Annotated in this window: 61 protein-coding genes (1 of these 61 cut by a window edge); 28 read left to right on the forward strand and 33 right to left on the reverse strand. The window is 67.4% G+C overall.

Going from position 1 to position 54511, the window contains the following annotated elements:
- The first annotated feature begins 274 nt into the window (after positions 1-274).
- Positions 275-973 (forward strand): NRDE family protein, encoded by a 699-nt coding sequence (locus ATE62_RS06990; RefSeq protein WP_058809621.1) that lies wholly within the window; start codon positions 275-277, stop codon positions 971-973.
- A 79-nt stretch (positions 974-1052) separates the two neighbouring features.
- Complete coding sequence (locus ATE62_RS06995) at positions 1053-2750, forward strand: hypothetical protein (protein WP_156420630.1); 1698 nt, start codon at positions 1053-1055, stop codon at positions 2748-2750.
- 43 nt (positions 2751-2793) lie between these two features.
- On the opposite strand, the gene infC is transcribed toward ATE62_RS06995, so the two are convergent.
- Both infC and ATE62_RS07005 read right to left on the reverse strand, forming a co-directional pair.
- Positions 2794-3330, reverse strand: coding sequence for a translation initiation factor IF-3 (gene infC / locus ATE62_RS07000; protein WP_058809593.1), 537 nt, complete (start codon positions 3328-3330; stop codon positions 2794-2796).
- A gap of 168 nt (positions 3331-3498) precedes the next feature.
- On the reverse strand, positions 3499-4641 hold the full coding sequence (locus ATE62_RS07005; protein WP_443028857.1) for a penicillin-binding protein activator: 1143 nt from the start codon (positions 4639-4641) through the stop codon (positions 3499-3501).
- A 70-nt stretch (positions 4642-4711) separates the two neighbouring features.
- Here ATE62_RS07005 and rsmI point away from each other — a divergent pair, with 70 nt between their 5' ends.
- Genes rsmI through ATE62_RS07025 form a run of 4 tightly spaced genes read left to right on the forward strand, consistent with a single transcriptional unit; the run spans position 4712 to position 7520 of the window.
- Entirely contained in the window at positions 4712-5572 is an 861-nt protein-coding gene (rsmI, locus tag ATE62_RS07010; RefSeq protein WP_058809594.1) for a 16S rRNA (cytidine(1402)-2'-O)-methyltransferase, read from the forward strand.
- Positions 5569-5919, forward strand: coding sequence for a YraN family protein (locus ATE62_RS07015; protein ID WP_058809595.1), 351 nt, complete (start codon positions 5569-5571; stop codon positions 5917-5919). The genes rsmI and ATE62_RS07015 overlap by 4 nt, the downstream gene beginning before the upstream one ends.
- Before the next feature lie 20 nt (positions 5920-5939).
- On the forward strand, positions 5940-6890 hold the full coding sequence (gene gshB, locus ATE62_RS07020; protein WP_058809596.1) for a glutathione synthase: 951 nt from the start codon (positions 5940-5942) through the stop codon (positions 6888-6890).
- Positions 6891-6914: 24 nt separating this feature from the next.
- The gene (locus tag ATE62_RS07025; protein ID WP_058809597.1) at positions 6915-7520 is read left to right on the forward strand and encodes a DedA family protein; all 606 of its coding nucleotides are present in this window, start codon (positions 6915-6917) and stop codon (positions 7518-7520) included.
- Positions 7521-7688: 168 nt separating this feature from the next.
- Here ATE62_RS07025 and ATE62_RS07030 read toward each other — a convergent pair whose 3' ends face one another.
- The 5 genes from ATE62_RS07030 to ATE62_RS07050 form a co-directional block, all read right to left on the reverse strand.
- Positions 7689-8579 carry a tyrosine recombinase XerC gene (locus tag ATE62_RS07030; protein WP_058809598.1) on the reverse strand — a complete coding sequence of 297 codons (891 nt, stop codon included), beginning with the start codon at positions 8577-8579 and terminating at the stop codon, positions 7689-7691.
- 100 nt (positions 8580-8679) lie between these two features.
- Positions 8680-9825 carry a radical SAM family heme chaperone HemW gene (gene hemW, locus ATE62_RS07035; protein WP_058809599.1) on the reverse strand — a complete coding sequence of 382 codons (1146 nt, stop codon included), beginning with the start codon at positions 9823-9825 and terminating at the stop codon, positions 8680-8682.
- Between the two features lie 9 nt (positions 9826-9834).
- Positions 9835-10458: an RdgB/HAM1 family non-canonical purine NTP pyrophosphatase gene (rdgB, locus tag ATE62_RS07040; protein ID WP_058809600.1), complete on the reverse strand. Its 624-nt coding sequence runs from the start codon at positions 10456-10458 to the stop codon at positions 9835-9837.
- A gap of 1 nt (position 10459) precedes the next feature.
- A complete protein-coding gene (rph, locus tag ATE62_RS07045; protein WP_058809601.1) occupies positions 10460-11176 on the reverse strand; it encodes a ribonuclease PH in 717 nt (238 codons plus the stop codon).
- Between the two features lie 48 nt (positions 11177-11224).
- Entirely contained in the window at positions 11225-12025 is an 801-nt protein-coding gene (locus ATE62_RS07050; protein WP_058809602.1) for a dienelactone hydrolase family protein, read from the reverse strand.
- A gap of 350 nt (positions 12026-12375) precedes the next feature.
- On the opposite strand from ATE62_RS07050, the gene hrcA reads away from it, so the two are divergent.
- Positions 12376-13419 carry a heat-inducible transcriptional repressor HrcA gene (gene hrcA / locus ATE62_RS07055; protein WP_058809603.1) on the forward strand — a complete coding sequence of 348 codons (1044 nt, stop codon included), beginning with the start codon at positions 12376-12378 and terminating at the stop codon, positions 13417-13419.
- A 13-nt stretch (positions 13420-13432) separates the two neighbouring features.
- Positions 13433-13987 (forward strand): nucleotide exchange factor GrpE, encoded by a 555-nt coding sequence (locus ATE62_RS07060; RefSeq protein ID WP_058809623.1) that lies wholly within the window; start codon positions 13433-13435, stop codon positions 13985-13987.
- Positions 13988-14156: 169 nt separating this feature from the next.
- Here the strand turns inward: ATE62_RS07060 and def are convergent, their stop codons facing one another.
- Genes def through recR form a run of 3 tightly spaced genes read right to left on the reverse strand, consistent with a single transcriptional unit; the run spans position 14157 to position 15748 of the window.
- Entirely contained in the window at positions 14157-14690 is a 534-nt protein-coding gene (gene def / locus ATE62_RS07065) for a peptide deformylase (RefSeq protein ID WP_058809604.1), read from the reverse strand.
- Positions 14691-14738: 48 nt separating this feature from the next.
- Positions 14739-15137, reverse strand: coding sequence for a hypothetical protein (locus ATE62_RS07070; RefSeq protein WP_058809605.1), 399 nt, complete (start codon positions 15135-15137; stop codon positions 14739-14741).
- A 14-nt stretch (positions 15138-15151) separates the two neighbouring features.
- Complete coding sequence (recR, locus tag ATE62_RS07075) at positions 15152-15748, reverse strand: recombination mediator RecR (RefSeq protein ID WP_058809606.1); 597 nt, start codon at positions 15746-15748, stop codon at positions 15152-15154.
- 35 nt (positions 15749-15783) lie between these two features.
- Between recR and fmt the strand changes: the two genes are divergently transcribed.
- Both fmt and truA read left to right on the forward strand, forming a co-directional pair.
- Positions 15784-16704 carry a methionyl-tRNA formyltransferase gene (fmt, locus tag ATE62_RS07080; RefSeq protein ID WP_058809607.1) on the forward strand — a complete coding sequence of 307 codons (921 nt, stop codon included), beginning with the start codon at positions 15784-15786 and terminating at the stop codon, positions 16702-16704.
- On the forward strand, positions 16701-17441 hold the full coding sequence (gene truA, locus ATE62_RS07085; protein WP_058809608.1) for a tRNA pseudouridine(38-40) synthase TruA: 741 nt from the start codon (positions 16701-16703) through the stop codon (positions 17439-17441). The genes fmt and truA overlap by 4 nt, the downstream gene beginning before the upstream one ends.
- 88 nt (positions 17442-17529) lie before the next feature.
- Here the strand turns inward: truA and ATE62_RS07090 are convergent, their stop codons facing one another.
- Entirely contained in the window at positions 17530-18060 is a 531-nt protein-coding gene (locus ATE62_RS07090) for a CarD family transcriptional regulator (protein WP_058809609.1), read from the reverse strand.
- Between the two features lie 314 nt (positions 18061-18374).
- Here ATE62_RS07090 and ATE62_RS07095 point away from each other — a divergent pair, with 314 nt between their 5' ends.
- Positions 18375-19193: an SDR family NAD(P)-dependent oxidoreductase gene (locus ATE62_RS07095; RefSeq protein ID WP_058809610.1), complete on the forward strand. Its 819-nt coding sequence runs from the start codon at positions 18375-18377 to the stop codon at positions 19191-19193.
- A 37-nt stretch (positions 19194-19230) separates the two neighbouring features.
- Here the strand turns inward: ATE62_RS07095 and ATE62_RS07100 are convergent, their stop codons facing one another.
- The 6 genes from ATE62_RS07100 to hisG form a co-directional block, all read right to left on the reverse strand.
- Complete coding sequence (locus tag ATE62_RS07100; RefSeq protein WP_058809611.1) at positions 19231-21303, reverse strand: alpha/beta hydrolase family protein; 2073 nt, start codon at positions 21301-21303, stop codon at positions 19231-19233.
- A 191-nt stretch (positions 21304-21494) separates the two neighbouring features.
- Positions 21495-23609: a sodium-translocating pyrophosphatase gene (locus tag ATE62_RS07105; RefSeq protein ID WP_058809624.1), complete on the reverse strand. Its 2115-nt coding sequence runs from the start codon at positions 23607-23609 to the stop codon at positions 21495-21497.
- Positions 23610-23900: 291 nt separating this feature from the next.
- Complete coding sequence (gene thiL / locus ATE62_RS07110) at positions 23901-24830, reverse strand: thiamine-phosphate kinase (RefSeq protein WP_058809612.1); 930 nt, start codon at positions 24828-24830, stop codon at positions 23901-23903.
- A 115-nt stretch (positions 24831-24945) separates the two neighbouring features.
- Entirely contained in the window at positions 24946-25398 is a 453-nt protein-coding gene (gene nusB / locus ATE62_RS07115; protein WP_058809613.1) for a transcription antitermination factor NusB, read from the reverse strand.
- A gap of 7 nt (positions 25399-25405) precedes the next feature.
- A complete protein-coding gene (gene hisD / locus ATE62_RS07120) occupies positions 25406-26698 on the reverse strand; it encodes a histidinol dehydrogenase (protein ID WP_058809614.1) in 1293 nt (430 codons plus the stop codon).
- Positions 26685-27341: an ATP phosphoribosyltransferase gene (gene hisG, locus ATE62_RS07125; protein ID WP_058809615.1), complete on the reverse strand. Its 657-nt coding sequence runs from the start codon at positions 27339-27341 to the stop codon at positions 26685-26687. The genes hisD and hisG overlap by 14 nt, the downstream gene beginning before the upstream one ends.
- A gap of 39 nt (positions 27342-27380) precedes the next feature.
- Here hisG and ATE62_RS07130 point away from each other — a divergent pair, with 39 nt between their 5' ends.
- Positions 27381-28463, forward strand: coding sequence for a DUF2332 domain-containing protein (locus tag ATE62_RS07130; RefSeq protein ID WP_058809616.1), 1083 nt, complete (start codon positions 27381-27383; stop codon positions 28461-28463).
- A 159-nt stretch (positions 28464-28622) separates the two neighbouring features.
- Here the strand turns inward: ATE62_RS07130 and ATE62_RS07135 are convergent, their stop codons facing one another.
- Together ATE62_RS07135 and ATE62_RS07140 are read right to left on the reverse strand one after the other, a co-directional pair.
- The gene (locus ATE62_RS07135) at positions 28623-29096 is read right to left on the reverse strand and encodes a DUF1465 family protein (protein WP_058809617.1); all 474 of its coding nucleotides are present in this window, start codon (positions 29094-29096) and stop codon (positions 28623-28625) included.
- 98 nt (positions 29097-29194) lie between these two features.
- Positions 29195-29392, reverse strand: coding sequence for a YdcH family protein (locus ATE62_RS07140; protein WP_058809618.1), 198 nt, complete (start codon positions 29390-29392; stop codon positions 29195-29197).
- 139 nt (positions 29393-29531) lie between these two features.
- Here ATE62_RS07140 and ATE62_RS22800 point away from each other — a divergent pair, with 139 nt between their 5' ends.
- Entirely contained in the window at positions 29532-29690 is a 159-nt protein-coding gene (locus tag ATE62_RS22800; protein WP_082662654.1) for a DUF465 domain-containing protein, read from the forward strand.
- Between the two features lie 78 nt (positions 29691-29768).
- Here the strand turns inward: ATE62_RS22800 and ATE62_RS07145 are convergent, their stop codons facing one another.
- From ATE62_RS07145 to ATE62_RS07180, 7 genes are all read right to left on the reverse strand, one after another.
- Positions 29769-30152 carry a PilZ domain-containing protein gene (locus tag ATE62_RS07145; RefSeq protein WP_231736168.1) on the reverse strand — a complete coding sequence of 128 codons (384 nt, stop codon included), beginning with the start codon at positions 30150-30152 and terminating at the stop codon, positions 29769-29771.
- Positions 30153-30268: 116 nt separating this feature from the next.
- Positions 30269-30730, reverse strand: coding sequence for an RNA polymerase-binding protein DksA (gene dksA / locus ATE62_RS07150; protein WP_058809620.1), 462 nt, complete (start codon positions 30728-30730; stop codon positions 30269-30271).
- 717 nt (positions 30731-31447) lie between these two features.
- A complete protein-coding gene (locus ATE62_RS07160) occupies positions 31448-31966 on the reverse strand; it encodes a hypothetical protein (protein ID WP_231736169.1) in 519 nt (172 codons plus the stop codon).
- 111 nt (positions 31967-32077) lie between these two features.
- A complete protein-coding gene (locus tag ATE62_RS07165) occupies positions 32078-32371 on the reverse strand; it encodes a hypothetical protein (protein ID WP_197411685.1) in 294 nt (97 codons plus the stop codon).
- Between the two features lie 299 nt (positions 32372-32670).
- A complete protein-coding gene (locus ATE62_RS07170; protein ID WP_058808396.1) occupies positions 32671-32853 on the reverse strand; it encodes a DUF3008 family protein in 183 nt (60 codons plus the stop codon).
- 39 nt (positions 32854-32892) lie between these two features.
- Positions 32893-33828 (reverse strand): SDR family oxidoreductase, encoded by a 936-nt coding sequence (locus ATE62_RS07175; RefSeq protein ID WP_082662655.1) that lies wholly within the window; start codon positions 33826-33828, stop codon positions 32893-32895.
- Positions 33829-33838: 10 nt separating this feature from the next.
- A complete protein-coding gene (locus tag ATE62_RS07180) occupies positions 33839-34675 on the reverse strand; it encodes a DUF4163 domain-containing protein (RefSeq protein ID WP_058808395.1) in 837 nt (278 codons plus the stop codon).
- Between the two features lie 55 nt (positions 34676-34730).
- Between ATE62_RS07180 and ATE62_RS07185 the strand changes: the two genes are divergently transcribed.
- The 3 genes from ATE62_RS07185 to argC all read left to right on the forward strand — a co-directional run bounded on the left by ATE62_RS07185 (position 34731) and on the right by argC (position 38086).
- Positions 34731-36143: a leucyl aminopeptidase family protein gene (locus ATE62_RS07185; RefSeq protein ID WP_058808394.1), complete on the forward strand. Its 1413-nt coding sequence runs from the start codon at positions 34731-34733 to the stop codon at positions 36141-36143.
- Positions 36144-36219: 76 nt separating this feature from the next.
- Positions 36220-37161, forward strand: coding sequence for a C40 family peptidase (locus ATE62_RS07190; protein ID WP_231736170.1), 942 nt, complete (start codon positions 36220-36222; stop codon positions 37159-37161).
- 4 nt (positions 37162-37165) lie between these two features.
- On the forward strand, positions 37166-38086 hold the full coding sequence (argC, locus tag ATE62_RS07195; RefSeq protein ID WP_058808392.1) for an N-acetyl-gamma-glutamyl-phosphate reductase: 921 nt from the start codon (positions 37166-37168) through the stop codon (positions 38084-38086).
- 4 nt (positions 38087-38090) lie between these two features.
- Here argC and ATE62_RS07200 read toward each other — a convergent pair whose 3' ends face one another.
- Positions 38091-38321 carry a hypothetical protein gene (locus ATE62_RS07200; RefSeq protein ID WP_231736171.1) on the reverse strand — a complete coding sequence of 77 codons (231 nt, stop codon included), beginning with the start codon at positions 38319-38321 and terminating at the stop codon, positions 38091-38093.
- 154 nt (positions 38322-38475) lie between these two features.
- Between ATE62_RS07200 and ATE62_RS07205 the strand changes: the two genes are divergently transcribed.
- Positions 38476-39819 (forward strand): PQQ-dependent sugar dehydrogenase, encoded by a 1344-nt coding sequence (locus ATE62_RS07205; RefSeq protein ID WP_058808391.1) that lies wholly within the window; start codon positions 38476-38478, stop codon positions 39817-39819.
- A 101-nt stretch (positions 39820-39920) separates the two neighbouring features.
- On the opposite strand, the gene dnaN is transcribed toward ATE62_RS07205, so the two are convergent.
- Entirely contained in the window at positions 39921-41036 is a 1116-nt protein-coding gene (gene dnaN / locus ATE62_RS07210) for a DNA polymerase III subunit beta (protein WP_058808390.1), read from the reverse strand.
- A gap of 173 nt (positions 41037-41209) precedes the next feature.
- Here dnaN and ATE62_RS07215 point away from each other — a divergent pair, with 173 nt between their 5' ends.
- Together ATE62_RS07215 and ATE62_RS07220 are read left to right on the forward strand one after the other, a co-directional pair.
- The gene (locus ATE62_RS07215) at positions 41210-41707 is read left to right on the forward strand and encodes a hypothetical protein (RefSeq protein ID WP_058808405.1); all 498 of its coding nucleotides are present in this window, start codon (positions 41210-41212) and stop codon (positions 41705-41707) included.
- Between the two features lie 393 nt (positions 41708-42100).
- Positions 42101-43669: a hypothetical protein gene (locus ATE62_RS07220; RefSeq protein ID WP_058808389.1), complete on the forward strand. Its 1569-nt coding sequence runs from the start codon at positions 42101-42103 to the stop codon at positions 43667-43669.
- A gap of 13 nt (positions 43670-43682) precedes the next feature.
- On the opposite strand, the gene ATE62_RS07225 is transcribed toward ATE62_RS07220, so the two are convergent.
- A complete protein-coding gene (locus tag ATE62_RS07225) occupies positions 43683-44582 on the reverse strand; it encodes a LysR family transcriptional regulator (RefSeq protein WP_231736172.1) in 900 nt (299 codons plus the stop codon).
- Positions 44583-44716: 134 nt separating this feature from the next.
- On the opposite strand from ATE62_RS07225, the gene ATE62_RS07230 reads away from it, so the two are divergent.
- A complete protein-coding gene (locus ATE62_RS07230) occupies positions 44717-45046 on the forward strand; it encodes a UrcA family protein (RefSeq protein ID WP_058808387.1) in 330 nt (109 codons plus the stop codon).
- A gap of 73 nt (positions 45047-45119) precedes the next feature.
- Here the strand turns inward: ATE62_RS07230 and ATE62_RS07235 are convergent, their stop codons facing one another.
- Positions 45120-45512, reverse strand: coding sequence for a winged helix-turn-helix transcriptional regulator (locus ATE62_RS07235; RefSeq protein ID WP_058808386.1), 393 nt, complete (start codon positions 45510-45512; stop codon positions 45120-45122).
- A 116-nt stretch (positions 45513-45628) separates the two neighbouring features.
- Between ATE62_RS07235 and ATE62_RS07240 the strand changes: the two genes are divergently transcribed.
- The 4 genes from ATE62_RS07240 to rlmN all read left to right on the forward strand — a co-directional run bounded on the left by ATE62_RS07240 (position 45629) and on the right by rlmN (position 49024).
- Complete coding sequence (locus ATE62_RS07240; protein WP_058808385.1) at positions 45629-46372, forward strand: SDR family oxidoreductase; 744 nt, start codon at positions 45629-45631, stop codon at positions 46370-46372.
- A 186-nt stretch (positions 46373-46558) separates the two neighbouring features.
- On the forward strand, positions 46559-46903 hold the full coding sequence (locus ATE62_RS07245; protein ID WP_058808384.1) for a hypothetical protein: 345 nt from the start codon (positions 46559-46561) through the stop codon (positions 46901-46903).
- Positions 46904-47057: 154 nt separating this feature from the next.
- Positions 47058-47777, forward strand: a complete 720-nt coding sequence (locus ATE62_RS07250; RefSeq protein WP_058808383.1) for an NYN domain-containing protein — start codon at positions 47058-47060, stop codon at positions 47775-47777.
- Positions 47777-49024: a 23S rRNA (adenine(2503)-C(2))-methyltransferase RlmN gene (rlmN, locus tag ATE62_RS07255; protein ID WP_197411684.1), complete on the forward strand. Its 1248-nt coding sequence runs from the start codon at positions 47777-47779 to the stop codon at positions 49022-49024. The genes ATE62_RS07250 and rlmN overlap by 1 nt, the downstream gene beginning before the upstream one ends.
- Here the strand turns inward: rlmN and ATE62_RS07260 are convergent, their stop codons facing one another.
- Positions 49025-50806: a caspase, EACC1-associated type gene (locus ATE62_RS07260; RefSeq protein WP_058808381.1), complete on the reverse strand. Its 1782-nt coding sequence runs from the start codon at positions 50804-50806 to the stop codon at positions 49025-49027. It lies immediately after the preceding gene.
- Positions 50807-50813: 7 nt separating this feature from the next.
- A complete protein-coding gene (locus tag ATE62_RS07265; RefSeq protein WP_058808380.1) occupies positions 50814-51200 on the reverse strand; it encodes an effector-associated constant component EACC1 in 387 nt (128 codons plus the stop codon).
- Positions 51201-51411: 211 nt separating this feature from the next.
- Here ATE62_RS07265 and ATE62_RS07270 point away from each other — a divergent pair, with 211 nt between their 5' ends.
- Positions 51412-51870, forward strand: coding sequence for an outer membrane protein (locus tag ATE62_RS07270; RefSeq protein WP_058808379.1), 459 nt, complete (start codon positions 51412-51414; stop codon positions 51868-51870).
- 319 nt (positions 51871-52189) lie between these two features.
- A complete protein-coding gene (locus ATE62_RS07275) occupies positions 52190-52834 on the forward strand; it encodes an MOSC domain-containing protein (protein WP_058808378.1) in 645 nt (214 codons plus the stop codon).
- Here the strand turns inward: ATE62_RS07275 and ATE62_RS07280 are convergent.
- A complete protein-coding gene (locus tag ATE62_RS07280) occupies positions 52831-53544 on the reverse strand; it encodes an arylesterase (protein WP_058808377.1) in 714 nt (237 codons plus the stop codon). The two genes, ATE62_RS07275 and ATE62_RS07280, sit on opposite strands and share 4 nt — an antisense overlap.
- Before the next feature lie 16 nt (positions 53545-53560).
- On the opposite strand from ATE62_RS07280, the gene ATE62_RS07285 reads away from it, so the two are divergent.
- Positions 53561-54277, forward strand: a complete 717-nt coding sequence (locus ATE62_RS07285; RefSeq protein WP_058808375.1) for an ABC transporter ATP-binding protein — start codon at positions 53561-53563, stop codon at positions 54275-54277.
- Positions 54277-54511, forward strand: partial view of an ABC transporter permease gene (locus ATE62_RS07290; RefSeq protein WP_058808373.1) — the 5' portion only. Its footprint extends 2267 nt past the window's final position; the window shows 235 of its 2502 coding nt (coding positions 1-235); the start codon lies at positions 54277-54279; its stop codon lies off the right edge, out of view. The genes ATE62_RS07285 and ATE62_RS07290 overlap by 1 nt, the downstream gene beginning before the upstream one ends.

Raw genomic sequence — 54511 nt, forward strand, 5'->3', positions numbered from 1 at the left:
GGATTAAAAGGGCAGCAATCGCCCGAAACCGCCCTCCCCGCCCCCCGGGAAGAAAAACCGCTTTCCTAATAAATCCCGCCATGATCTACCCTGTCGGATGAGCGTCGCGTCTCGCCTCCAGCGTCATACCTCGGGCAGCCGCCTCGCTAACCCCTTGTTCGCGCACGCGATGGGGCGTCAACTTAGTCAACTTCCGCCCGAAACCCGCCGCCACAGGAATGACCCCGCCATATATCGCCTTGGCAACGCGTCCCGGACCCCCGATATGCGCGTCATGTGCGTCGTCGCCCTCGCCCACCGCGTCCATCCCGACTGCCCCCTGATCCTGGTCGGCAATCGCGACGAATTCCACGGCCGCCCCGCCGCGCCGCTCGGCGCATGGGACGACGGCAGCGGCATCGTGGCGGGACGCGACCTGCAGGCGGGGGGAACGTGGCTCGGCGTCCATGCACCGAGCGGGTGCGCCGTCGTCGTCACCAACGTCCGCGGCGCGATGCCCGACCCGGCGAAGGAGTCGCGCGGCGCGCTGGTCACCGACATGCTGCGCGGGAGCGGGCGCTTCGCCGATCCGCCGGCCGAAGACCTCGGCCGCTTCAACGCCTTCAACCTGTTCGCGGTCGGCGATGGCCGGGCGCGGCTCTTCACCAATCGCCCGGTGCCGTTGATCATGACGCTGGAGCCCGGCGTCCATGCGCTCGCCAACGAGCCCGTCGATGCGCCCTGCCCGCGCGCCGAGCGGCTGCGTACAGCGCTCGCGGCGGTGGTGGCGGCGGGCGCCGATCCCGAAGACCTGCTCGACACGCTGATGGCGGAGGACGATCCCGCGCTGTTCCTGCGCGGCGAGGTCTATGGCACGCGCGCCTCGACCTTGGTGCTGATATCCGCCGACGGCGTGGTCAGGATGATCGAGCGCCGTTATGAAGCGGGCGGTGTTGCCGCCGGAACCACCGCGCTCGATTTCAAGACCGGCTGAGCCGCCGAACCCGATTTTGCCGCTCGACGAACGGCTTGCCGCCCGCCATGACGAAGGCGGGTAGCAGGGGGAATTTGGGGTGAAGAGGTTTTATGGGGTGTTGCTGGCCACGACGATGGCGGCGACGGGGCTGGCCACGGGCGCGCTGGCCAACGACAAGAAGCCGGGGCTTCAGGATTTTATCGCCTGCGACCGGCAGGGCTATCCCGAACGCGACGACGGTTATGGCGACGCCAGCATCGAGGCGATCCCGCTGGCGGGGCGCGATTCGGAATTGTTTCCGGTCCGCGCCCGCGCGGTGCTCGGTGGTACGCGCGCCGGCGCCTGCGACCGCGCGCTCCAGAACCCCGCGCTGCTGCCGCAGCAATTCCCGCGCCGCGCCAACCTGCTGCGCGCCCGCGCCTTTCACGAGGCGAAGATGGGCGAATTCGACAAGGCGATGACCTCGCTCGACGCCGCCGATGCCGAGATCGCCAAGACCCCGGTGTGGATCGACCAGGACAGTTTCCTGACCGGATCGGATATGTTGCGCGCGCACCTGCTGATCGAAAAGGGAAACAAGGCGGATGCCGCGGCGATCGTCACGCGCTTCGCCGCGCGCTGGCCGCATTCGGACATGCTGCAGGCGGCGGCGCAATCCTATCGCATGCGCATCGACGGCAGCCGCGACAACGAACTGGCGCTGCTCGATCAGCGCAACACCCGCTCGCCGATGTTTCTCTATCGCCAGGTCGCGCGCGCCTCGGCCTTCGGTAAATATGATGTCGTCGACCGCCTCGCCGGGCTGATCCGCACCACCCCGCCCGAGCCGCTGCCCGGCTGGACGCCGTCGCCGCGCCCGCGCGACCAGGATCCGCTGGTCCTCGACGCGCAGATGGCGGGTCTCTGGGCCTATGCCGCGCTCGTCCAGGGTCATCCGGCCGACGCCGCGCCGCGGCTCGATGCGATGCGCGCGCGCGTCGCCGCGACGATGACCCCGCCGCCGCCGCCGCCCGAGGGCAAGCAGCAGCGCAAGTCGGTGACCGAGGATTATCAGCTGCGCCTCAGCATCGCGGGCTATGCCAACCGCGCGCTCGACCAATGGGCGGCGGCGATCAAGCTGCGCGGCGAGATATCCACCATGGAATCCGAGGCGGCCTTTGCGAAGATCGAGACCGGCAACCTGCCGCCCCCCGCGATCCTCGACCTGATCCGCACGCTCGCGCTGCTCGACAAGGACAATCCGGAAGCGAAGGCGGCGATCGGCCAGTTCGAGACGATGATCGACGGCGAGGCGCAGAAGGCGCGCTATGTCGACCTGATCGATGTCTACCGCGCGATCCCCGACCTGATGACCAAGGCCGAGCTGCCGGGGTTCAAGCGCTCCGACGGCGTGTGGCTGACCAACGACAACGGCTATTCGGCGAAGCGCGAGGGGCCCGAGGGCAGCGACATCTGGACGGTACGCTTCACCCACGCCTGGGCGCCCGCGCATGTGGTCGACGAGCTGCTCGAAATGGCGTGCGCCAAATATGCCCGCGACAAGGGCTATGACGGCTTCATTCTGCTGAACCGCCAGCTCATCCAGCGCAACTACACCGGCTATATCAACGCCCCGGCGGGCTATGAGGCGGGCGCGCGGGTGAGGTTCGTCCGCAAGGCGGCGCTGCCCGCGGAGCTCGAGGGCGAGCGCTGGCGCATCGTCGATGCCGCGACGACCTTCGATGAAATTTACGCGAAACACTTCGCCCAGCAGGCAAAGATCAAGGCCGAAAAGGGCTACAAGCTGCGGCCCTGAGGCGGGGTGGCGGGCCACCGCGCGGCGGCGGCCCGTCAGCCGATCACTTCGGTGCGAGCACCATCAGCATCTGGCGGCCTTCGGTGCGCGGGTGCGCCTCGACCTTGGCGACTTCGGCGGTCATCTCGGCGACGCGCTGGAGCACGTTGAGGCCGAGCTGGGTGTGGCTCATTTCGCGGCCGCGAAAGCGCATGGTCATCTTCACCTTGTCGCCCTCGCCGAGGAAGTCGAACACCTTCTTCATCTTCACGTCGAAGTCGTGGTCGTCGATGTTCGGACGCATCTTGATCTCCTTGATCTCCTGCGTCTTCTGGCTCTTGCGGGCGAGGTTGGCCTTTTTCTGGGCCTCATATTTAAACTTGCCGACGTCCAGGAACTTGCACACCGGCGGGTCGGCGTTCGGCGACACCTCGACCAGATCCAGCCCCACTTCGGCCGCGGCTTCGATCGCTTCGGCCGTCAGCATCACGCCCAGATTTTCGCCTTCCTCGTCGATCACGCGGACTTTGGGGGAGGCGATGAATTCATTGTATCGCGGGCCGTTTTTCGGCGGCAGCGGCGCCATCGGGCGGCGGGTCATGGGCGGTGGTATAGCTGTATCTCCTGGTCGTTATAGGGACGCGCGGAATCGATGCATCGCGCGCGCCATGCTCATATAGTGAACGCGCGGCCATCGTAAAGGCTGCGAGCGCGCCTTTGTTGCCGCTTTTTCGCCGACTGTGGCGGCTATGCCACTACCTCGGGGGCATCAGCGCGCGTCGGGCCATTTGGTGGGCGCGGGGTCGATGACGCGGAAGCCGCCGGCGCCGACCTCGCTGACCTCGAGCGCGCGCATCGCGATGCCGCGGTTGTTGAAGCGGAAAATCCCGTCGATCCCGCCGAAACCGTCGGCCGACAGCAGCCGGCTCGCCGGGAAGGCCGTCCCCGGCTTCCACTCGCGCGCGATGCGCACCGTCAGCAGCACCGAATCATACCCCAGGCTCGCCAGCCGGTACGGCGCGCGGCCGTAACGCGTGCGATAGCTGCCCGCCATCTGGCCGTAGAGGCCGTCCGACACGCTGGCGAACCACGAGCCGCGCATCGCCGCATTGCTGCCCAGCGACGCCTCGGTGTTCCACAGCTCGGTGCCGAGAATCTGCTTGCCGCCGGTGCCCTTCACGATCGGCACGGCGCGGATCGCGTTGGTGCCCGAATCGGCGATCAGCACCGCGTCCATCGCGCCCGCATTGGCGATCCGCCGCGCCGCGCCGGTCAGCGCGGTCGCGCTGCGGTCATAGCTTTCGACCGCGACGAGCGTGCCGCCCGCCTCGGCCACCGCCGCGCGGAACGCCGCCGCCGAGCGGTCGCCATAGACATTCTTGGGCACCAGCGCGCCGAAGCGGCTGTGCCCCTTGCCGCGGGCGTAAGCGACGACGCGCTCGACCGACTGACCCGGGACGAAACCCATGATGAAGACGCCGTTGCCTGCGACCCCGCTGTCGTTCGAGAAGCTGAGTACCGGCACCTTCGCCTCGCGCGCGATCGGCGCGACCGCGGTGACGTCTTCGGTGAGCAATGGCCCCAGGATCAGCTTGTTGCCGTCGGCGATCGCCTGCCGCGCCGCCGCCCCCGCGCCGAGCGCGGTGTCATAGGTGGTGATGCGCACGCGCTCGGTCTTGGTGTCGAGCAGCGCCAACGTCGTCGCATTGGCGATCGCATTGCCGACGTCGGCGTTGGGGCCCGTCTGCGGCACCAGCAAGGCCACGCGGTGGCGGTCGGTGTCGGTCGGCAGCCCGGGCTCGATCCCGGTTTCGGGCGGGCGCTCGGGCGGCGGCGGCGCGACCGGGCCATCGGCCTTGGGCACCATCTGGCACGCCGCGAGGAACCCGGCCATCGCGAGCGTGGCCGCCATGCGCAGCATCTGCCGCCGCGGCGACGCAATTTTTTGGCGCTGCGCCGCAGTTTCTGCCATCTGCTGCGTCATGCCGAAATCCACCATCTCAGATTCTCCCTTGCCCGGTCTCTATATCGTCGCGACCCCCATCGGCAACCTCGGCGACATCACTCCGCGCGCCGCAGCGACGCTGGCGCACGCCGATGTGATCGCCGCCGAAGACACGCGTGTGACGGCGAAGCTGCTGGCGCATCTGGGTTTGCGAATTTCGATGACCCCCTATCACGATCATAGCGACGAACGCGCGCGCGCCGCGCTGGTTGCGCGGATGGAAAATGAAGTCGTCGTTCTGGTCAGCGACGCGGGCACCCCGCTGATCAGCGATCCGGGCTACAAGCTGGTGCGCGACGCCCGCGCGGCGGGGCGGCACGTCACCACCCTGCCCGGCCCCTGCGCCGCAATCGCCGCGATCACCCTGTCGGGGCTGCCGAGCGATCGGTTCCTGTTCGCGGGCTTCCTGCCGAACAAGGCCAAGGCACGCGCCGACACGATCGCCGAATTCGCGGGGCTACGTACGAGCCTCGTCTTCTATGAAAGCGGCCCGCGGTTGTCGGCGGCGCTCGCGGCGCTCGCCGAGGGGCTCGGCGAGCGCGAGGCCGCTGTCGCACGCGAGATCAGCAAGCTCTACGAGGAATGCGTCACCGGCACGCTCCGCGAGCTATCGGCGCGCTACGCCGACGCCCCGCCCAAGGGCGAGATCGTGATCGTCGTCGGCCCGCCGGGCGAGGCCGCCGCCGAAGAGGCCGACGACGCGACGCTCGACGCCGCGCTGCGCGACGCCATGGCCGACAAGCCAGTGGCGCAGGCCGCCAAGGCTGTCGCCAAGCGCTTCGGCCTCGACCGCCACGAGGTCTACGCCCGCGCGCTCGCGCTGAAGGGCGGCGATTGAAGCGCGCCGAGGCCGAGGCGCGCGGCCGCAAGGCCGAGCGCCGCGCCGCCTGGTGGCTCCGCTTCCACGGCTGGCGCATCCTCGGCCAGCGGCTCCGCGTGCCCGTCGGCGAGGTCGATCTCGTCGCGCGGCGCGGGCGGACGGTTGCCTTCATCGAGGTCAAGTGGCGCGAGCACGCCGAGGACCTCGACCTCGCGGTCGATCAATATCGCCTGCGCCGCGTCGCCGCGGCCGCCGAAATGCTGTCCCCGCGCTTCGCCCGGCCGCAGGACGATATCCGGATCGACGTGATGCTCCTTGCGCCGGGGCGCCTGCCACGCCATCTGGTCCACGTCTGGCAGCCCTGACGGCGCCCAAGGAGAAGAACATGACCCTGCGCGCCGCGGTGCAAATGGACCCGATGGATGGCATCAACATCAATGGCGACAGCAGTTTCCACCTGATGCTGAAGGCCCTCGATCGCGGCTACACCCTCTATCACTACGACGTGCGCGGGCTGACATGGGAGGCCGGGCGGCTGACGGTCAAGGCGCACCGCGTGCTCGAAGCGAAACGCGAGGCGGGCGCGCATTACACATTCGGCGAGCAGGTCCTGCTCGACCTCGGCCGCGACATCGACGTCGTGCTGATGCGGCAGGATCCGCCCTTCGACCTCGGTTACCTGACCGGCACCTGGCTGCTCGAGCGGCTCGCGGGGCAGACACTGGTCGTCAACGACCCGGTGTCGGTGCGCAACGCCCCCGAAAAGGTCTTCGTGCTCGACTTCCCGCAGTTCATGCCGCCGACGATGGTCACGCGCGACCTCGACGCGGTGAAGGATTTCCAGGCGCGCTACGGCGCCGTCGTGATCAAGCCGCTCCACGGCAACGGCGGCAAGGCGGTGTTCAAGATCGACGCCGACGGCGGCAACCTCGGCGCGCTGGTCGAGCTGTTCGGCCAGGTCTGGCCCGAACCTTTCATGGTCCAGCAATTCCTGCCGAGCGTGAGCGAGGGCGACAAGCGCATCGTGCTCGTCGACGGCGAGGTCGCGGGCGCGATCAACCGCAAGCCCGGCGAAGGCGAATTCCGCTCGAACCTCGCGGTCGGCGGTTATGCCGAGGCGACCGAGCTCACCCCGCGCGAACAGGAAATCTGCGCCGCATTGGGCCCGGCGCTGCGCGAACGCGGCCTCGTCTTCGTCGGCATCGACGTGATCGGCGGCGAATGGCTGACTGAGATCAACGTCACCTCGCCCACCGGGATCGTGGCGATCGACCGCTTCAACAACAGCGATACAGCGGGGCTGATCTGGGATGCAATCAAGCGACGGATCGGCTGACGCGCGCCAAGCGTTGTTCCCGGCATGACCGATTTCATCCTGAACCTGATCCAGTCGTGGGGCTATGCGGGCATCTTCGTGCTGATGCTGCTCGAAAACGTCTTCCCGCCGATCCCCTCCGAAGTGATCATGGGGCTCGGCGGCATCGCGGTCGCCAAGGGGCGTTTCGATTTCGTGCCGCTCGTCGCGGTCGCGGTCGCGGGGACGACGCTCGGCAATTATGTGTGGTACGCGATCGGCCGCTGGATCGGCTACGAGCGGCTCAAACCCTTCATCGACCGCCACGGCCGCTGGCTGACGCTCGACTGGAACGAGGTCGAACGGCTGCACAATTTTTTCCTGAAGCACGGCCCGGCGATCGTCTTCGTCGCGCGCTTCATGCCCGTTGCGCGCACGATGGTGTCGCTGCCCGCGGGCATGGTGAAGATGAACCAGCTCAAGTTCCTCGCCTGGACCGCGGCGGGCTCGACGATCTGGATCGCCGCGCTCGCGGGCGCGGGGACGTGGTTCGGGCAGTTCGCCAACCTCGACGCCTTCATCGGCCCGGTGGCGCTGGTGGCGATCGGCTCGCTGGTGCTGGTTTATGTGTGGCGGGTGATCCGGTGGAAGCCGAAGGCGAAGGAAGACTGATCCTCACATACGTCATCCCCGCGAAGGCGGGGATCCAGCTTTCTTCTTTTGTCCTTTTCTTCGTGCCTTTGCGCCTTGGCGTGAAATCAGAAAAATCTCACGCAAAGGCGCAAAGGCACGAAGAAGGAAAAGCTGGATCCCCGCCTTCGCGGGGATGACGGAAGGGACTCAAGCCCGCGGATGCGCACTCCGGTAGATGTCGAGCAGATGCGCCGCATCGACAGCGGTATAGACCTGCGTCGACGCCAGGCTCGCATGCCCCAGCAATTCCTGCAAGCTGCGCAAATCGGCCCCGCCCGCCAGCAGATGCGTCGCAAAGCTGTGGCGCAGCGCGTGCGGCGTCGTCCGCTCGGGCAGCCCCAGCGCCCGCCGTGCCGAGCGCACGCTCGCGCGCACCACGCCCGGCTGCAGCGGCCCGCCGCGTGCGCCGAGGAACAAAGGCACGTCCTTGCCCATGGGCCACGGGCAGGCCGCGACATAGCGCGCGACCGCCTTCGCTACCGCGGGCAGAATCGGCACGACGCGCGTCTTGTTCCGCTTGCCCGTCACGCGCAGTATGTCGCCGAGCGGCAGCGCCGCACCGGTCAGCGACAGCGCCTCGCCGATGCGTAAGCCAGCGCCATAGAGCAACAGCAGCAGCGCGAAATCGCGCGCGCCGACCCAGCCCTCGCGCGCATTGTCCTCGACATCCTGCGCCAGTTGCAGTGCCTCGGCAGGCGCGACGGGACGCGGCAGCCCCTTCTTGACGCGCGGCCCGCGCAGCGCGGGAAGCGTCGCCCCCTCGCCCCCGACAAAGCGCAGGAAGCCGCGCAGCGCGCTGAGTTCGCGTGCCGCCGACGCATTGCCAAGCCCTTCGGCGCGGCGGGTGGCGAGGTAGGCGCGCAGGTCGTTGGCGCTCGTCCGCCGCAGCATGGCGGCGTCGACCGTGCCGCCATGGTGGCCCGACAGAAAGGCGGCAAAGCGTTCGGCGGTCGCGACATAGGCGCGCCGCGTATGCTCCGACCGGCGCTTCTCGTGCGCCAGATGGGCATCCCAGTCGCGGATGATGTCTGAAGCCAAAGACCGCCCTTCAAATCCCGTTCGTGTCGAGCGAGTCGAGACACGCTGGCGCCATGCCGCGCGTCCCTCGACTTTGCTCGGGACGAACGGTGCAGGGAGATTAGTGGGTTTTGACCACCTCGGAAAGGATCGAGTCGAGCAGCAAGATCCCGTCGTCGGTTACGGTAAGCCGGTCGCCCTCCGCGCGCATCAGCCCCATGCTCGCCAGCCGCGCCACGGCATCGCCATCAACAAACGCCGCACGCCCCAGCCCGCTCCGCGCTTCGACGCGCGCCAGATCGACGCCTTCGCTCAGCCGCAGCCCCATCAGCATCGCCTCAGTCGCGCGTTCGTGCGCGGGCAGGTCGCTCTCGACCTTCAGCGCGTGCCCGTTGCGCTCCACCGCCGCGACGAAATTCTCCGGCTTCTTGTGCCGCTCGGTCGCTTGCCCAAGCCGCCGTCCATGCGCCCCAGGCCCGACCCCGGCATAGTCGCCATAACGCCAATAGGTCAGGTTATGCCGGCTCTCCTCGCCCGGCCGCGCATGGTTCGATACCTCGTAGCGCGGCAGCCCCGCCGCGCACGTCATCGCCTGCGTCGCGTCGAACAGGTCGGCCGCGGCATCGCCGTCGGGGATGACGAGGTCGCCCTTCGCCGCCAGCGTGGCAAAGCGCGTCCCGGGCTCGATCGTGAGCTGGTACAGCGACAAATGCCCCGTCCCGAACGCCAGCGCATCGCCCAGTTCCTTTTCCCAGTCGGAAAGCGCCTGCCCCGGCCGCGCATAGATCAGGTCGAAACTCGCGCGGCCAAAATAAGTTTGCGCCGCCGCAATCGCCCGCCGCGCTTCATCGCCGCTGTGCGCCCGCCCCAGAAACTCAAGCACTTGCGGGTCGAAACTCTGCACTCCGATCGACACGCGATTGACCCCCGCCGCCGCCAGATCGGCGAAAGCGGCAACTTCCACCGAATTGGGGTTCGCTTCCAGCGTGATCTCGCAATCTTCCGCGAGCCCCCAAAGCGCCGCCGCCTCGGCGATCACCGCCGCGACCGTCGCGGGCGGCATCAAACTCGGCGTCCCGCCCCCGAAGAAGATCGACGACACCGTCCGCCCCGGCAGCAACATGGCCTCATGCCGCAAATCCGCCAGCAAAGCCGCGCGCCAGACGTCCTGGTCGACGCTTTCGCGGACATGGCTGTTAAAGTCGCAATAGGGGCATTTGCTGACGCAAAACGGCCAATGGACATAAAGGGCGAGCGGTTCGGCCATGCGGGCCCGTCAGAACGCCCCCGCCACCAGCTTCGCAAAGGCATCCGCCCGATGGCTGATCCGATGCTTCTCCGCCGGATCGATTTCCGCGAACGTCAACGTGTTACCGGCCGGAACGAACACCGGATCATATCCGAAGCCCAGCTTGCCCCGCGGCGGCCAGGTCAGGCTGCCCTCGGCGGCGCCTTCGTAGACATCGGCATGCCCGTCGGGCCACGCCAGCGCCAGCGTGCACACGAAGCGCGCGCTGCGGTCGACGTCGGGGCCCTGCTCGGCGAGCAGCCCTTCGACCTTGCCCATCGCGAGATACCAGTCGCGCCCCGGATTGCCCTCGAAGCGCTGCCGTTCGGCCCAGTCGGCGGTATAGACGCCCGGCCGCCCGCCCAGCGCCGCGACCTCGAGCCCGCTGTCATCGGCCAGCGCGGGCAGCCCCGCCGCCGACGCGCTTGCATGCGCCTTCAGCAGCGTATTCTCGCGAAAGGTCGTGCCCGTCTCCTCGGGCTCGGGCAGGCCGAGGTCGCCCGCCGACACCGGCTCGATCCCGAAGGGCAAGAGCAGCGCGCGGATCTCGCGCACCTTGCCCGCATTGTGGCTCGCGATGACGAGCCGACCGGGGACTAGCTTGCGGTTCACCTCAGCGCCCCACCGCCTTCGCCTGCGCGGCGAAGATGTCGGCGCAGCCGATGCGCGCGAGGCGGAGCAGGCGCAGCAGGCCTTCCTCGTCATAGGTCGCGCCCTCGGCGCTCGCCTGCACCTCGACGATCTGGCCGCGCCCGGTGAGCACGAAATTGCCGTCGGCCTCGGCGACCGAATCCTCGTCATAGTCGAGGTCGAGCACCGGCGTGCCCTTGTAGATGCCGCACGATATCGCCGCGACCTGGTCCTCGATCGGGTCGGTCGTGATCGCGCCCGAGGCGATCAGCTTGTCGACCGCGAGCCGCAGCGCGACCCACGCGCCCGAGATCGACGCGGTGCGCGTGCCGCCATCGGCCTGGATCACGTCGCAGTCGATCACGATCTGCCGCTCGCCGAGCTTTTGGAAATCGACCACGGCGCGCAAGGACCGGCCGATCAGCCGCTGGATTTCCTGCGTGCGCCCCGACTGCTTGCCCTTCGCCGCCTCGCGGCTGCCGCGCGTGTGCGTCGCGCGGGGCAGCATGCCATATTCGGCGGTGACCCAGCCCTGCCCCTTGCCGCGCAGGAAGGGCGGCACCTTCTCGTCGACGCTGGCGGTGACCAGCACCTTGGTGTTGCCGAAGCTGACGAGGACGCTGCCCTCGGCGTGGATGGTGAATTCGGTCTCGATGCCGATGGGGCGCATCTGGTCGGGCGCGCGGCCGGAAGGGCGCATGGACTATCCTTTCGATTGAAGATCGCCGTGGCCCTTAGGCGCGCGCGCTCAATCGCTCAACCGCATACGAAAGAAATCGAGGATTTCGTCGCGCGCCGCCACCGTCGGCTGGCCGGCTTCGTCGATCAGGTGGATCGTCACCACGCTGTGCGGGTTCTTCATGGGGCTGTCGGGGTTTGCGGCTTCGTCGGGCAGCACCGTGCCGATAAAACGGTCGCCGAGCGCATCCGCATAGGCGGCGAAGCGCGCCGCCTTGCAATATTTGTCGCCCTCGAAGCGGTAGGCGAGCACGGTCAGATCCTCGGCCTCCATCCGCGCCTTCACCGCCGCGAGTTCGTCGGGGGCGATGTGCAGGCCCGCGGGGTCGTTCAGCGGCAGCGACGGCTGCGCGAGCACCGGCGCCAGCACCGCGGGCTCCAGCATCATCGACAGCGCAAAATTGCCCGTGAAGCACATGCCGATCGCGCCGACGCCCTTGCCGCCGCATTCCTGGTGCGCGAACGCAGCCAGCGCCCGCAGCCATTGGGCCGCGGGCGAGCTTTCATTGGCCTGGAAGGCACGGAACTGGCGGCTGATGCAGCCGCCGAGCATCGTGAACAATGCGCCGGGCATGCGCGGGACCGCGCCGTCACGCCCAAAGATATGCGGCATATAGACGGTGAAGCCCGCATCGCGGACCCAGCGCGCGAAGCGCGTCACATGCGGGCTGATGCCGGGCATTTCGGTCATCACGACCACCGCGGGGCCGCGGCCCATTGTGTAGACGCGGTGCTTGCGGCCGAGCAGGACGATGTCGCGATGCTCGAAATCGTCGAGCGGATCGTCCTGGTCGAGCGGGCGTGTGGTCATGACTTTCTCCCCCGGCAAAGAAGCTAAGCATAAGACGGCCCCGATGCACTCCCTTTTCGTCATCCCCGCGAAGGGTGCGGAGAAGCACACGACTCTCCGCGCGATCCAGCTTATTCCTTCTTTGTGCCTTCGTGCCTTTGTGTGAGTTCAAAATAATCTCGCACAAAGCCACGAAGCCACAAAGAGGGCCAAGACCGGTAGGACATACACTTCCCATCACTCGCGCCCAGAGGCGATGCCCAAGGGGAATGCCGCGTTGCGGCCATCACCATCTTTGTGGCTTCGTGGCTTTGTGCGAGCCAATAGCGGCGATGCTTGCCCCCACCCCCTCGCATCCCTAAATCCTTCGCATGAGCACCCCGCCGATCACCGAACTCACCACGCGCGCGCGCGACGTGTTCCGGCTGGTGGTCGATGCCTATCTCGAAACCGGCCAGCCCGTGGGCTCGCGTACGCTGTCGAAGCTCGCGAGCCTCAATCTCTCGCCCGCATCGATCCGCAACGTGATGCAGGATCTGGAGGAGTTCGGCCTGCTCGCCAGCCCGCACACCAGCGCGGGGCGGCTGCCCACCGAACAGGGCCTGCGGCTCTTCGTCGACGGCATGATGCAGGTCGCCGAGCCCTCGGCCGAAGACCGCGCGCAGATCGAGGCGTCGCTGTCGGACGCCGGCCCGATCGAAAGCGCGCTCGCGCAGGCCACCTCGGCGCTCTCGGGCCTCTCGGCCTGCGCCGGGCTCGTGCTCGTCCCCAAGCACGAGCGTGTGCTCAAGCAGCTCGCCTTCGTGCCGCTGTCGGCGAGCCAGTCGCTCGTCATACTCGTCGCGGGCGACGGGTCGGTCGAGAACCGCGTCATCGACATTCCCACCGGCCTCGCCCCCTCGGCGCTGGTCGAGGCGGGCAATTATATCAGCGCGACGCTCAGCGGCCTGACCCTCACCGAAGCGATGGCGCGCGTCCGCCACGAGATCGAGGCCGAGCGTATCGCGATCGACCGCGCCGCGCAGGACCTGGTGTCGCGCGGGCTCGCCATCTGGTCGTCCGACGGCGCCGACCGCCCGGTGCTGATCGTGCGCGGGCAGGCGAACCTGCTCGACGACAGCGCGGTCGGCGACCTCGACCGCGTGCGCCAATTGCTCGACGAGCTCGAGACCAAGCAGGACATCGCCCAGCTGCTCGACAGCGCGCGCGAGGGCAGCGCGACCCGGATTTTCATCGGGTCGGAGAATAAATTATTCTCGCTTTCGGGCTCGTCCGTGATAGCGGCGCCCTATCGCGGCGCGGACGGGCGCGTGGTCGGCGTGGTGGGCGTGATCGGCCCCACGCGCTTGAACTATGCCCGGATCGTACCCATGGTGGATTTCACCGCACAATCGCTCTCCAGACTGATACGATAGGTTTATGACGAATATGGACAATGACACGCCCGTCGAAGACGACGCGCTGACCCCCGAAAATGTCGCCGCCGAGACCGATGCGACCGCGCCCACGCCGGGCGAGGACGACGAAGTGGCAAAGCTCGCCGAACAGCTGGCGGCGGTGCAGCAGGACCTGCTCTATGCGCGCGCCGAGACGCAGAATGTCTCGCGCCGCAAGGACAAGGAAATCGCCGACGCGCACGCCTATGCCGCGACGAAGTTCGCGCGCGACATCTTGTCGGTCGCCGACAATCTCGGCCGCGCGCTCGCCGCGCTGACGCCGGAGCAGCGCGCCGACGAGGGGATCAAGCCGCTCGTCACCGGGCTCGAGGCGACCGAGCGCGAACTGCTCGGCGTGTTCGAGCGCAACGGCATCACGCGCATCGCCGCGATCGGCCTGCCGCTCGACCCGAACCAGCACCAGGCGATGCTCGAAATCCCGAGCGACAAGGCGCCCGGCACGATCGTGCAGGAAATGCAGGCGGGCTATATGATGAAGGACCGCCTGCTGCGCCCCGCGATGGTGGGGGTGGCGAAGGCCGGCTGACGCCTTTTCCCCTCTCCCCTTGTGGGAGAGGGATACGAAAGCTTGGCAGCTTGCTGCCTAGCTGAAGTTGGGTGAGGGGGTGCGACGTCGCGGCAGAACGCCCTCACCCGCTGCGACTAGCGAATAAATTCGCAAGTCTCGCTGCCCTCTCCCCCAAGGGGAGAGGGAATCAGGCCGCTTTCCGCATCTTCGCGAGTTTCTTCAGCACCATCTCGCGCTTCAGCCGCGACAGATGGTCGATGAAGAGAATGCCTTCGAGGTGATCGTGCTCGTGCTGGATGCACGTCGCCATCAGCCCGGTCATGCGCTCGCGGTGCTTGTTGCCGTCTTCGTCCTGCCAGTCGACGGTGACCTCGGCGGGGCGCGTCACATCGGCATATTGCTCGGGGACCGACAGGCAGCCCTCCTGATAGACGCTATGCTCTTCGCTCTCGTCGGAGAAGACGGGGTTGATGAAGACGCGCGGGGTACGGATCAGGCGCTTGCCTTCTTCGTCCTCGGGATCGGGTTCCTGCAGGTCGATGACCAGGATGCGCTTCGCCACCCCGACCTGGATCGCGGCGAGCCCGATGCCGGGCGCGTCGTACATCGTCTCGAACATGTCGGCGACAAGCGTCTTCAGCTCGGCGTCGAAGGTCTCGACCGGCTTCGAAATGACGCGCAGCCGCGGATCGGGGGTCTCTATGATGGGAAGTAAGGACATGGCGTGCAGGTATGGTCGCGCGGGCGCGGGGTCAAGGGGGTGCCGCGGTCACATATTGGGGCCGCAGGCTGCCAGATGCAGCTTGTCACCCTTCAGGTCATAGGAGCCATAGGCGATCAAATATTTCCTGTCGTCGCTGTCGAGCGATCCGGGCGGGTAGTTCGAATAGCTTTTCCGACCGCTTCCAAACTCTTCGAACCCGGCTTCGCGCAGATGAACCTCGATGACGTTCCGGTCGTAGCCACTCGGCCGCGGGGCTCGGCCCTCCTTGGATGCAGTGGCGACTTCCTCGGCGAAGAAATCCGGGTGGTATAGATATTGACGCTCCCACCGGGACAAATCGCCGATGCACGGCAGTTTCGCGAGCGCAGCTTCGACCCGGTCCATCTCGGCTTCGGTCGGCTTGACCTCGCGGGGCGTACAGGCAGCAAGCAAAAACAGCGGCAAAAGCGCGATTGCCCTCACCCCACGGGCCGCCGCGCCCGAAGCGCCTGCGCGAGCGTCCCCTCGTCGAGATAGTCGAGCTCGCCTCCCACCGGAAGGCCATGCGCCAGCTGCGTCAGCCGCACCGGATAACCTTCCAGCCGTTCGGCGAGATAATGCGCCGTGGTCTGCCCCTCCAGCGTCGCGTTCATCGCGAGCACCACCTCGTCGATCCCGCCCGCCGCGACGCGCGCGACCAGCGCGTCGATGCTGAGGTCCTGCGGCCGCACGCCTTCGAGCGCCGACAGCCGCCCGCCGAGCACATGATATTTGCCGGGGAAGAGCCGCGACTTGTCGAGCGCCCAGAGGTCCGAAACCTCCTCGACGACGCACAGGCTGCGCGCGTCGCGGCGCGGGTCGGCGCAGATCGCGCACGGGTCCTGCGTGTCGACATTGCCGCAGATGGTGCACGTCACGAGCCGCTCGGACACCGTCTGCAGCGCCGCGAGCAGGGGCGCGAAGCTGCTTTCGCGCTTCTTCATCAGGTGCAGCACCGCGCGCCGCGCCGAGCGCGGGCCGAGCCCCGGCAGGCGGGCGAGTTGCTGGACGAGGGCTTCAATCTCTTGCGATGCCATGACGGATGGTCTTAAGCGGCGCGCGAGAAATGACAATGCGCATCGCCTTCATGGGAACGCCGCCCTTTGCGGTGCCGACGCTCGCCGCGCTGCATGCCGCGGGGCATCAGATCGTGGCCGTCTACACCCAGCCCCCCCGCCCCGCGCAGCGCGGCAAGAAGGTGCAGCAGAGCGCGGTGCACAACTGGGCCGAAGAACACGGCCTGCCCGTGCGCACGCCGAAGAGCCTGCGCAGCGAAGAGGCACAGGCCGAATTTGCGGCGCTGGGTCTCGATGTCGCGGTGGTCGCGGCCTATGGCCTGATCCTGCCGCAGGCGGTGCTCGCTGCCCCGCGCGAGGGCTGTCTCAACGTCCATGGCTCGATCCTGCCGCGCTGGCGCGGCGCGGCGCCGGTGCAGCGCGCGATCCTGGCGGGCGATGCCGAGACCGGGGTGACGATCATGCAGATGGACGTGGGGCTGGATACTGGCGCGATGCGGCTGGTCGAGACCACGCCGACCGCGGGCAAGAGCGCGGGCATGCTGACCCACGAGCTCGCCGAAATGGGCGCGCTGATGATGGTCAAGGTGCTGAGCGATCTCCACGCCTTCCAGCCTGAAACGCAGCCCGAGGAGGGCGTCACTTATGCGGCGAAGATCGACAAGAGCGAGGCGCGGCTCGATTTCCTGACGAGCGCGGTGCAGGTCGAGCGCCAGATCCGCGCGTTCAATCCGATGCCGGGCGCCTTCTTCGAACTCGAGGGCGAGCGCTACAAATTGCTCGCCGCCGAGGTCGTCCATCCGGCCGAGACCGTCGCGGGTGCCGCGCCCGGCGTCACGCTCGACGATGCGCTGACCGTCGCTTGCAACCCCGGCGCGATCCGCGCGACGCGCGTCCAGCGCGCGGGCAAGCCCGTCATGGACGCCGCCGAGCTGCTGCGCGGGCGTGCGATCGCCAAGGGCACGCGGCTCGCATGACGCGTTTTGCCCTGACCATCGAATATGACGGCCGCCCCTATATGGGCTGGCAGCGGCAGGCGCATGGGCCGAGCGTCCAGCAGACGATCGAGGCGGCGGTGCACCGCATCACCGGCGAGGACGCGGCGGTGTTCAGCGCCGGGCGCACCGACGCCGGCGTCCATGCCATCGCGATGCGCGGCCATGTCGATATCGACAAGCCGCTGACGCCCTTTCGCCTGATGGAGGCGATCAACGCACAATTGCGCCCCGCGCCGGTCGCGATCGTCGCGTGCGAGGAAGCCCCCGACGACTGGCATTCGCGCTTCGCCTGTACCGGGCGCAGCTATGAGTATCGCATCGTGAACCGGCGTGCGCCGCTGACGTGGGACAAGGGGCTGGCGTGGCAGTTCGCGCGCCCGCTCGACGCCGCGAAGATGCACGAGGCGGCAAAATTGCTGCTTGGGCTCCACGACTTCACGACCTTCCGCTCGGTCAACTGCCAGTCGCAAAGCCCGGTGAAGACGCTCGACCGGCTGACCGTCAGCCGCCACGGCGAGGAGATCATCGTCGAGGCCGCGGCGCGTAGCTTCCTCCACCACCAGGTGCGGTCGATGGTCGGCTGCCTTGCGCTCGTCGGTGAAGGCAAATGGTCGGCGCGCGATCTGCAGGCGGCGCTCGAGGCGGCGGACCGGCAGGCGCTGGGGCTCAATGCGCCGCCGGATGGGCTGTATTTCGTGAGCGCGACTTACCCCTGAGCCCTCTCCCCTTGGGGGAGAGGGGCAAAGAAAAAGGGCGGCCTTTCCGGACCGCCCTTTCCTTTTCTCGCCACGGCGAAGCCCGCGCTTAGAGCGCCTTCTCCACATAATATTTCGGCGCATGCTCGTTCAGGATCTGGAGGATCTTCGCCTGCGCCGTCTTTTCGTCGCTCTCTTCCATCGCGCCCAGTTCGCGGGCGAGGCGGCTCGAGGCGGCTTCGAAGATCTGGCGTTCCGAATAGCTCTGCTCGGGCTGGTCGTCGGCGCGGAACAGGTCGCGGGTCACTTCGGCGATCGACACCAGGTCGCCCGAATTGATCTTCGCTTCATATTCCTGGGCGCGGCGCGACCACATGGTGCGCTTGACCTTCGGCTTGGTGGTCAGCACCTGCAGCGCTTCCTTCAGCGTCTTGTCCGACGACAGCTTGCGCATGCCCACGCCCTCGGCCTTGTTGGTCGGGACGCGCAAGGTCATTTTTTCTTTTTCAAAGCGCAGGACATAAAGTTCGAGCTGCATGCCGGCGATTTCCGACCGCTGCAGTTCGATGACGCGCCCCACGCCATGCTTCGGATAAACGACATAGTCACCGACTTCGAAGAGGAGGGTGTTCGCGGACATGCAGTTTCCTTTCTGTGCCTCGTCGGTAACGGGAAAGCGCGTCAAAGCCGGTGCATCCTGCCCTCGGTTGAGGTGGATCGAAGCATTTCGGCGGCGCTAGCCAGTCAGAGTGACAAGGGATATGGCTCCATCGGAAACGCCGATCGCGCCCCAGCCCAGCGACGGGAAGAGGCAGAATGTCGGCGTGTTGATATTTATTATAACAGAGTCGCAACAAAATTGCCACCCCTTGGCGGAAATGCGTGGGTGGCCGCCTTGACGGCCCCGGCGGACCGTTTCAGGCTGGGACGAAATCATGAAATGGGGATACCGCGATGCAGGATCAAGTCTGGTGGATTACAGGGGCTTCGTCGGGGATCGGCGCCGCGCTGGCGCGGGGACTTGCCGCGCGCGGCGCGCGACTGATTCTGTCGGGCCGCAACCTTGCCGCGCTGGAAGCGGTGGCGAAGGATGTCGGCCCGGGCACGATGATCCTGCCCTTCGAAGCCACCGACTACGCCGCGCTGCCGACGATGGTCGCGGAAGCGTGGAACTGGTGCGGACGGATCGACGGGCTGGTCAACAACGCCGGCATCTCGCAGCGCAGCCTCGCGGTCGAAACCGACTTTTCGGTCTATGAAAAGATCGTCGCGGTCGACCTGCTCGCGCCGATCGCGCTGACGCAGGCCTTGCTGCCGCGCTTGGTGGGCGCGGGCGGCGGACAGATCGTCGCGATCTCGAGCGTCGCGGGCATCGCCGGGGTGCCGCTGCGCAGCGCCTATTGCGCCGCGAAGCACGGCCTGATCGGCTATCACGACAGCGTGCGGGCGGAGAACGAGCATCTGGGGCTGAAAGTGCTCGTCGTCGCGCCGGGATCGGTCGCGACCAACGTCAGCCGCAATGCGCTGAACGCCGACGGCAGCACGCGCGGCGAAAGCGACAAGGCGATCGACAACGGCCTGTCGCCCGATTTTGCCGCGGCGCAGATATTGGATGCCGTGGCCGCGGGAACGCGCGAACTGGTGGTTGCCGAAGGCGCCGAGGCCGCGATTCCCGCGCTCCGCCGCGCCGATCCCGACGCGCTGTTCGACCGGATGAGCGCGATGGTCCAGGCGGGCTATGCCGCCCAGATGAAAGCGGGCCGCGAGGGATAAACCCCGCGGCCCGCCCTCATCGAGCCGGGCGCGCCGGTCAGCCGCCGGTGAATTTGGCGTTGGCGATCAGCGGGTCGGCCGCCGGCTTCTTCGCGAAATCGGCGTCCGACGGGACATAGGCCGGGTTGAAGCGTTCGAGCCAGTTCGACGCGCCGCCGAGCCATTCGACGCGCTCTTCCTTGGTAAAATAGATGCCATAATGGCCGTTCTTCGGCTGCTCGATATATTCGAAATCGACGCCCTGCTTCTTCCCGCTGCCCTTCAGCCGCGACACCAAGGTCCGCCCCTGCGCGATCGGGACGCGCGGATCGCGCACGCCGTGCACGATCAGGATCGGCGCCCATTTGGTATCGGTGTTCCGCGCGGGCGACACATCGGTGAGCGAATTGGCACCCTTGGCGAGATAATTGGCGCCAAAGGAGCCGAGATAGCCCTTGTCATAGTCGCGCATCATCGGAAGGTCGTAGACGCCGGCACCGGCGATGGTGCAGCGCCAACGCTGGGGATCGCGCTGGGCGGCGCGCGCCGAGGCATAGCCGCCATAGGACCAGCCCATCATGCAGGCACGCTTGGCATCGACCATGCCCTGCGCCGCCAGATAGTCGACCACATCGTTGAGATCGTCCTGCATGCGCGTGCCGAAACCGTCCTGGCGGCCCGATTTCACGAACTCGTTCCCATAGCCGCCCGAGCCGCGATAATTGGGCTGCACGACGACATAGCCCTGTTCGGCGATGGTCTGGGCCCATTGGTCATAGGCAGCATAGTCGCGCACGCCATAGGGACCGCCGTGGGTCAGCACCACGATGGGCAGGTTCTTCTGCCCGGCGCGCAGCCGCGGCGTCGTCAGGATCGCCTCGATTTCCAGGCCGTCGCTCGCCTTGTAGCGGATCGCTTTCACCGGATTGAGCTTGCCGTCGCCCAGCGCATCGCTGCGATGACCGATCAGCGCGAACTTCCCGCTTTCGACGTCATAGAGATAATAGCTGCCGATCTGGTCGGCGCTGGCCATCGAGACGACCAGTTTCTTGTCGCCATCGTCGCTGCTGACGATGTTCGCATTTCCTTCGCCGAAATCCTCGTTCAGGAAATTCTGGATCGCGGCCAGTCGTTCGTCGGTGAATTTACGGCGCGCCCGGTCGGTCGCATAGGCATAACCGACGATCCCGTCGCGGTCTTCGTTCGGGATGGCAGTGCCGACGTCATATCCGGGGACCGAAAAGAGTTTTTCGCCGATTTCCATCGTCGCCAGATTGGCCTTGTAGATCGCGCGATAGCCCTCGTGGTTGCTCGACACGATCGCCATATCGGGCTCGTTCAGAAAGACGATCGGCTGAATGCCCGAGCCGGTGAAATCCTTGTCGATGACCTTCTGCACCGTGCGGAAATTTTCGCCGGGACCCGAGCGATAAAGATAGCGGCTCTCGCCGGTATCGCGATCCGATCCGAAGCCCATCCGGACCACGCCCTTGCTGTCGGCCGCCCAGCCGCCGACCACCGGGTTCGTCCGCTGAACCGTTTCCAGCACCTTGCCCGTCGCGACGTCGACCCAGTCGACCTGGTAGCTGAAGCGCTTTTCGGTGTCGCCATCGTCGATCTGCCGCGCCAGCAGGATACGCTTCTTTTCCTTGTCGATATGCAAAATGGTCGAAGCGTCCGCGGTCGCCATGTCCCAGGCCAGCGGATGGGTCTTCCCCGTCTGCGTATCATAGGCGGCAAGACGGCCGATATCGACGCGCTGTCCGAAAAGCGCGATGAACTCGCGCGAGGCGAGTTCGAGAATCAGATAGCGGTCATCGACCCAGCGATAGCTGGTGACGTCGCGCTGGCCGGCTTCCTTGAAGGTCGATGCCCGCGCAAAAATCTGCGGCTTCGAGCCGGGTTTGGAAAGGTCGAGAACGGCATAGCCGAACTCGTTACCCGCGCCGAGCGTCATCGCGATCTTGGTGCCCCCGGGCGACATCTGGAGGTCGCTCATCAACGGCAGCGACGCCAGCACGTCGAGACTGACCTTCTCGGCCACCGGCTTGCCCGGCGTGTCCGCCGCGATCGCAGGCATCCCCATTGCCGACGCGAGCAACGCCGCGGCAAACATCTTCTTGATCATCATCGTCTCCGTTCTCGCGCCCCTGACGAACGGCGCAACCCACTGGCTTGCGGGCCGATTGCCCGCAGCTACCCCATGAGCAAGCCTAGGAAGGCGGCCCGGCAATGGCAACAAACTTAAGTTGAAAATGAAACCAAAAAGCCCCGCCGGATCGCTCCGGCGAGGCTTTTCGTTGCCCGCGCGGGCGGTTCGGCTCAGGCCGCGCCGTGCGCCAGCGCCGCGAGGAGCAGGATCGCCACGATGTTGGTGATCTTGATCATCGGGTTGACCGCCGGACCCGCGGTGTCCTTGTACGGATCGCCGACGGTGTCGCCGGTCACCGCGGCCTTATGGGCCTCGCTGCCCTTGCCGCCGTGGTTGCCGTCCTCGATATACTTCTTGGCATTGTCCCATGCGCCGCCGCCCGAGGTCATCGAGATGGCGACGAACAGCCCGCCGACGATCACGCCGAGCAGGAGCGCGCCGAGCGCCTCGAGCGCTTCGGCCGGGCCCGCGACCGCGCGGATCACGAAATAGACGACGATCGGCGCGAGCACCGGCAGCAGCGACGGCACGATCATTTCCTTGATCGCCGCCTTGGTGACCAGGTCGACCGTGCGCGCATAATTGGGCTTCGATTCATAGGTCATGATGCCCGGGTTGCTCTTGAACTGGTCGCGAACATCCTTGACGACCTCGCCCGCCGCGCGGCCCACGGCGGTCATGCCGAACGCCCCGAAGAGGTACGGCAAGAGCGCGCCGAGCAGCAGCCCGACGATCACGTACGGCGACGACAGCGAGAAGGTCAGCGGTGCGTCGAGGCCGAGCTTAGCCGAATATTCGGTGATGTCGGCGGTGTAGGTGCCGAACAGCACCAGAGCCGCCAGACCCGCCGAACCGATGGCATAACCCTTGGTCACCGCCTTGGTCGTGTTGCCCACGGCGTCGAGCAGGTCGGTCTTTTCGCGCACGCTGTCGTCGAGCCCCGCCATTTCGGCGATGCCGCCGGCGTTGTCGGTCACCGGACCATAGGCATCGAGCGCGACGACCATGCCGGCCAGCGCCAGCATCGCGGTGGCGCCGAAGGCGATGCCGACGATGCCCGCGATCTGATAGGCGATGATGATGCCCGCGCAGATGACGAGCGTCGGCAGCGCGGTCGCTTCCAGGCTGATCGCAAGACCCTGGATCACGTTGGTGCCGTGGCCGGTTTCCGAGGCCTTGGCGATCGACCGCACCGGGCGATAGTTGGTGCCGGTGTAATATTCGGTGATCCAGATGATCAGGCCGGTGATGATCAGGCCCAGCAGCGAGCAATAGAAAAGGTCGGTGCCGTTGAACTCGGTCCCGGCGATGTTGGTCGCCATGTCGCCGAGCGCATATTGCGTCGAGAACCAGATCGCCGGGATCGACAGGACCGCGGTGACCAGGAAGCCCTTGTACATCGCGCCCATGACGTTGGTCCCGCCGCCGAGGCGGACGAAATAGGTGCCGATGATCGAGGTGATGATACACACGCCGCCCATCAGCAGCGGCAGGCTCATCAGCGGAACGAGCGCATCGCCCGCGCCCTTCAGCAGCAGCGCGATCAGCACCATGGTGGCACCGACGGTCACGACATAGGTTTCGAAAAGGTCGGCGGCCATGCCGGCGCAGTCGCCGACATTGTCGCCGACGTTGTCGGCGATCACCGCGGGGTTGCGCGGATCGTCCTCGGGAATTCCGGCTTCGACCTTGCCGACCAGATCGGCGCCGACGTCGGCGGCCTTGGTGAAGATGCCGCCGCCGAGACGCGCGAAGATCGAGATCAGCGAAGCACCGAAAGCGAGCGCGACGAGCGCGTCCACCACCGTGCGGTCCTCTTGACCGACGGTGTAGCCGCCGGGACCGGTCAGATACCAGAAGAAGACCGAGATCGCGAGCAGCGCGAGCCCCGCCACCAGCATGCCGGTGATCGCGCCGGCGCGGAACGCCATGGTCAGGCCGGCCTGCAGCCCGGTCTGCGCCGCGGCCGCGGTGCGGACGTTCGCTTTCACCGAAATGTTCATGCCGACGAAGCCGGCGACGCCCGACAGCACGGCGCCGATGACGAAGCCGGTGGCCGAGATCGGGCCGAGGAACCATCCGACCAGCACGGCGACGACGACGCCGACGATGGCGATGGTGCGATATTGCCGGCCGAGATAGGCCTTGGCGCCTTCCTGGATGGCGGCGGCGATTTCCTGCATCTTCTCGTTACCGGCCGAGGCGCCGAGCACCTGCCGGGAGGTAACGAAGCCATAGAGCACGGCCAACAGGCCGCACGCTATCGCGATCAAAACCGGATTCATGCGTGTCTCTTCCTTCCCCATGAGAAGGGCGACGCGTGAGATAGCAGTCGAACGTCCGACTTATTGATGCCGGCTCGCTCTCTCCCCTGATGCGACCGCCCCAAATTTGGACGCCGGGGTTATGGGAAGAAAGAAAGCCGAGGGCAACCCCGCTTTTTCGGCAATTTTCCGACCGATCCAAGGCGTTGCGCAGATAAATAGGGACAGTCCCCATTTAATATTCTCAAGCGTGCGAACCTGACATCCGCGCCGCCGATTAAATAGGGACTGTCCCTATTTATCAGGCTGCTATCAGTGCATGAAACCGAGACGCGCGGGCAGCGCGATGCGCTGCGCGCGGTGGGTGAGCGTGATTCCCTGCCCCACCCCGACATGGCCGACCGGCGTCGCGGCGACATTCAGCCCCGACGCGATCTCGCGAATGGCGGCGGCGGCATTCGTATCGGCGGTGAAGAGCAATTGATAATCGTCGCCCGCGCTCGCCGCCGCGAGCCGCGTATCGAGAACGTCGGGGCGCACCGCGAGCAGCGCCGCCGACAGCGGGATCGATTCGATCATGATCCCGAATTCGCAGCCGCTGGCCTCCGCCATGCGCTGCGCGTCGATGAACAGGCCGTCGGAGACGTCCATCATCGCATGGACATGCGGGACCACCGCCTGGCCGAAGGTCAGCTGCGGCTGCGGGCGGCGATAGGCGGCGAGGCAGGTCTCGTTCGCCTCCTCCTGCCCCAGCCGCATTGCGAGGCCGAGCCCGGCGTTGCCGATCGTCCCCGTCACCCAGATCTGGTCGCCCGGCCGCGCGCCGCTGCGCGATGGCGCCCCGCCCGCCGGGGCACGGCCGATCCCGGTGAGCCCGAAGCTGCGCGGCGCGCCCGCGGGCGCACGCACCGTGTCGCCCCCCAGCAGGATGATACCGAAACGCCGCAGCGCGATATCGAGCCCCTCGGCAAACCCCGCGTCCCACGCCGCGTCGCCGAGGCTGTAACCGACGAGGATGCCGACGGGCACCGCGCCCTTGGCGGCGAGGTCCGAGAGGTTCACCGCGACGAGTTTCCACGCGACATCCTGCGGCGTGTCATCGGGCAGGAAATGGATGCCCTCGACGATCATGTCGTGGGTGAGGACGAGGCCTTCCCATACCGCTGCATCATCCGCCAGCCCGCGCGCGGCGGGATCGGTCGCAATGGCGCGCAGACGGGCGATGAAGTCGGCTTCGCTCACATCACCCTCCTCCGTTTGCCCTGAGCTTGTCGAAGGGCCGTTCTTCCTTTGACGCCCTAACAGAAAAAGGACGGTCCTTCGACAAGCTCAGGACGAACGGATTTCGGATGGGAGTTTAGCTCTTCGTCCGCACATCCTTGCCGATCGCATCGAGCAGGCCGTTGGCAAACCCCGCTTCGCGCCCGTCGAAGAAGGCCTTGGCGACATCGACATATTCGCTGACCACTGCGCCGACCGGCACGTCGCCGCGCGCGACGAGTTCATAGGCGCCGGCGCGCAGGATCGCCTTCATCGTGCGGTCGAGCCGCTCCATCGACCAGCCGCTCGCGAGACGCGCGACGATCGCGGCGTCGATCTCGGGCAGCCGCGCGAGCGCGCCCTTGACGATGTCGTCGAAGAAGGCGACGTCGGCATCGGCATATTCGGCGTCCTCGATCGTGGCGCCGATGCGGTGCTGGTGGAATTCGTGGATCAGCTGCGCGACCGGGGTCGCCTCCATCTCATGCTGATAGAGCGCCTGCACGGCGGCGAGGCGGGCAGCGGAGCGGGATTGGGCGCGTTTGTTCATGGCTTTTCTATTTCAGTCTGTTCTGGACGCTGAGCGCGTGGGCGGGCAGCCCCTCGGCGCGCGCGAGCGCGACGGCAGCGGGCCCAATAGCGCCCAGCGCCGATTCGTCCAGTGCGAGAAAGCTGGTGCGCTTCATGAAATCGGTCACCGACAGCCCGCTCGAGAAACGCGCGCGGCGCCCGGTGGGCAGGACATGGTTCGGTCCCGCGACATAATCGCCGATCGCCTCGGGGGTGTGGCGGCCGAGGAAGATCGAGCCCGCGTGGCGCACCCTGGCGAACAGCGCATCGGCGACGTCGGCGTCGACTGCGAGTTCGAGATGCTCGGGCGCGAGGCGGTCGCTTAAGGGTATCGCGTCGGCCAGCGTCGGCACGACGATCACCGCGCCGTTCTCGGCCCAGCTCGCCTGCATCGTCGCCGCGGTGCTCAGCGTCGGGATGACATGCGCGACCGCCGCGGCGACCGCATCGGCAAAATCGCCGTCGTCGGTGAACAGGATCGACTGGCTGGTCGGGTCGTGCTCGGCCTGGCTCAGGAGGTCGGCGGCGATGACATAAGGGTCGTTGCGCGCGTCGGCGACGACGACGATCTCGCTCGGCCCCGCGACCATGTCGATGCCGACGACGCCGTAGAGCTGGCGCTTCGCCTCGGCGACCCAGGCGTTGCCGGGGCCGGTGACCACATCGACCGGCGCGATCTTCGCAGTGCCATAGGCCAGTGCCGCGACCGCCTGCGCCCCGCCGACGCGCCAGATCTCGTCGACCCCGCCGATATGCGCGGCGGCCATGACGACCGGATTGACCTCGCCGTCGGGCGTCGGCGTCATCATCACGATGCGCTCGACCCCCGCGACCTTGGCGGGAATGATGTTCATCAGGACCGACGAGGGATAGGCCGCCCGCCCGCCGGGCACATAGACCCCCGCGGCATCGACCGCATTCCAGCGGGCGCCGAGGCGGGCGCCGGTCGCGTCGCGATAGTCGCGGTCCTCGGGCAATTGCGCGGCGTGATAGGCGCGGATGCGCTCCGCCGCGAGGTCGAGCGCGTCGCGCAGCTTGGGCGCGAGCGCTTCATAGGCGGCGGCGCATTCCTCCTTCGAGATGCTCCAGCCGCGTGCGTCGAGATCGAAGCGGTCGAATTTCGACGTATAATCGGCGAGCGCGGCGTCGCCCTCGGCCTTCACCCGCGCGACGATCGCGGCGACGTCGGCCGACACGTCGGACGCGCTTTCGCGCCGGTCGTTCACCAGCGCGTCGAACGCCGCCGAAAAGCCGGGGTCGGAGGCGTCAAGCCGCCGCATCGCCGACCGCCTGGCGGAAGCGCTCGACCAGCGCCGGCACCTCGGCCGAGCGCAGCTTGAACGCGGCGCGGTTGACGATCAGCCGCGCCGACACGTCGCTGATCACCACCTGCTCGGCGAGCGCATTCTCGACGAGCGTGCGCCCGGTCGAGACGAGGTCGACGATGTGCGAGGCGAGCCCAAGCTTGGGCGCGATCTCCATCGCGCCATTGAGCTTGATGCACTCGGCCTGGATGCCCTGCGCCTCGAACCAGCGGCGCGTGGTGCCGGGATATTTGGTCGCGACGCGGATGTGGCTCGCGCCGATCCCCGGAGGCGCGCTGTCGGCGGGGCCCGCGAGCGACAGGCGGCAATGGCCGATGCCGAGGTCGACGGGGGCGTAGAGCTCCGAATAGTCGAACTCGTCGATCACGTCCGATCCGACGATGCCGAGCTGCGCCGCGCCATGCGCGACGAAAGTGGCGACGTCGAAGGCGCGCACGCGGATCAGCGAGATGTGCGGCTGGTTGGTGCCGAACACCAGCGCGCGGCTCTTGGGGTCGAAGAAATCGGCCGCGGGCTCGATGCCGACGCGCGCGAGCAGGGGCAGCGCCTCGTCGAGGATGCGCCCTTTCGGGATGGCAAAGATGATCGGTTGGGGCATAAGCGCCCCGGCCCATAAGGCGCGCCGGGAGAAAGGGCAATGAGCGAGCGGTATCGACCGATGGAACTGGACGACAAGGGAGCCGGCATGGTCCGCGACGCCTTTCACAATCAGGTGCTGTACTGCCGCGCGAACGACGCCCCGGTGACCGCGCGGATCGTCGCCGCGCTGGCGACCCTGCTCGACAAGCCCGCGACCGAATTCGCGCGGCGGATCGCCGAGTGGCAGGGCGCGCCGCTCGCCGATGCCCTTCCTCTGCGCGCGGCGGGCGGGCTGCATGCGCTGCACCTAGCGGGCGCGGCGCGCGAGCTGGCACCCGTCTATGCCGACGCCGACGGGATCAACGATGCGGCGATCGTCGCGGGAGTGGTGCGGCGGAACGAGGCGGCGCTGCTGCCGTGGCTCGATGGGCCGCCGCAGACCAACGAAGCGGGGCGCTCGGCCAATTTTATCGCGGCGATGCTGTGGCTGACCGAGCAGGGGCTGCCGCCGCGCTTCGAATGCCTCGAGATCGGGTCTAGCGCGGGGATCAATCTGATGCTCGCGCGCTATCATTACGACCTCGGCGGGGTGCAGGTCGGGCCGCAGCCGGGGGTGATGGCCTTCACCCCCGAATGGCGCGGGCGGCACCCGCCGCAGCACAAGATCGCGATCGCGGGGACGAAGGGCTGCGACGTCGCGCCGGTCGACCTGACCGATCCGGCGCAGGCGCTGCGGCTCAAGGCCTATATCTGGCCCGAGCACCGCGTCCGTTTCGAACGCATGGAGGCCGCGATCGCGGCGGCGCGCGAGGAAAAGCCCGATATCGTGCAGATGAATGCAGCCGATTTCGTCGAGGCCGAGCTCGCGAAACCGCAGGCCGCGGGGACGGTGCGGGTGCTGATGCACTCGATCGTCTGGCAATATGTGCCTGCCGACCAACAGGCACGCGTGACCGCGGCGATGGAGGCCGCGGGCGCGCGCGCGACCGCCGAGCGCCCGCTGGCGTGGATCGCGCTCGAGGCGAACCGCACGGTGCACAGCCATGAACTGGTCGTGCGATACTGGCCCGGCGGCGACGCGCCGAAGCTGCTCGGGCGATCGCACGCGCATGGCGCGTGGGTGGAGTGGCTGGCGGGCTGACCGGTTTCGGGCGATAGCAGACAAGCCAACTTATAAATCCCGTTCGTGTCGAGCGAAGTCGAGACACGCTTGGGGCGCGCCAGCCTTCGCGTGTCTCGACTTCGCTCGACACAAACGGAAAATAGGGGACGGTCTGGAAACCACCCAAAACCGCCAAATTCAAAGCCGCGCTTCGAGCCGCGCGAGCAGCGCCTGCACCGGCGGCGGGGTCACCGGCGACTGCCAGCCCGCTTCCAGCGCCGCGATACGTTCGAACAGGCGCTCGCTCGCCGCGATGATCCTACGGATCGGCGATTCGAACTGGATGCAGATGTCCCAGTCGGCCGCGACGGGTTCGCCGATGCGCGCCGCGCTGTCGTTCGGGCCCGCGCCGGCGTCGCCCGCCATCATTGCGCGGCGGTGGAGCAGCCAGGCGATGATGTGCATCAGCCGCGTCGTGGTCTTGAGCGATTCGCAGGCGAGCCCGATATGGAGCAAAGCGTCGCGGCTGCCCGCTTCGCCCAGGTCGCGCGCCGCGGCAAAAGCGGTATGCGCCTCGTCGGCGAGGAGCATCGCGTCGACATAGAGATTCTCGACCTGTGCACGCTGGACCGGCAGCCCGATCGGCGCTTGTGCGGAAAGCCCCCTGTTCATGAAAAAAATATGCCACGCCGGCGGGGGTGGTAGCAACGCCGCTAACCATCATTTTCACGGCGCGCTGGCGTCCCGTTTTGAATCACGCCGCGGGCGGGTCAGGCGATGATATCGGGGACCAGCTGATCCTCGCACCAGGCGATCTCGTCGCGCAGGCGCAGCTTTTTCTTTTTCAATCGAGCCAGTTGCAGCTGGTCGGGAATCGGCGATGCGCCGAGCGCGATGATCGCGGCGTCGAGGTCGCGATGTTCGACGCGGAGCAGTTCGAGGCGCTGGCTGATCTCTTCGGGGGTCACAGCGTGCCTCCTGCCAGAATCACACTTTGTCCGCAACGGGGACCGCCTCGGCGAATCGCCGCGTTAACCGCTCCACAATCGCATCGATCCATGTTTTACTTCGCCTGCCAACCGAGTCGAAAATGAAGGAGACTGGCCGATGAACATGTCGCACCTTTCCGCCCTGAAGTCCCGCCACGCGGACCTCGACGCGAAAATTGCGAATGAAGAACGGCGCCCGGCCCCCGATGTGGGCCTGCTGGCACAGCTCAAGAAACAGAAGCTCAAGATCAAGGAAGAGCTTTACGCGATCGGCTGACGATCGCCGGAGGGCTTACTGAGCCCTCGCAAGTCAGGCCGCCGGTTGGTCGGCTGCTCCTTCCAAAGGTGGAACGGGTCAGCGCGGACGGATCGGCGGCCGGCCCTTGTTCAGGCGAAGGCCGGCGAGCGTCGGCGGCACTTCTTCCTTTTGCGGCGCGACGTCGCGGCGCACCGCCTGCGGATTGATCGCGCGGTCGAAGGCGATCCCGAATTTCTTCTCGCCGGTCCAGACGATGCGCCCGGGCACCGGCCCGATGTTGCGCAGCTCGACCTCGACCGCAGTCCCCTGCGCAACCGACACCGGGCTTTCGGCGAGCATGCCGCCCGCCGACAGGTTGCGCACGCGCACGCTGACCGGCTCGGCCCTGCCGGCGATCGCCACCCGCGCCTGCATGAACAAACTGTCCCGGTCGGCGCCGCGCGACAGCGCCGCCACTTCTTCGTCCACCGATGTCGGCACGCGCGATTCCATTGCGACCTGTTCCCCGCGTTAAAAACTCACGGGCGGGAACCTAGGGCGCAGCCCTTGCGGAAACGTAAATAAAGCGAAGTCGTCCCGACTTGGTGCAGACTTTCTCAGTCTTCGCGCGAAATCCGCTCGTTGCGCTCGTGGCGCTCCTGCGCCTCGAGCGTCATCGTCGCGATCGGGCGCGCCTGCAGCCGCGCGAGCGAGATCGGCTCGCCGGTCACCGCGCAATAGCCATATTCGCCCTCGTCGATGCGGCGGATCGCCGAATCGATCTTCGAGATCAGCTTGCGCTGGCGGTCGCGAGTCCTGAGTTCGATCGCCCAGTCGGTCTCGCTCGACGCGCGGTCGGCGAGGTCGGGTTCGCGCAGCGGCCCATCCTGCAGCTGCGCCAGCGTCGATTCGCTTTCGGTCAGGATCGATTTTTTCCAGGCGAGCAGCAGGCCGCGGAAATAATCCTGCTGCCGCGAATTCATAAACTCTTCGTCGTCGCTGGGGACATAGTCCGAATCGAGGTTGGATTTGGCTTCGCGGAGCGCGTCGGCGCCAATGTCGGCGGTCTGGGTCGGCATGACGGGCTCTAACGTCCTTTCGTCTCGCGGTCCCGCCGGACGTGGCGGACCGGGGGAGTGGCGCGCCTATAACCAGCCGTTGGGTGGGACACAAGCGCCGAAGCGGCGGATAGAGGCGGCGCGGTGAAGCAGGGCTGAACCGGCGCGCGCGCCGGCCCGATTCCCGGACGCCTCGCCGCATAAGTCCGGGGCATGATTTCGGGCCGAAAGTTAACCAAGCACAGGGAATCGCGGCAACTTCCGTCCGGTTTTGGGACAGTCGGTTCGATGGGTGTTGATTCCCTCGACCTTTTCCCGCTGCTGGACAGTCAAACGGGGTTAACGCCGTGGACGCGTTCACAAAGCTTTGGCCATTTGGCCCTAGCAGAAGGTGCAAGCGGGTGCCGGGGTGTGGCGCCTTCCCACCAAGCAACGGGAAAAGAGAGAGAAACCTATGTCAGTCCGAATGGCCCTCGCAAAGCTCTGCGCCTGCACCTGCGGCGGCGCGATCATCGGCACCGGTGCGATGCAGATCAGCGACGTGCCCGCGGCGGCACAGGTGCGCAAGGTCAGCAGCTGCTCGCCCTGCACCGGCAAGAAGCCCGTCGTGCGCAAGCGCTACGCGGCGAAGAAGCCGGTCAAGCGCGTGCGCCGCGTGGTCACCACCAAGAAGGTCATTCGCACCGCGACCCCGCAGACGCAGGTCGTGACGCAGACCATCCCCCTGCCCCCGATCCCCTATGCGCCCTTCCCGCAGCGCGGCGGCTGGGAAGGCGGCGGCGGTGGCGGCGGCGGTGTGACCGTGGTCGGCGGCGGCTTTGGCGGCGGCTTCGGCGGCGGTTTCTTCGGCGGCTTCTTCGGCGGTTCGTCGTCGGGCGGCGGCAGCAGCGGCAGCATCGTCGTGACCTCGACCACCACCGGCGGCGTCAGCACCTCGTCGAGCACCTCGTCGGGCGTGTCGACCTCGACCGGCGGCGTTTCGACCTCGACCTCGACGGGCGGCGTCTCGACTTCGACCGGCAGCGTCTCGACCTCGAGCGGCGTGTCGACCTCGACGGGCAGCGTCAGCACCTCGACCGGCGGCGTGTCGACCTCGACCGGCGGGGTGAGCACCTCGACCGGCAGCGTCAGCACCTCCTCGGGCAACGTCTCGACCTCGTCGGGCAACGTCAGCACGTCGTCGTCGAGCAGCAGTTCGTCGTCGAGCTCCTCGTCTTCGTCCTCCTCGTCGAGCTCGTCCTCGTCGGGCGGCGGCAATTCGTCGAAGGGCGGATCGTCGCACGGGTCCTCGCATGGCAGCTCGCACGGGTCATCGCACGGCAGCTCGCATGGCTCGTCGCACGGCAATTCGTCAAAGGGCGGATCGTCTCATGGCAGCTCGAGCTGGGGCGGATCGTCGCACGGTTCGAACGGCGGTTCGGGCGGCAGCTCGTCGTCGAGCGGCGGCTCGGGCAGCAGCAGCTCTTCCTCGTCGAGTTCCTCGTCTTCGTCGTCCTCGTCGAGCAGCAGCACGTCCTCGGGCGCAACCTCGTCGGGCGCCACCGGCGGCACCAGCAGTTTCGGCGGTTCGAGCAGCAGCTCGTCCTCCTCGTCGAGCAGCAGTTCGTCGTCGAGCTCGTCCTCGTCGAGCTCGGGCGGCAGCAGCGGCACTTCGTCGGGCACCCCGACGCCGGTCCCCGCACCGCCGATGCTCCTGCTCTTCGGCGCCGCCGCCGCCGCGCTCGTCGCGCGCCGCCGCGCGGCCAACCGCAACGACCAGGAACAGGACGCGGCATAAACCTATCCACTGGCGGCCGGTTCGTCCGGTCCCCTATCGAAGGCCGCCCCACGGGGCGGCCTTTTTTTTGGCCGGGATATCGGGTTTTGGGCGGCGAACGGACGCAGAGAGGAAAGTCAGCCCCCTTTGAAGCCTCTGCGCCTCTGCGCGAACATCATGCGGCCTGCGACAGCAACCGCCCCCTTCAATCCACATGCTCGGGCTTGCCCTTGGTCGAGCCCCTGGCGAAATCCTCGAGCTGCTTTTCGGTCATGCTCTCGGCCATTTCCTTCGACGCGCCTTTCAGCTTCGACTTGGGCGTATCCCCGCGCTTCGCGCTGAGCGCCGCGCCCGCGGCTTGCTGCTGAGCTTTGGACTTGGCTGGCATCGTCTTTCTCCTGCCCGACCCCGTCATCCGTTAACGCCCCTACCCATTAACGATCGTCCCGCCGTTGGGATGCAGCACCTGACCGGACATATAGCTGCTGTCGTCGCACGCGAGGAACAGGAAGCACGGCGCGACCTCATTGGGTTCGCCGGGACGCTTCATCGGGGTGCTCTCGCCGAAGGTGGCGACCTTCCTGACCGGCGCGCCGCCGCGCGGGTTGAGCGGAGTCCAGATAGGGCCGGGCGCGACGCCGTTGACGCGAATGCCCTTGCCCACCAAGTTTTCGCTCAGCGAGCGGGTGAAGGCGGTGATTGCGCCCTTGGTCGCGCTATAGTCGAGCAGCCCGGCCGAACCCTGGTACATGGTGACGCTGGTGCAATTGACGATCGCCGCGCCTTTCTTGAGGTGCGGCAGCGCCGCCTGCACCAGATAGAACATGCCGAAGATGTTGGTGGCAAAGGTGCGCTGCAACTGTTCGGGACTGATGTCGCCGATATCCTCGGTGGGGTGCTGCTCGCCGGCATTGTTGATCAGGATGTCGAGGCGGCCGAGCTTGTCGACGGTCTTCGCGACGATCTTCGCGCCCGCGTCGACCTTGCCGACATCGGCCTTGACGATGATCGCGCGCTGGCCCTCGCCCTCGACGATCGCCGCGGTCTCGACCGCGTCGGCGCGGTTGTCGTGATAGACGATCGCCACATCGGCGCCCTCGCGCGCAAAGAGCGCGCACACCGCGCGCCCGATGCCGCTGTCGCCGCCGGTCACGATCGCGACCTTGCCGTCCAGCCGTCCCGATCCCGGATAGCGCGGCTGCCATTTGGGCGCGCGGTCGAGGTCGGCCTCGCGGTCCTTGGGCGGCTTGGCGATCGTCTTGCCCGCACCGACCTCTTTCTTCAGCTTCGCCGCGGCGCGCTTCTTGCCCTTTTTCTCCGCGGGGGTTTCGCCGACCTTGCCGGCCCTGGGCTGCTTCGCCATGCCGCGCCTCCTAGCGCCCTGCCCGGAAATCGCGCGCATAATCGGGCTTCACTGCGGCCACGAGTTTCGCCGTCACCGGCAGGTTGATCCGGTAATCGCCCTCGGCATAGGCGCCGATCTCATAGGGCGCGATCGCGATCGTCAGCCGGTCGATGTGCCGCCCGTCGGACGAGCCGAGCCACACGGTCTGCGCCGAGGCCGGTGGACATTTGGCGAACACGCCGTCGGGTTCGCCCTGCGGCCGAATGCCCTTGGCTGCCTTCGCACGCTTGATCGCGGCGCAGAAATCGTCGCGGATCGCGGCATCGAAGGCACTGCCACTGGCGAACAGGTCGAGCGGCGCGCGCTTCTCGCCGCTGTTGCGGTCCCAGATCAGCGTGTCGAAATTGGTCATCCCGTGCGCGCCGCCAGTATAGGTGTCGATCTCGCTCGACAGGCTGAGGAAACGCGGGGTGTTCGTGACGCGCTGCCATGTCTGGAGGTGGCTGTGCGCGCGATAGGGAAAGCCCTCCTTTTTCGCGAGCGCCTGGTCGCGGCGCGATTCGGCGACCAGCGCGTCGCGCTTCGTCGCACGGTCGCTGTCGAGCCATTCGGCGAGCCGCGGGATCTGCGCGGCTTCGAGTGGGTAGCTGTAGGCGAATTCCATCAGCTCGCTCTTTTCCTCGACGTTGGACGCCGTCGCCTTGGCGGCCTTCACATCGTCGATCGCCCCCGGCGGCGCCCCCGGCACTTTTGCCGCCGCCTCCTTTTCGGCCTGGGTCGGTTCGGGCTCGCCCGAGCAGGCCGCGACGAGCAGGATCGCCGGCACGAGCGCGGGGGCGAAGCGAGGGGAGATTCGGATAGCCATGCCCGAACAACGCCGGGAATCGACAAAGTTTCCGTGCGGGCCTAGCACCGCGCACATGACCGACTATTCCGACCTGATCCAGCCCGACAAGGGGCAGGACGCGCGCGCCATCCACCTCGTCGACAAGAAGAGCTACGATGGCTGGCTCAAAGGGCGCAGCGCGCGCGAGCGGGCGCATCTCGCCGCGGTCGGGTTCAAGCCCGACGCCTTTGTCCATGCGATCCTGCCCGGCGACGATCCGGAGAAATGGGGCGTCGTCACCGCGGTCGCGAATGTCGACAGCCTGTCGGCCTGGTGCCTCGCCAAGCTGGGGCAGATATTGCCCGACGGCCGCTACCGCGTCGAAGGCGCACAGCCCGGCAAGGCGATGTTCGGCTGGATGAGCGGCCAATATCGCTTCGACACCTATCGCCCCAAAGCCGAAGCGCGCGCGCCGCGCGTGCTGCTGACCAGCGACGTCGGCGCGATCGCGGCGGTGGTCGCCGAGATGCGCGCCACCGCGCTGGTGCGCGACATGGTCAACACCCCCGCCGCCGACATGGGACCCGCGGCGATCGAAAAGGAGGCCGAGCGCATCGCCAAGGCGCATGGCGCGAAGCTCACCGTCACCAAGGGCGAGGCGCTCGAACAGGGCTATCCGATGATCCACGCTGTCGGGCGCGCGGCCGCAAAGCACCACGCGCCGCGGCTGATCGAGATGGTCTGGGGCAAGGACAGCCACCCCAAGGTCGCGCTCGTCGGCAAGGGGATCAGCTTCGACAGCGGCGGGCTCGACATCAAGCCGTCGGCGGGCATGCGGCTGATGAAGAAGGACATGGGCGGCGCCGCGCATGTGCTGGCGCTCGCCGAGCTGGTGATGGCGGGCGGGCTGCCCGTGCGGCTGCACTGCCTGGTTGCGGCGGCGGAGAATGCGATTTCGGCCGACGCCTTCCGCCCCGGGGATGTGCTGAGGAGCCGGCTGGGGCTGACGGTCGAGATCGGCAACACCGACGCCGAGGGCCGGCTGGTGCTCGGCGATGCGCTGGCCAAGGCGAGCGAGGACAAGCCCGAGCTGATCGTCGATTTCGCGACGCTGACCGGCGCGGCGCGCGTCGCGCTCGGCCCCGACCTGCCGCCGCTCTTCGCCAATGACGATGGCCTGGCCGAGGCGATGCTGACGGGCGGCATCGAGCGCGACGACCCGCTGTGGCGCATGCCTTTGTGGGACGCCTATGCCGACCTGCTCGAAACCGACATCGCCGACCTCGGCAACGCGGGCTCATCGGCCTTTGCCGGGACGATCACCGCGGCGCTGTTCCTCAAGCGCTTCGTCGGCGAGGGCATCGCTTGGGCGCATATCGACACCTTCGCCTGGCGCCCCTCGGCCAAGCACGGGCGGCCCAAGGGCGGCGCGGCGCTCGGGCTGCGCGCGACCTGGGCGATGCTGCAGTCGCGCTATGACCGCCGCCGCAAGAGCGATGCTTCTTGATCAAGACGCCACCGCTGGGCTAATGCGCCGCGATTGAGCGCCGGACGGCGGTTTTGACGACATATCGGAACATCGAGTGACAGCAGAGGGCGAACATCTGGCGGCGGGTCGCATCCGCATGGGACGCCCCGGCGCGGTCGGCGCGGGGCGCGACCGTTTCGGGCTGAGCGGGACGTCGCAAAGCTACGACCCGCGCGTCGTCGCGATCCGCCCCGACCTCGCCGATATCGCGGTCGCGGGGCAGCATTTCGCGCCGCATTATGCCGCGCCGATGATGAGCAGCTGCGTGCTGCCCTCCGCGGTGCTGCGCAGCGCGCCGTCGCTCGATGCCGACCAGACGAGCGAATTGCTCTACGGCGAGGGCTTTGCGCTGCTCGACCTGACCGGCGGCTGGGCGTGGGGTTATTGTCTCGCCGACCATTATGTCGGCTATCTCGCCGCCGACGCGCTCGGCGCGCCGATCGCCCCGACGCACCGCGTGCGCGCCAGCGAAGCCCTGCTGCACAGCGCCCCCGACGCCGCGAGCGGCGGGTCGGCGGTGCTGCCGCGCGGCGCGCTGGTGATGGGCGAGGCCGAGGGCGAATGGCTCGCGACCGCACACGGCTACCTGCCGCTCGCGGCGCTGGTCGACGCCGATGCCGAAGAGCGCGATGCCGCCACGGTCGCCGAGGAAATGGTCGATACCCCCTATCTGTGGGGCGGGCGCACGGCCGCAGGGATCGACTGTTCGGGCCTCGTCCAGCTCGCCTGGGCGTCGGCGGGCGTGCAATTGCCGCGCGACAGCGACCTGCAGCTTGCATCGCTCGGCGCCGACAAGGATGTCGATCCGGCCGCACTCCGGCGCGGCGACCTCGTCTTTTTCCCCGGCCATGTCGGCATCATGGCCGACGCCAGCAACATCATCCACGCCAGCCGACGATGGATGGCGGTGAAGGTGGAGCCGCTGGCCGACGTGATCGCACGATCGGCCGCCAAGGGACATGCGCCGCCGGTGAGCGGCACTAAAAGACTGCGATAAACTTATGACATATACGGTTTTCATCGACGGCGCGGCGGGAACGACGGGCCTCGAAATCGCCGAGCGGCTCGCCGGACGGGCCGAATTTTCGCTGCTGACGCTCGATGAGGCGCGGCGCAAGGATGCGGACGCGCGGCGCGCGGCGCTGAACGACGCCGATTTCGTCATCCTCTGCCTGCCCGACGCCGCGGCGATCGAGGCGGTGGCGATGATCGCCAACGACCGCACCAAGGTGATCGACGCCTCGACCGCGCACCGCGTCGCGCCGGGCTGGGCCTATGGCTTTCCCGAGCTGAGCGCGGGGCAGCGCGAGGCCATCGCCGCAGCGACGCGCGTGAGCAACCCCGGCTGCTATCCCACCGGCTTCCTCGCGCTGGTCGCGCCTTTGGTCGCGGCGGGCATCGTCGACAGGCAAGCACGGCTCAGCGTCAATGCGGTGTCGGGCTATTCGGGCGGCGGCAAGGAGCTGATCGCGCGCTTCGAGGCCGAACCCGACATCGGTTTTCGCGGCTATGGCCTGTCGCTGGCGCACAAGCATGTGCCCGAGATGCAGCACGGCGCGGGCCTAACCCATTCACCGCTGTTCGCGCCGGCGGTGGTGCCGGTGTATCGCGGGATGCTGGTCGAAGTGCCGCTGGCCTTCGATGCGCCCACCGCCGATGCGGCCTATGACGCGCTCGCCGCGCATTACGCCGGCTCGCCGCTGGTCAGCGTACGCCGCGCGGGCGACGAGAGCGAGCTCTTGCTGCGCAAGGACGATGCCGCGACCGACGCGATGGAGCTGATGCTCTACGCCGGCGCCGACGGCACCCAGCTGCGTCTCGTCGCGCGGCTCGACAATCTCGGCAAGGGCGCGAGCGGCGCGTGCGTGCAGAACCTCAATATCATGGCAGGGCTGCCCGAAACCGCGGGGCTGCGCATCTAGGGCCTCAGTGGACCGTGCCGAGCACGTCCTCGATCGAGAGATAGGTGATCAGCCGCTCGATCTGGCGCCAGCGCGCGAAGTGGATGTGGTTGCCTAGCACGCGATATTGTTCGGCGCGCGCCGCCGCGGCATAGCCCGCCTCGTCGCCGTGGCGCGCGATCAGCGCATGCGCCTCGTCGACCGCGGCGCGGTCGGGCAGATAAGGTGCCGGCAGTTCCATGGTGTCCCCGATCATGTCGGGCACCGCTCTACGCGCGCCGCCTCACCGCGCCGTTCCCAATAGTGCTGAACGAGCGGGTAAGGTTAATCGCAGCGCGCCATCGGTTAACCATGGTGCCTCCGCTTTTCGCCCCTTTGCCACGGCGCGCCGCATGTGTAGACATGGGCTCATGCGCAAGATCCTGAAATATGTCCTCCTCGCCCTGCTGCTGATCCTGATCGTCGGGGGCATCACGCTCTACATCATGTCGCGGCCCGATGTGGCGCGCTTCTCGACCGCCGAGACGAGCGGCCGGGTGCCCGTGATGGGGGCGCAGGACGCGCAGACCATTCCGACGATCAACGTGCCCGAAGCGACGAGCTGGCCCGCGGGCCAGGCGCCGCGCGCCGCCGCAGGCCTCGCCGTGCAGCGCTTCGCCGAGGGGCTCGACCATCCGCGCACGATCCTCGTGCTCCCCAACGGCGACGTGCTGACCGCCGAAAGCCAGAGCCCCCCGCGCAAGGACGGCGGCATCGAGGGCGCGGTGATGAAAAATCTGATGGGCAAGGGCGGCACCGGCCGCCGCCCGTCGGCGAACCGCATCACGCTGCTCCGCGATGCCGACGGCGACGGCAAGGCCGAGGTCAAGACCGCGTACATCACCGGCCTCAACTCGCCCTATGGCATGGCGCTGGTCGGCGATACGCTCTATGTCGCGAACACCGACGCGCTGCTCGCCTTCCCCTATGTCGCGGGCGAGACCAAGATGAGCGGCAAGCCCGTCAAGATCGTCGATCTGCCCGCCAAGGGCACCAACCGCCACTGGACCAAGAGCCTCGCCGCGGCGCCCAACGGCTGGCTCTACATCGGCGTCGGCGCCGATTCGAACATCGGCGAAAAGGGCATGAACCGCGAGTTCCGCCGCGCCGCGGTGCTCGAGGTGCGCCCCGAGAATAAATATATGCGCACCTTCGCCGCGGGCATCCGCAACCCCGTCGGCGTCGCCTTCTACCCCGGCAGCGACCAGCTGTGGACCGTGGTCAACGAGCGCGACATGCTCGGCAGCGACCTGGTCCCCGACTATCTGGCCGAGGTCGACGAGGGCGATTTCTATGGCTGGCCCTGGTATTATTGGGGCGGCTTCGTCGATCCGCGGGTCGAGCCCGAGGCCGAGGATCGCCGCCAATATGTCCGGCGCCCCGAATATGCGCTCGGCGCCCACACCGCGCCGCTCGGCATGACCTTCACCCAGGGGCTCGACCTCGGCGAGCGTTTCGCGAACGGCGCGCTGATCGCCCGCCACGGCTCGTGGAACCGCGAGCCGGTGTCGGGTTACGATGTCGTGTTCGTGAAGTTCGGCGCCAACGGCAAACCCGCCGAGGCGCTGCCGATCGCGCTGCTCGACCAGTTCCTCGGCAAGGACGGCAAGACCACCCGCGGCCGCCCGGCCGACGTCAAGGTCGCCAAGGACGGCAGCGCGCTGATCGCCGACGATACCGGCGGGGTGATCTGGCGGGTGGCGAAGGCGGGGTAAAAGCGTCGCCCCCGCGAAGGCGGGGGCCGCTGTCGGTATACGCAATAGCGAAGTCGAAGGCCCGTAGCGGCCCCCGCCTACGCGGGGGCGACGTTACCAGGTCAAACCCGCATCGGCATCAGCACGTAGAGCGCCGGGCTCTTCTCGCTCTCGCGGATCAAAGTCGGGGCGTTGGCGTCGGCCAAGTGCAGCTCGACATTGTCGCCGTCGACCTGCCCGAGGATGTCGCTCAGATAGCGCGCGTTGAAGCCGATCTCCATCGCCTCGCTGTCATAGGCGGCGGCGAGTTCCTCGGCGGCGGTGCCGTTCTCGGGGCTGGTGACGCTGAGCGTGATGCGGTCCTTGTCGAGGCCGACCTTGACCGCGCGGGTCTTTTCGCTGGCGATCGTCGAGACGCGGTCGACGCCCTGGAACAGGCTCTTCGGATCGACCTTGAGCAGGCGGTCGTTCGCGGTCGGGATGACGCGGCTGTAGTCGGGGAAGGTGCCGTCGATCAGCTTCGAGGTCAGCACGGCATTGCCGAGCTGGAAGCGGATCTTGGTCGCCGACAGGCTGATCTCGACATTGCCCTCGGCCTCGTCGAGCAATTTGCGGATTTCGCCGACGCATTTGCGCGGCACGATGACGTCGGGCATCGATGCCGCGCCGTCGGGGCGCGTGACCGTGTAGCGCGCGAGACGATGGCCGTCGGTCGCCGCGGCCTTCAGCACCGGACCCGTCGCATCCTCGGCCACATGGAAGAAGATGCCGTTGAGGTAATAGCGCGTTTCCTCGGTCGAGATGGCGAAGCGCGTCTTGTCGATGATCTCGATCAGCTCGGCGACGGGCAGCTCGAAATTGGTCGGCAGGTCGCCCTCGGCGATCACCGGGAAATCGTCGCGCGGCAGCGTCGGCAGGTTGAAGTTCGAGCGGCCGGCCTTGACCTGCATCTTGCCCTCGGCGGCGGCGAGGCTGACCTCGGCGCCCTCGGGCAGCTTGCGCGCGATTTCGAACAGGGTGTGCGCCGACACGGTGGTGGTGCCGGGGGTCTCGACCTTCGCCGCGATCGTCTCGACCACCTGCAGGTCGAGGTCGGTCGCCATCAGCTTGAGCTGGCCGGTGGCGTCGGCCTCGATCAGCACGTTCGACAGGATCGGGATGGTGTTGCGCCGTTCGACCACCGACTGGACATGGCCGAGGCTCTTCAGAAGTACCGCGCGTTCGATCGTCGCTTTCATTTGTATTCCGCCATCCTAATGCTCGTGCGGGAGAAGCCCCTGGAGGGTCAAGGGCGCCGCGGGCCCAAAGACCCCGATTCCCTGCCCCCGAAAATGTCACCCATCCTTAACGTGCGCGTGGCGCCGTGCAAGCCATGCTTGCAAAGCATGTCCAATCGCGCAATCGAGGCGCGATGCGCCGCGCCCTCCCCCTTTTGCTCCTGCTGGCGGCGGTCCCCGCCGTCGCGTTCGCAGCGCCGCGCACCGCGCTCGGCATCTTCGACGGCTGGGGCGCGTTTCGCGATCCCGGGACGCCGCGCTGCTATGCGATCGCCGCGCCATCGGCGACGATCGGCACGCCGCAGGTCAAGGCCTATGCCAGCGTCGGTTACTGGCCCAAGTCGCGCATCCGCGGGCAATTCTACATCCGCCTGTCGAAGGCGCGGCGCGAGGGCGCCGAACTGCGGCTGACGATCGGCAGCCGCCGCTTCATCCTGACGGGCAATGGCGCGCACGGCTGGGCGAGCGACGCGCGGATGGACGCCGCGATCGTCGCCGCGATGCGATCGGCACCAAGCATGAGCGTCGAGAGTAGCAGCACCAGCGGCGGCTCGATCGCCGACACCTATCGCCTGCGCGGCGCAGCGACGGCGATCGACGCGGCGGCATTGGGGTGCGCGCGGCTGGGCTGAGGCCGGGCGAGAAAAGAGCGGAAATCTGCCGAACTTAACAGTGGAAGCGTGTTCGTACGCCACCCCGGGCTCGACCCGGAATCCCGCTTCGATGCGATCGCGCAAGCTGCTGGGCAAGCGGGACCCCGGATCAAGTCCGGGGTGACGGAGAGGAGAGAAAAGCGGCGGAAAACTGCGCAACTTCATTCTGGAATCGCCGTTCGGCGCGCGGGTGCCGCATGCCGAAGCGCCGGTCGATAGCGCGTGGGCGCGATGGCTTGGGCGAGTCCTCATCCATCAGCTTGGATCACAAGCGAATATTTTAGGAAAGCGCTTTCTGGCGCACCGCTTTCCCTAACCCAAGGGTAAGGAAAGGCGAGTACCATTCCGCGAAGGATCACAGGGCGGAGCGGCATGGCGGTCGGCGGGGTTTTGCGCAAATTGGGGTTTCGCTGGATCTTCCCGATCGGGACGATGCCGATCCCCTATCACCCGCTGGTCGGCGTCGCCTTCTCGCTCGGCCCGATATTGTGGGTGGCATGGCTGGCGCTGTCGGCGGCGACCGAGCCCGGGAGCGGCCTCGCCTGGTGGCACCCGCTCCTGGCCGCGCTCCTGCTCGGCATCCCGATGTCGATCCCGATCATTGCCTGGGGCATGATGGCGTTCCGCGCGCCGCTGGCGCAGGGGGTGCTGATCGCGGGATCGATGCTGCTGCTGGCGATCGACGTCGCGATGGGGCGTGTCGCGCCCTGGTGGGCGGCGCTGCCGGCGGCTTTCGTGCTGCTCTATGCGGTGCAGCGGATCGGCGGGAAACGGAAGCTGGCCGAACTACAAGCGGCAGCCGAACGCTGGTCGCCGGTCGATCCCGGCGACGCGACGGTGATCGTGGCGGGCGAGGTGCATACCGCGTCGAAGGCGCGCACGCTGATCGACAGCGCCGACATCGCGCGGGTGCTGTCGCTGCCGGGGCCGCCGCTGCGCGGCCAGCGCCCTGCGCAGCGCGTGATGCTGCACCGATTGTCGGCGGAGGGCATCGCGCGGCTGCGCGCCGCGTGCGAGGATGTGGCGCCCGCGGGCTGGCACCTGCCGCGTGCCGACGCCAAGCCGGTGCTGCAACGCCCCGCGAACGATGAGCCCGCGGAGGGGCTGACCGCGACGATCGGGCGCTATCGCTCGCTGCTGGTGGGCGGCCATCTGCACCGGCTGTGCATCGCCGATGGCGCGGGCGAGCGCGCGGTGATCTGGGGCCAGGCGCATATCGTTGCGCCTTGGCCGATCTTCATGGCCTTCCACTGGACCGCGATCTTCGGTGGCAAGAGCGAGTGGCATATCGGCTTCGCGCCCGACAAGACGGTGCGGCTGGGCCCCGAGTGGAGCAACGACTATCATATGCTGCCCAAGCTGTTCACGGCGCGGGCGGAAGACGGCGGGCGGAACGACGATGCGACCCTGTTCGGGGCCGATGCCGAGGGCGGGCTGCTTGCGGCGGGCATGGCGGCGGCGGCGGCGGACGAGCGCGAACGCATCGCGGCCTTCTGGCGCAATATTGCCGAGGCGCCGCTGGATCCGATCGACGGCAACACCACGCAGCGGATGCGCGACGCGCCCGGCCTGTTCCGTTCCGGCGACGGGCTGCGGCTCGTCGCCTGGCTGAAAGCGGCGCGCGCGGGAGACAATCTCTATCGGGTCCGCAGCGCCGCGATGATGATCGAGGCGCTGCCCGAGGAGGAGTTCGCCGCGACCGGCCCCGCGTTGTTCGACATCGTCAACAGCCGCATCCTCGCGGGCGAGTGGCGCGCCGGGCCCTATCTCGACCGCAAGTCGCTCCCGAAGGATTGCCCCAGCTTCGGCCGGTTCGCCGGCTTTGGCCTCGCGCTGCATGTGCCGCGGCTTTACAAAAGGTTTGCCGCGCTGGGGCCGGAGGAAGCGGCGCTGGTCAAGGCCTTAGCCGACTCGCTCGACGGCAATCATTTCCTAAGCTGAGCGGAGCCGGCGCCTAGCTCCGCGCCAACCGCGTCAGCGCGGCGGCGAGGAAGTCGAGCACCAGCCGCACGCGCGGCACATGGCGCAGCCTTTCGTGCGTCAGCAGCCACAGGCCGGTCGTATCCTCGGTCTTGGGCGGGAGGCAGCGGACGAGGTCGGGTTCGCGGTCGGCGAGGAAGGCGGGGAGGATGGTGAGCCCCATGCCCGAGCGCACCCCCGCGAGCAGCCCCGATCCGGTATCATATTGCATCACGACCGAATCTTCGAGCCGGTGCTGGCGCAGCCACGCCTGATAGGGCTCCCAGACATAGCCGCCGCCGCCGATGAAGGGGTGCGTCGCCAGTTCCTCGCGCGTGTGCGGGATGCCGTGGCGGTCGGCATAGTCGCGGCTGCAATAGACGGTCCACGGATTGTCGGCGATGCGCCGCCCGACGAGGCCGCCGCCCGACGGCTGCTTGGTGCTGCGGATCGCGATGTCGGCGGCACCCGACGCGAGGTCGCGCGGCTCGTCGGTCGTCTCGAGGTGGATGTGGATGCCCGGATGCTCGGCGCGCAGGTCGCGCAGGATCGGCGGCAGGATCGTCACCGCGAAGATTTCCATCGTAGTCAGGCTGACCGTCCCGCCGGCATCGCGCGACTTGGCGCCCGCCGCGTCGCCGAAGCGGTCGGCGGCGTCGCGCACCGCGAGCGCGCTCGCCATCATCGCTTCGCCCACCGGGGTCAGCGCATAGCCCGCCTGGCGCCGCTCGAAGAGGTTGAGCCCCGTCGCCTCCTCGAGCGCGGCGATGCGGCGCGCGACGGTGGTCTGGCTGACGCGCAGCGCCTGCGCCGCCGACAGCGTGCTGCCGGTCTCGGCGACCGCGAGAAAGGCCTTGAGGTCGTTCCAGTCGTACATGGCTTTCCTGTGCGCCATAATCGCGCCGGCGCCATTCTGCAATTTTGCAGAATGTCCCGGCAACATCGTTGCTCCCGCGGGGTTCGCGCCCGGCCTATCTGTCTCCTACCGGCTTCCTCCCCTCCCTTTCAGCCGGACGAAGGAGACAAGAGATGAAAAAGCATCTGATCCTCGCCGCGCTCGCCGCCGTCGCGATCGGCCAGCCCGCATTCGCCCAGGACGCGCCCGCGAACCCCAGCGTGGTCGTCCAGCACAAGGATCTCGACCTCGCCACCAAGGCGGGGGCAAAGGCGCTCGACCGGCGCATCTGGCGCGCGGTCGTCGAAGTCTGCGGCCCGGTGTCGAACTTCGACCTCGCGGGCACCAACAACGTGCGCCAGTGCCGCCGCGACACGCGGCAGCTCGCGACGGCGCAGGCCGAGGCGGTGATCGCCAGCGCGGCGCGCGCCGAACCGATCCGTGTGAGCGCGCTCGCGAAATAATCCACCAAAGCCTGAAGGCACTCCAGGCGATCCGTGTTTCCCCGCCCCGGCGGGGAAACACGGCCTTTTGCCGTCAGGCGCGTCCGTCGAATTCGGCGCGCGCTTGCTCGATTTCGCACAGATGCGCCTCGGCCCATTGCCAGACGCCGCAAAAGGCCTCGCCGAGACTGTGCCCCAGCTCGGTCAGCCGATATTCGACCTTCGGCGGGATCACCGGATGCACGGTGCGGTGGACCAGCCCGTCGCGCTCCATCGCGCGCAACGTTTGCGTCAGCATCTTCTGGCTGATCCCCGGCACCAGCTGCGCCAGCCGCGTAAAGCGGCTCTCGCCATGCTCCTCCAGCGCCTCCAAAGTCAGCAATGTCCATTTGTCGGCGACTCGGCCGATGAGCTCGTTCACCAGCGCCTCGACGCGCGGGTCGACGGGGGCATCGGGGTCGTAAAAAATTTTTTCGGGGCTGTGCATCGCTGAAAATCCAAATCTCTCTTTGCGGTAAGTACAGCACTCTCGGGTGCCTTCTTTCATTTGGAGAGTATAGGGATATCTGGACGGTCTCACCACCCCCCAATGGAGGAACGACCATGAAGACCACAGGCAACACCATCCTCGTCACCGGCGGCGGCTCGGGCATCGGGCTGGCGCTGGCGCAGCGCTGGCACGACGCGGGCAACAGGGTGATCGTCACCGGGCGCAATGCCGCGAAGCTCGACGCCGCGATCGCGGGGCGCGCGAACATGACGGCGGTCGCGCTCGACGTGACCGACGCCGATGCGATCGCCGCCTTCGCGAAGGACATCGTCGCCAAATATCCCGAGCTCAATGTGCTGGTGAACAATGCCGGTATCATGAGCGCCGAGGATGCGAGCGCGAAGCGCGACCTGGCGCACGCCGAGGCGACCGTCGTCACCAACATCCTCGGCCCGATCCGGCTGATCGATGCGCTGGTCGACCATCTGGCGGCGCAGGCGGACGCGACGATCGTCAACGTCACCTCGGGGCTCGCCTTCGTGCCGCTGCCCAAGGCGCCGACCTATTCGGCGACCAAGGCGGCGATGCACAGCTATTCGGTCGCGCTGCGCATCCAGCTCGCGGGCCAGGTCGAGGTGATCGAGCTCGCGCCGCCCGCGGTGCGCACCGACCTGACCCCCGGCCAGTCGACGCGCGAGGGCTATATGCCGCTCGACGATTTCGCCGACGAGGTGATGGACCTGTTCGCGCAGCAGCCGACGCCCGAGGAAATCCTGGTGCAGAATGTCCTGCCGCTGCGCACCGCCGAGGCAAACGGCAATGTGCCGCAGGTGCTAGCGATGCTGAAAACGCTGTAGAGCCACGCCATCCCCTCCCGCGCGGCGGGAGGGGATGTTGCGCATTTCTCCCGCGTTGAGACACTTAGTTACATAAGCGCTTGCCGAAGCCCCCGACTCGGCGCATGATCCCCCCGAACGAGACGGATAGATGCCCTCACGGCGCGCCGTTCGGTCGCAAACGGCAACGGAGAGGGAGATGCCGGAATGACTGGTACAAGCCGCTGTGATGCGGAAGCCCGCGAGCGGCACCGGACGCTCGATTTCATCGGCCTGCGCGCGCATGCCACCACCGTCGGGCTGATCCAGCTGTGCGAGGAACTGCTCAACGCGGGGATCCTGACCCCCGACGGGCTCGAACGAATCAAGGGCGCGATCCGCTCCGAACTCACCGTGTGCAACGCGCGCATCTCGAACCAGCCGACCTTCGACGACACGCTGAAGCGCCGCCTCGACGCGATCTTCCCCAAATGCGCGGGCGTGCCGCCCGAGGAAGCCGTGGGCTGCGCCGAGCCGTTCGCGGAAGCGCTGGGCGAGGCGCGGGCGCACTGACAACTGGCGCAGTTATGCGCGCTCAACTTGACTTTTTGGTGCTTTTCACTACATAGAAAGCATCCCGCCCCCGGCATGCCGTCTTGAGGCGCTCTTCGGAGCAGATATCAGCTCAAGGCCGCTCCCGGGGGCAACTTTATTTGAGTTTGGTTAGATGCCGACGGCTGTCCTTGTGGATGGAGCCTTCTTTTTGCGAAGGTTCAAGCACTGCTTCCCGCAGTTCATTGAGAGAGACCCCCAGGGCATCGCCCGCGGTTTGCGCTACCTTGTGCATTGGCATTTGGCACTTCGCGTTGGTCCCGGCCACGTCAACCGGCTCGGCGAGGACAAGTTATTGCTCGAGGAAACCGATGCTCTTTATCGGGTGTTTTTCTACGATTGCCCGCCGCTCACCAAACGAATGCATACCCCACTCAAAAAGAAGTCCATCGACTTTGGAAAAACCGAAGATGCGGCCTTTCGTCTTGCCATGCATGGCGAGGTACAAAAGCTCCGAAAAGTTGCACTGCGCCTGGGCCGATTGAACGACACCTCGCGATGGCGGCTATCCGAAGCCGCTACAACGCGAATGATCCAGAATCCAAAGACCTTCGTACCGGAAGACGCGGATTTCGAGATCGATACGAAACAAAAGGGTGTCGATATGCGCCTTGGCCTCGACGTTGCGTCTCTGGCATTCAAAAGACAGGTCGATCAAATCGTCATAGTCGCCGCGGACGCCGATTTCGTCCCCGCCGCCAAGCTGGCGCGGCGCGAGGGAATTGATGTCATCCTCGACAAGATGGGTGACCATCGTGCCGCACCTGACCTCGTCAGTCACGTCGATGGCATTCGCGACTGTCTTTGCCCCTTTCCCTATCCGGACGAAAAATGATGCAGATCCCCGGCCATATCGACCCCGTCACCACGGGCACCGTTCCCTTGCGCGGGGGCAACCGTATCGACCTGGTCGGGCTGACCCGCGACGCGATCGGCGGGGTGCTGGTCGAGGCCGGGCTCGACGCCAAGGCGGCGAAGCTGCGCGCCAAGCAGATCTGGCACTGGATCTATCACCGCGGGGTCACCGATTTCGAGGCGATGACCGACATCGCCAAGACGATGCGCCCGTGGCTGACCGACCGCTTCATCATCGGCCGCCCAACGGTGCGCGAGGCGCAGGTGTCGAGCGACGGCACGCGCAAATGGCTGCTCGCCGCCGCCGACGGCCAGGAATATGAGATGGTGTTCATCCCCGACGCCGATCGGGGAACGCTCTGTGTGTCGAGCCAGGTCGGCTGCACGCTGAACTGCCGTTTCTGCCACACCGGCACGATGCGCCTCGTGCGCAACCTCGGCGCGGGCGAGATCGTCGGGCAGGTGCTGCTGGCGCGCGACGCGCTCGGCGAATGGCCCAAGGGCACGATGGCGGGCTTCGGCGCCGACCCCGAGGACGAAGACTTCGACGACGAGGCCGGGCACTACACCGCCGACGGCCGCATGCTCACCAATATCGTGATGATGGGCATGGGCGAGCCGCTGTATAATTTCGACGAGATCAAGGGCGCGCTCAAGATCGTGATGGACGGCGACGGCCTCGCGCTGTCCAAGCGGCGCATCACGCTGTCGACGAGCGGCGTGGTGCCGATGATGGCGCGCGCGGGCGACGAGATCGGGGTCAACCTCGCGGTCTCGCTGCATGCGGTCAGCAAGGAAATCCGCGACGAGATCGTGCCCTTGAACCGCAAATATGGCATCGAGGAACTGCTGCAGGCGTGCGCCGATTATCCGGGCGCGAACAATGCCCGGCGCATCACCTTCGAATATGTGATGCTGAAGGACAAGAACGACAGCGACGACGACGCACGCGAGCTCGTCCGGCTGATCAAGCAGTATAAGCTGCCCGCGAAGGTCAATCTGATCCCCTTCAACCCCTGGCCCGGCGCGCCCTATGAATGTTCGACCCCCGAGCGGGTGCGTGCGTTCAGCAACCTGATCTTCAAGGCGGGCATTTCGGCACCGGTGCGCACCCCGCGCGGGCGCGACATCATGGCGGCGTGCGGGCAGCTCAAGAGCGCCGCGACCAAGCCGACGCGCGCCGAACTCGACCGGATTGCCGAAGAGAAGCAGGCCGCGCTCGGCTGATTACATGCCGCTAGGCGCCAGCCGGTCGCGGCTGGTGCAGCCGTTGCTGATCCCCAGCGTGCACGCCCGGTCGTAAGCGGTTCGCGCCGCCGCGGTGTCGGGCAGCAGCCGGTTCTCGTACAGCCAGCCGAGCCGCTCGCAGCCGATGCCGTCGTCCTTGCTGCACGCCGCGTTCAGGAAGGTCTGCGCGCGCGTCCAGTCGGGGCTCACGCCGCCGGCGTCGCTGGTGAGCCGCATCCCCGCATTGGCGCAGCCGAGTACCGACCCATAATAACAGGCCTTTTCGTAGAGGATCGTCGCGACGACAAAGTCGGGCGCGCCGCCGTCGCCCTTTTCGACGAGCACGCCCAGGCTGTTGCACGCGGTCGCGGTGTCGGTCGTCGTGCCGTTGTTGCACTGCTCGGCGAGCGCCGCATTGGCGACGCTGGTCACCTGATAGCCGGCATAGGCGCTGCTGCCGGTGCCGAAATAGGAGTTGTCGGTGCTGACGGTCGTGTCGGGCGTCACCTCGGCGGGCGGCTCGACCGTCGTGACGGGCGGATCGACGGGGTCCGACGAGCCCGACGTGTCGTCGTCGCCCGGCCACGCGGCGATCAGCATCGCGAGCAGCAGGACGAGGAAGATCGCGATGCCGATCTTCGCGCCCTTGTCGAGCCCGGGCTTGGGCGGGGGCGGTTCGTCGGTGCCGGTGGCATCGGTCTTGTCCGGCTCGGGCTTGGTCAGCAGGCCGAGGCGCTGGGTCGTATCGGCGGGCTCGGCCGGAGGGTCGGTCTTCTCGGCCTTGGTCAGCGAAGGCGCGGCCTTGGTATCGGGCGCGGCCTCGACCGCAGCCCTTTCCCCCGCCTGCGTCAGCTCGTTCTGTGCGCGGCGCTTCACCCGGTCGTCGGGATCGTCGGCGAGCGCGCGCAGCGCGGCGAGCGCCGCCGCCTTCTGCTCGCCGCCGCGCATCAATATCTCGCCCAGCGAAATGCACGCGCCCGCGCGCGATTCCCAGTTGCGGCTCGCGATCTTGCGCAGCAGCCCCGCCGCGAGCGGCGCCGCACGGCGCACCGGGTTGCGCGCGATTACCATGTCGCCGTCGATCGCGTTGAGCCGCTTGGGCTCCTGCCCCGGCCCTTCCTTGCGCAGCGCGCCGCGCACATAGTCGAACAATTCGTCGAGCGTGATCGTGCCGCTGTTGTTGGCGTCGGCGGCGCCGGTCTCGATCCCCTCGATCAGGTGGCGCGTGAAGCGCGACTGCATGCGCCCGCCGGCATCGGCCTCGCTCGCGAGCTGGGTGCTCGACGCCGCGGTGATGATCGCGGTGCCCCTGCCCCCGCTCTCGCCGAAATCCTCGGCGCTGATGGCGGCGCTGCCCGACTTGAAGACATGCCCCTTGGCAAAGGCCCCGCTGTAGCAGGTGTCGATCAGCAGCACCTTCTGTCCCGCGCGGCTGCGCGCAGCCTGGCGCGAGACGAAATTCGCGCCGATCGCGGTCGAGGAGAGCAGGTCGCGGTCGCTGTCCTGCGCCAGGAAATAGAGATCGCCGTCGGCGTCCTTGTCGCCATGGCCCGAGATGAAGAGCAGCAAGGTGTCGTCGGCGTCGGCGGCCTGGAAATAACGCTCGATCGCGACCCGCTGCGCGCGCTGGTCGGCGTCGGACAGCATCGTCACCTCATAGGGACCGACGTCGGGGCGGATGAGCAGCAGCCGCAGTCGCTCGGCATCGGGGACCGGCGATTTGAGCGGGGTGATCCGGCTGTCGGCATAGGTGCCGGTCGCGAGGATCAGCGCCTTTTTCACGGGAGCCCTAGCTGCTCGGCCGCTGGAGAAAGGGGTTGAGCTTTTCGAACACGTCGTCGGGCGCGGCGCCGGTCACATTGACCTCGAAATACTGCCCATCGGAATTCTTGCCCTTGAGCGTCAGCGTGGTTTCGCCCTCCTGCCGCTTCAGCCAGTGCTGGATCGCGGGCACCGCCCAGGACGAAGCGAGCGCGCCGAGGCTGATCGCGACTTCGGCGGTGAGCGCCCACTCGCCCGCCTTCGATCCCGGCGGCGCGGCGACTCGCGCAAGGTCGGCGGAGCCGGCCCGATGTTCGTTGAGTTCGGCGGCGAGCGAACGCGCCAGCGCCTCGCGCGCCTCGTCGTCGAGGCCGCGGCTGTCGACCCGGATCAGCAAAGCCTGTGCGTCCGCCATGACACCCCCTGTGTGCCGTGATTAACCGCCACCGGCGCCGCGCTGTCAAGCATTTGCAAATGAAACCAACTGTGTTGCAAAAACAACACAGGTAAGAAAATTGTCACATTCTGAACGGGCTATTCATTGACGCGACAGCTTCGAACGCCATTTAGGCCCCCGGGTCGCGATCGATAAAAAGATGTGATCCGTCAAAGCAAAGGAAAATAAAATGAAGAAGTTCGCAGTTGCAGCCGCTCTCCTCTCGGCCGTCGTTGCCACCCCGTCGTTCGCTGCCGAAGGCGGCGAAGGCCGCGTCGAAGTTCGCGGCGGCCTGATCACCGGCAACGGGATCGACGAAGGCACCATCGGCCTCGCAGCCGGCTATGATTTCGACCTCGGCAGCACCGCGTTCGTCGGCGCCGAAGTCGCTGGCGACAAGGTTCTCGTCGACGGTTTCGACGTCCAGTTCTCGGCCGGCGGCCGCATCGGTGCCAAGCTTGGCGAAAAGGGCAAGCTGTACGCCACCGGCGGTTACACCTTCAGCGACCTCGACGATCCCTATGTCGGTGCCGGCTACCAGCACAAGTTCGGCTCGAACGTGTACGGCAAGGTCGAATATCGCCACCAGTTCGTGAGCAACTTCGGCGACTTCGACAGCTTCGTCGCGGGCGTCGGCTTCGCTTTCTGATCCTTCGGGCAGAAATGAACAGGAAAGGGCGGTCCGAAAGGGCCGCCCTTTTTCGTTTGGGGGGTGGACGGCGGTTTCGGACGTTGGCGGACGTTCTTAATCCTCCCTGCGGCGAAGCCGTGGGGAGGGGGACCGCCGAAGGCGGTGGAGGGGTCGATGCGATAAGCGTCAGTGTTTGGGGCCACCAACCCCTCCACCATGCTTCGCATGGTCCCCCTCCCCATCGCTGCGCGACAGGGAGGATTATTACGTCCGCTCCTCCCCCCAAGGCCCACGCGCCGCCTTCCCGCATCGCTCCCAGCTGGCTAAACCCCGCCCCATGTCCATCCCCATCGACGCCATCCTCACCGGCAAGGCGCGCCGCTTTCGCGGCGACGAAGCCAGCGCCATCTCCAAGACCCCGGTCGCCGGGCCACAGCATGTCGGGTTGCTCGGCATCGCGGGCGACGAGCAGGCCGACCTCAGCGTCCATGGCGGCAGCGACAAGGCGATCCACCATTATCCGCGCGACCATTATGGCTGGTGGGCCGCGACGCTCGGCGGGCACGAGCTGCTGGAGACGCCCGGCGCGTTCGGGGAGAATGTGTCGACCGCGGGACTGGTCGAGACCGAAGCGTGCATCGGCGACCTCTACCGCCTCGGCAGCGCGCTCGTCGAGATCAGCCAGGGGCGGCAGCCGTGCTGGAAGCTGGGACACCGCTTCGGCGTCGCGATCGTGCCCGCGACGGTGGTCACGACACGGCGCAGCGGCTGGTACTACCGCGTGATCGAGGAAGGTGCGGTGGCGGCGGGTGATGCCCTCGAACTGGTCGAGCGGCCCTTGCCCGAATGGAGCGTCGAGCGCGTGTTCGGGCTGCTGATCGGCGGCGCGGGCAAGCGCGAACCCGCCGCGCTGCGCGATCTGGCGAAGATGGATGCGCTCGCCGCGACCTGGCGGGTGCGCGCGGAGAAGCTCGCGGGTTAATCCGCGGCCGGCAATTCCTCCTCGACCAGCGGCGCCAGCGCTTCGGCGATTACGCCCACCCCCTTCGCATTGGGATGGACATTGTCGCCGAGCATCAGCGCCTTGTTCGTCACCACATTGTCGAGGATGAAGGGGTAGAGGCTCGCGTCATATTTGGCGGCGAGTTCGGGGTAGATGGGGTTGAATTTCGCGGCATAGTCGGCGCCCATATTCGGCGCGGCGACCATGCCGGTGAGCACCACCGGGATGTCACGCTTCTTGAGTTCGGCGAGCATCGCATCGAGGTTGATGCGTGTCTGCGCCGCGTCGATGCCGCGCAGCATGTCGTTGCCGCCGAGCCCGAGCAGCACGACCGCGGGCTTCACCTTCGCATTGTCGAGCACGAAACCCAGCCGCTGGCGCCCCGCCGCGGTGGTGTCGCCCGAGACGCCCGCATTCTGGACGCGCGCGACGACGCCGTCGGCGGCGAGCGCGGCCTGCAATTGCGGCGCGAGGCCTTCCTTCGGACCGAGCTGATAGCCCGCATAGAGGCTGTCGCCGAAGGCGATGACGAGCGGGGCGTCGGCGGGGACCGTAGCGGCCTTGGTCGAAGGCTCGGCCTCCTTCGTCGAAGCCGCGCCATTTTCCGCCGATCCGCACGCGGCGAGCGGTTGGCAAAGCGCGACGACGCAACCATATACCAAAAACGAGCGCCATCCGGCCTTGATCATTCCAAAGGGTCCCTTCTTGACCGAACTCTCCCGACCGCCGGCTGACGCCGCGATCGCCGCCCATAATGTGACGCTCACGCTGGGCACCGACAAGGCCCCCGTCGAAATTTTGCGCGGCATCGACCTCAAAGTCGCCGCCGGGGAATCGGTCGCGCTGCTCGGGCCCTCGGGGTCGGGCAAGAGCTCGCTGATGGCGGTGCTCGCAGGGCTCGAACGCGCGAGCGGCGGGACGATCCATGTCGCGGGGACCGACTTCACGACGCTCGACGAGGATGGCCTCGCGCGTGCACGGCGCGGGCGGATCGGGATCGTGCTGCAGGCCTTTCACCTGTTGCCGACGATGACCGCGCTGGAGAATGTCGCGGTGCCGCTCGAACTGGCGGGCCATTCCGATCCCTTCACGCGCGCCGCCGCCGAGCTTGAAGCCGTCGGCCTCGGCCATCGCCTGACCCATTATCCCGCGCAGCTGTCGGGCGGCGAGCAGCAGCGTGTCGCGATCGCGCGCGCGATGGCGGGCGAGCCCGCGATCCTGTTCGCCGACGAGCCGACCGGCAATCTCGACACCGCGACGGGGCATGCGATCGTCGACCTCTTGTTCTCGCGCGGCAAGGCGCTCGGCGCGACCCTGCTCGTGATCACCCACGATCCCGAGCTCGCCGAGCATTGCGACCGCGTGCTGGTAATGCACGACGGACGGATCGACGAGGAACGCGCCGGCAGGACGCCGCGCTGATGTTACCCCTCGCCGCCCTCTGGCGCATCGCCAGGCGCGACCTCGCGACGCGAATCCGCGGGCTGCGGCTGCTCGCCGTGTGCCTGTTCCTCGGCGTCGCGACGCTCGCCGCGATCGGCAGCCTGACGCGCGGGATCACGTCGGAACTCGAAGTGCGCGGGCAGACGATCCTCGGCGGCGATATCGAATTCGGCCTGCCCCAGCGGCAGGCCACCGACGCCGAGATGGCGGGGT

The organism is Sphingopyxis sp. HIX (genome assembly GCF_001468285.1).
GTDB lineage: Bacteria > Pseudomonadota > Alphaproteobacteria > Sphingomonadales > Sphingomonadaceae > Sphingopyxis.

Excerpts from the sequence above, each read along its gene's own strand:
- ATE62_RS06990 (WP_058809621.1), top strand. The coding sequence starts at position 275 with ATGTGCGTCGTCGCCCTCGCCCACCGCGTCCATCCCGACTGCCCCCTG.
- infC (WP_058809593.1), bottom strand. The coding sequence starts at position 3,330 with ATGACCCGCCGCCCGATGGCGCCGCTGCCGCCGAAAAACGGCCCGCGA.
- ATE62_RS07005 (WP_443028857.1), bottom strand. The coding sequence starts at position 4,641 with ATGGCGGCCACGCTCGCGATGGCCGGGTTCCTCGCGGCGTGCCAGATG.
- rsmI (WP_058809594.1), top strand. The coding sequence starts at position 4,712 with ATGCCGAAATCCACCATCTCAGATTCTCCCTTGCCCGGTCTCTATATC.
- gshB (WP_058809596.1), top strand. The coding sequence starts at position 5,940 with ATGACCCTGCGCGCCGCGGTGCAAATGGACCCGATGGATGGCATCAAC.
- ATE62_RS07025 (WP_058809597.1), top strand. The coding sequence starts at position 6,915 with ATGACCGATTTCATCCTGAACCTGATCCAGTCGTGGGGCTATGCGGGC.
- hemW (WP_058809599.1), bottom strand. The coding sequence starts at position 9,825 with ATGGCCGAACCGCTCGCCCTTTATGTCCATTGGCCGTTTTGCGTCAGC.
- rph (WP_058809601.1), bottom strand. The coding sequence starts at position 11,176 with ATGCGCCCTTCCGGCCGCGCGCCCGACCAGATGCGCCCCATCGGCATC.
- ATE62_RS07050 (WP_058809602.1), bottom strand. The coding sequence starts at position 12,025 with ATGACCACACGCCCGCTCGACCAGGACGATCCGCTCGACGATTTCGAG.
- hrcA (WP_058809603.1), top strand. The coding sequence starts at position 12,376 with ATGAGCACCCCGCCGATCACCGAACTCACCACGCGCGCGCGCGACGTG.
- ATE62_RS07060 (WP_058809623.1), top strand. The coding sequence starts at position 13,433 with ATGGACAATGACACGCCCGTCGAAGACGACGCGCTGACCCCCGAAAAT.
- def (WP_058809604.1), bottom strand. The coding sequence starts at position 14,690 with ATGTCCTTACTTCCCATCATAGAGACCCCCGATCCGCGGCTGCGCGTC.
- recR (WP_058809606.1), bottom strand. The coding sequence starts at position 15,748 with ATGGCATCGCAAGAGATTGAAGCCCTCGTCCAGCAACTCGCCCGCCTG.
- fmt (WP_058809607.1), top strand. The coding sequence starts at position 15,784 with ATGCGCATCGCCTTCATGGGAACGCCGCCCTTTGCGGTGCCGACGCTC.
- truA (WP_058809608.1), top strand. The coding sequence starts at position 16,701 with ATGACGCGTTTTGCCCTGACCATCGAATATGACGGCCGCCCCTATATG.
- ATE62_RS07090 (WP_058809609.1), bottom strand. The coding sequence starts at position 18,060 with ATGTCCGCGAACACCCTCCTCTTCGAAGTCGGTGACTATGTCGTTTAT.
- ATE62_RS07095 (WP_058809610.1), top strand. The coding sequence starts at position 18,375 with ATGCAGGATCAAGTCTGGTGGATTACAGGGGCTTCGTCGGGGATCGGC.
- ATE62_RS07100 (WP_058809611.1), bottom strand. The coding sequence starts at position 21,303 with ATGATGATCAAGAAGATGTTTGCCGCGGCGTTGCTCGCGTCGGCAATG.
- ATE62_RS07105 (WP_058809624.1), bottom strand. The coding sequence starts at position 23,609 with ATGAATCCGGTTTTGATCGCGATAGCGTGCGGCCTGTTGGCCGTGCTC.
- nusB (WP_058809613.1), bottom strand. The coding sequence starts at position 25,398 with ATGAACAAACGCGCCCAATCCCGCTCCGCTGCCCGCCTCGCCGCCGTG.
- hisD (WP_058809614.1), bottom strand. The coding sequence starts at position 26,698 with ATGCGGCGGCTTGACGCCTCCGACCCCGGCTTTTCGGCGGCGTTCGAC.
- hisG (WP_058809615.1), bottom strand. The coding sequence starts at position 27,341 with ATGCCCCAACCGATCATCTTTGCCATCCCGAAAGGGCGCATCCTCGAC.
- ATE62_RS07130 (WP_058809616.1), top strand. The coding sequence starts at position 27,381 with ATGAGCGAGCGGTATCGACCGATGGAACTGGACGACAAGGGAGCCGGC.
- ATE62_RS07135 (WP_058809617.1), bottom strand. The coding sequence starts at position 29,096 with ATGAACAGGGGGCTTTCCGCACAAGCGCCGATCGGGCTGCCGGTCCAG.
- ATE62_RS22800 (WP_082662654.1), top strand. The coding sequence starts at position 29,532 with ATGAACATGTCGCACCTTTCCGCCCTGAAGTCCCGCCACGCGGACCTC.
- dksA (WP_058809620.1), bottom strand. The coding sequence starts at position 30,730 with ATGCCGACCCAGACCGCCGACATTGGCGCCGACGCGCTCCGCGAAGCC.
- ATE62_RS07170 (WP_058808396.1), bottom strand. The coding sequence starts at position 32,853 with ATGCCAGCCAAGTCCAAAGCTCAGCAGCAAGCCGCGGGCGCGGCGCTC.
- ATE62_RS07175 (WP_082662655.1), bottom strand. The coding sequence starts at position 33,828 with ATGGCGAAGCAGCCCAGGGCCGGCAAGGTCGGCGAAACCCCCGCGGAG.
- ATE62_RS07180 (WP_058808395.1), bottom strand. The coding sequence starts at position 34,675 with ATGGCTATCCGAATCTCCCCTCGCTTCGCCCCCGCGCTCGTGCCGGCG.
- ATE62_RS07185 (WP_058808394.1), top strand. The coding sequence starts at position 34,731 with ATGACCGACTATTCCGACCTGATCCAGCCCGACAAGGGGCAGGACGCG.
- argC (WP_058808392.1), top strand. The coding sequence starts at position 37,166 with ATGACATATACGGTTTTCATCGACGGCGCGGCGGGAACGACGGGCCTC.
- ATE62_RS07200 (WP_231736171.1), bottom strand. The coding sequence starts at position 38,321 with ATGATCGGGGACACCATGGAACTGCCGGCACCTTATCTGCCCGACCGC.
- ATE62_RS07205 (WP_058808391.1), top strand. The coding sequence starts at position 38,476 with ATGCGCAAGATCCTGAAATATGTCCTCCTCGCCCTGCTGCTGATCCTG.
- dnaN (WP_058808390.1), bottom strand. The coding sequence starts at position 41,036 with ATGAAAGCGACGATCGAACGCGCGGTACTTCTGAAGAGCCTCGGCCAT.
- ATE62_RS07215 (WP_058808405.1), top strand. The coding sequence starts at position 41,210 with ATGCGCCGCGCCCTCCCCCTTTTGCTCCTGCTGGCGGCGGTCCCCGCC.
- ATE62_RS07220 (WP_058808389.1), top strand. The coding sequence starts at position 42,101 with ATGGCGGTCGGCGGGGTTTTGCGCAAATTGGGGTTTCGCTGGATCTTC.
- ATE62_RS07225 (WP_231736172.1), bottom strand. The coding sequence starts at position 44,582 with ATGGCGCACAGGAAAGCCATGTACGACTGGAACGACCTCAAGGCCTTT.
- ATE62_RS07230 (WP_058808387.1), top strand. The coding sequence starts at position 44,717 with ATGAAAAAGCATCTGATCCTCGCCGCGCTCGCCGCCGTCGCGATCGGC.
- ATE62_RS07235 (WP_058808386.1), bottom strand. The coding sequence starts at position 45,512 with ATGCACAGCCCCGAAAAAATTTTTTACGACCCCGATGCCCCCGTCGAC.
- ATE62_RS07240 (WP_058808385.1), top strand. The coding sequence starts at position 45,629 with ATGAAGACCACAGGCAACACCATCCTCGTCACCGGCGGCGGCTCGGGC.
- ATE62_RS07245 (WP_058808384.1), top strand. The coding sequence starts at position 46,559 with ATGACTGGTACAAGCCGCTGTGATGCGGAAGCCCGCGAGCGGCACCGG.
- ATE62_RS07250 (WP_058808383.1), top strand. The coding sequence starts at position 47,058 with ATGCCGACGGCTGTCCTTGTGGATGGAGCCTTCTTTTTGCGAAGGTTC.
- rlmN (WP_197411684.1), top strand. The coding sequence starts at position 47,777 with ATGCAGATCCCCGGCCATATCGACCCCGTCACCACGGGCACCGTTCCC.
- ATE62_RS07265 (WP_058808380.1), bottom strand. The coding sequence starts at position 51,200 with ATGGCGGACGCACAGGCTTTGCTGATCCGGGTCGACAGCCGCGGCCTC.
- ATE62_RS07270 (WP_058808379.1), top strand. The coding sequence starts at position 51,412 with ATGAAGAAGTTCGCAGTTGCAGCCGCTCTCCTCTCGGCCGTCGTTGCC.
- ATE62_RS07275 (WP_058808378.1), top strand. The coding sequence starts at position 52,190 with ATGTCCATCCCCATCGACGCCATCCTCACCGGCAAGGCGCGCCGCTTT.
- ATE62_RS07280 (WP_058808377.1), bottom strand. The coding sequence starts at position 53,544 with ATGATCAAGGCCGGATGGCGCTCGTTTTTGGTATATGGTTGCGTCGTC.